Genomic DNA, 57,671 nt, shown 5'->3' on the forward strand with positions numbered 1-57,671 from the left:
GCAGTTACCCACCGATAGCCATACCTTCCTTTATGCAAGTAATAAATGCGTACAATCTCTTCTTTTTCATGCCTATATTTATCAGCATTCGGGCGCTGGCGATGATAATAAAATACAGAACGAGCCATCTTGGATCGTCTCATGCCTTTTGGTGGTCGTCCACGGTTCTTTTGTTGGTATAGTACTGCATATCCCTCAACTCGTACTGAGCTTACCCAGCTTTCAAAAGCAGTCTTGCTTACTTTATATTCCAGAACAACCTGGGTTAAAGGTACCCTTTTTCTATAACGAGCCTTACAACTTTTTCCTTGAAATCAGGCGTGGGTCTGATATTAGGCTGTTTGAGCAGCGCACTTTCACCATAAAGATCATATTTCCGAACCCATTCCAATATCATGCCTTCGCGGATATGGCGTTCGCGGGATATGCGCAGAATCGGCATCCCCTTTCTTACTTGAGAAACTATATCGAGTTTCTCCTCAAATGTGTGTTTGACATAACTAGTGAACCCCAAAAGTTTTTGTCCAACTTTTGGGGTTCACTTCAAAAAATGAATGGCCTCTTTTAATTTTAATGTATTTTCTGGTTTTTGAACTTACTAGAATCACAAACAAAATTAATAAATGATAAAGCGCTTGAAAATTGGATGTATTTACATTTTAAAGGAATTTCATGGTAAATAAGTTGGATAGGTATGATGATGAACAGAAAGATATCATGATGAAAATTGATGGTGTTATGCGAAACGTGATAACTAGCCATTTAAATAACCTTTGGTTAATTAGAGTAGTTGCTGGTTAATTTCAAGGTTTTCATGTTTAGGAAGAATTACTAAATTTAATTTATTTACTAATTTAATTTGCTTAATAGAAATCAGTTCCTATATTCGGGTACGTAAACGGTGGTGTCAGTGATTAGGCGGATGATTGTTATTAATTGACCAAAACCAAAGATTAGTGAGATTTCACTTTATATATTCATCATATATCAATATGGTAAGGCAACGAAATTAATTACGGGTACGTACACTTTAATAATGAGGTAATGAGTCCGACTAGTCAAACTAAACCTAATAAACTCTACTTAATCTTTAACAAATCAGTCCTTTTTATTACCTGGCACTGTAGCTACGCAACTGCAATGGTTAATGCCTTGCAGATGATATTCAAACTAACCAAACTAAACTTTATGATTAAAAACTTAACTAAAATTGAACTAAGTTTTTTTGTGTTTTCATTACTAGTTATTTCCGGTTTTTCTTTTCCGGCGACCTTGTTGGCACAACAAACTAAAAATGTTATAGGAACTGTAACCGATGGCATAACTGGAAAGCCGATTCCGGAGGTGACCATAAAGCTTAGAAGGACTAAAGCCATTGTCACTACAAATTCCACGGGTAAGTACGGTTTACGAGCCAGAAGTACTGATTACCTTCAAATTTCCCATCCACTTTATGGAACCAGATCACTTGTAATAGGGGCAAAAACTACCCTCAATGTTACACTTAGGTCAAGTGAAAACGAACAAAATAAATTGGTTGATATTGGCTATGGGAGTAATTATAAAACTGAGTTAACCGGGTCTTACAGGGAGACAGTGATCGAGGATATGATCAAAGCTCCGGTCGTTTCTATTGATCAGGCATTCGCAGGCAGGGCAGCGGGAGTGCAGGTTAGTTCTTCCACCGGGCAACCTGGCAATGTTGCAAATATCGTTATACGTGGCGTAAATTCTATTACAAAAAGTGCCAGTCCACTTTATGTGATTGACGGCAGTCCTATGGAAAGCACAGATCTGGGCTGGCTTAATCCCGATGAAATTGAGTCCATAAATGTGTTAAAGGATATGGGGGCTACGGCAATATATGGATCAAGAGGTGCAAATGGTGTCATTATTATTCGTACCAAGAGAAATAAAATCGGCCGTCCTGTTATTTCGTTAAATAGTTCATTTGGATTCCAAGAGGCAACTAAAAAATTTGATATGATGTCTCCGTTTGATTTTGTGAAATATCAACTGGAACTTAATGAAACGGAAGCTAAAGGAAGATACACACCGGCAGATCTGGATCCGCTTGATGTAGAATACAATGCGAACGGAAGACATCTTAACGATTATAAAAACCGCAACGGCACAAATTGGCAGGATTTGATTTTCCGGAATGCGCCAATACAGATTCATAACATTGCAGTCAGAGGAGGAGATAGTAAAACCAAATATGCGATATCGGGTTCGATTTCCGATCAACAAGGGATTATCAGAAATAGCAATGCGATCCGTTACCAGGGAAGGGCATCAGTAGACCAGAGTGTAAGTGAAAAAATGGAGATTGGTGCAACAGTCAATTTTAGTAAGACTCCCCTCAACGGGCATGCAAAAGGAATTGGTGAGGGACAGGATTTTTCAACTTATGCATTATTTCAGGCTATGGGATACCGTCCAACTTCAGGTAATCCGAATATAAATTTAGAAGATTTTGAAATTGACCCAAATTATACGGCTAATGGTGATATAAGGATTAATCCTTTAACATCAACAACAAATGCGTACAAAAGCAATAATGAATCGAATTTTTACATGAATGCATATGTTGATTATGATGTTACCGAAAAGTTGAAATTTAAGTCAACTTTTACTTTCCTGAACGTCAGGAATCGATTAAATCAATTTTTTAATTCACTTACTCCAGGAGGCACTGCAATAGATAAAGGAGCAAATGGATCTTTCCTTTATTTTGGAAGTAAAAACTTAATCACAGAAAATACCCTTACTTATAGTAATGTTTTCAATAATAAACATAGGCTAACCCTCTTGGGTGGCTTTTCATATGAGAAAGGCAACAATGAGCATTATGGATTCAGGTCAAATTTCATCCCAATGGAAGAATTGGGTATCTATGGATTAGATGAAGGGGTGCCAGTTATAGATGGTGGCAGATCAGGAGGATTGAAGCACGCATTTGCTTCGCTCTATTCCCGCGCACTTTATAGTTTTGATTCTAAGTACATTTTTTCAGCAACTTTTCGAGCAGACGATTCCTCTATCTATAATAAGGAAAGTATCAGTTGGGGATTCTCGCCATCTGCTGGTTTGGCCTGGAACATGAAGGCAGAAGATTTCCTGAAGGATTCCGAAGCTTTAACAACTTCTAAACTTAGGGGAAGTTATGGGATTTCAGGAAACAACAGGATAGATGCCCTCGGGCAAAATATAAATTTTGCTAATGCATTTGTATCTCTCGACGGGAATGCATTTGCAGCGGGGACAATTTCTGATTTTTATAACCCCAATTTGAGATGGGAGAGTACAAGGGAGCTGAATATTGGCTATGATTTGGGACTATTTAAGGATCGTATCCAGCTAATACTTGATTATTATAAGAAAACAACGGGTTTTGCAAACAGCTATACCAATATCAGCTCGGTTAGGAATTCCGGACTTGAAGTTAGTCTAAGCACAGTAAATGTAAAAACCGATTCATTTAAATGGTCAACTGATTTCAATATCAACTTTAACCAAAATAAGGTTTTAGACTTAGCGAACGGGGCGAAAAGTGTGTTTTTAAGAATGAATGCAGATCCTGGTTCCTCACCACTTTATGTTTCCAGTGTTGGTCATGCGATGGGGATGTTCTATGGTTATTCATTCAATGGTATATACCAGGTAGAGGATTTCGATATTCCGGCACCGGGGCAGTACATCTTAAAAAACAGTATTGCCGATAACGGTAACCCGAGAAATGTGATACAGCCCGGCGATATCAGATACCGTGACCTGAACGGTGATCAAACGATCAATGAGCAGGACATGAGTATGATCGGCAGGAGTTTGCCCCTTCATACTGGTGGATTGTCTAATAATTTCACCTATAAAAATTTTGATCTGAACATTTTTCTACAATGGTCTTATGGAAATGATGTCTACAATGGCAACAGAATGATGTTTGAAGGTAATCCCCTTAATACGCCAGATTTCAATCAATTGGCTGCGTATGCAAATCGATGGACAATTGAAAATCGTTCCAATGAACTGTATAGGGTAGGTGGCCAGGGCCCAGCAGGGTTTCAGTCTGACAGGGTATTGGAAGATGGTTCTTATCTGCGCGTGAAAACGGTGGCATTAGGTTATAATTTACCTAAAAATTTACTCAAGAACCTTAAAATAAGTAATCTAAGGCTCTATGTTGCAGGACAGAATCTTTTAACCTTCACTAATTATACTGGAATTGATCCCGAATCATCGGCCCGCCATTCTGCGCTTAGCCCAGGGTTTGATTACGCTGTTTTCCCGCAAGCACGAACCATGGTGTTCGGCATAAATGCAGCTTTTTAAAAATTGCCAATAGCATGGTGAATGACAATTTAAACAATGACAATTATTAAAATAATATAGCAATGATGCGTATAAAACAAGAAATTATACCCTTCAGTTCCATCACCTGCATAAGCTTGGGCTTTGTGCTGGTTTTGATGATGAGCTTTAAGGCAGAAGGTCATTTCAAAGAAAATCGTAGTTCAGTAATCATACCAGTTCAGGAGATAGCCATTTCAGGGAAAGTAACCAGTTCTGATGGAATTGGGATTCCTGGAGTTACCATCCAGGTTAAGGGAACAACGATCAGAAGAACCACATCTCAGGATGGAAGTTATTCCATCACTATTCCTAAAACCGGATCTACCCTGGTGTTCAGTTATATTGGCATGAAAACCCAGGAACGGGTAATTACTAATCAAAAAGTAGTTAATATTAGTCTGGAAACGGAAGCTACTTCGTTGGAGAATGTGGTGGTAGTAGGATATGGAGCTGTCAAAAAACCTGACTTAACAGGTTCAGTTGCCCAGGTGGATATGAAAGATTTATTGGAAGCTCCGGTAGCTTCTTTTGATGAGGCACTAGCCGGACGGGTTGCTGGTGTACAAGTTTCTTCATCAGATGGGCAGCCAGGTGGTAGAATGGAAATTGTAGTTCGCGGTGCAAATTCTTTAACACAAAGTACATCCCCACTTTATGTAATAGATGGCTTTCCAATTGAAGATCCAGATAATGCAGCCATTAACCCGGAGGAAATTGAATCAATCAATATCTTAAAAGATGCTTCCGCAACTGCTATTTATGGGTCCAGGGGTGCAAACGGGGTTATCATCATTCAGACGAAAAAAGGAAAGATTGGAAAACCTGTTATCGCAGTAAATACTTCTTTGGGCTTTCAGCAGGTTCAGAAGACCATGGAAATGATGACACCATGGGAATTTGTTAATCTTCAGATGGAAGTCCACCCAACAAATACAATGAAAATTTATACGCCGAGAGATATAGATTCAACAAGTTCAATTGGGGAGTTTTATAATGCAGATGGAAGAACGCTGGAAGATTACAGAAATGTCAAAGGAACAGACTGGCAGGATTTGATCTTTAAGCAATCACCCATGCAAAATCATAATATTTCAATTCGCGGAGGTAATTCCCTGACGAAATATTCTTTATCCGGCTCCCTGTTTGACCAGCAAGGAATTATATTGAATACAGGATCGAAGAGAACTCAAGGCAGAATAACTATTGATCAAACAATAAGTAAAAAATTAAAAGCTGGTATTACGGCAAATTATAGTGAAAATATTCGCTTCGGACAGCCAGTTAATCAAGGTGCCGGCGGAACTTTTACCTCTTACTTGTTGTATCAGGCATGGGCCTACAGACCTGTATCAGGTAATTCTGCATTGAACTTAGAAGATGTTCAGGATGACGATGCAGAGTATGTAAATCCCTCAGATCTCAGGTTTAACCCAAAAGTAACGAGTGAGAATGATTTTACCCGGTCACAAACAACCAACTTCTCCTCTAATTTGTATGTTGAATATGATATTTTCAAAAATTTAAAGCTGAGATCTACCGGGGCTATTAGTAACACCCAAGTCGATGCAGGTAGATTTTATAACAGCAATACGCCACAGGGTAGTCCACGTAATAATGGATTGGCCAGACAAATCAACGGATCTTCTACCTATACAGAATCCAATATCTGGTCAAACGAAAATACACTGACCTATAATACAACCATTATGAAAAATCATAAGGTTGATATCATGGGAGGTTTATCTTTTCAGGAAGATCTTGCTGAAAGCTATGGTTTCGCTGCACAGAAAATTCCAAAACAATATGAGCCTTTGGGTATAAATGGATTAGGTTATGGAGAAGTTTACTCAACCAGCCCGGTTACGGGAGCTTCGGCAGGGTTAGCTTCCCTATTTGGCAGATTGAATTATAATTATAAATCTAAATACCTGCTTACTGCTACATTTCGTGCTGATGGATCTTCAAAGTTCTATGCAAATAACAGGTGGGGTTACTTTCCTTCCGGAGCCTTTGCTTGGAATATGCAGAAGGAAGGTTTTATGAGCTGGATTAAACCAATATCTGAAGCAAAATTCCGCGTCAGTTATGGCGAAACCGGAAACAATAGGATCGGTATGTATGAATACTTGTCAGTATTAACAAACTCCATTGCAAATACCTATCCATTCGATAATGACTTAGCACCATCCGGAGGTATTGCCATTTCAAAATTAGGTAACCAGGAACTTAAATGGGAAACCACTAAACAGTTTAATGTGGGTTATGATTTAGGCTTGTTCAAAAACAGGATCAGCCTGACTTTTGATTACTACAAGAAAACGACCAGGGACCTGTTATTGTTTGCTGATATGCCATCAGAGACTGGTTACACCAGGTCCTATAAAAACATAGGTTCCATAATGAATGAAGGTTTAGAATTTACTTTAAACACGACTAATGTCCGTACAAAGAACTTTACCTGGCGCTCAAATTTCAACATCAGTTTCAACGAAAACAAGATCCTGGCGCTGACACGGAACCAGGCAAGCATGTTCTCTCAAATGACTGTAGCACAAAATACTTCTGATTTATACCTGGCAAGGGTAGGTTACCCGGCGGGAATGTTTTACGGATATATTTTCGACGGCATTTATCAGGTCGAAGACTTTGATTTTACTGAAATTGGCGGCTATAGTTTAAAAGGTGTTTTTCCTGATTATGGAGCAAACAGGGCGAATATCCAGCCGGGACATATCAAATACAGAGACATTAATGAAGATGGCCTATTAGATGGTAAAGACAGAACGATTATTGGCCGTGGGCAACCCCTGCATACCGGTGGGTTTTCGAATAACTTTTCTTATAAAGGGTTTTATTTGAATGTGTTCTTACAATGGTCATATGGAAACGATGTATTTAATGCCAATCGGATGATGTTTGATGGTAACGCCATCAATATTTACAATGTGAATCAATATGCAAGCGCGGCAGACCGCTGGACTCCTGAAAATCGCTCGAATATACTTTTTAAACAAGGAGGACAAGGCCCTGCCGGTAATTTTTCAGACAGGGTGATAGAAGACGCATCCTACTTACGTCTTAAAACGGTTTCTTTAAATTATTCGATCCCTAAGCGTCTGATCACGCCGATGTATTTAACCAATTTAAGTTTCAGAGTTTCTGCTCAGAATTTGCTGACACTTACAAATTACAGTGGCATGGATCCTGAAGTTTCCGTACGCCACAGTGTCTTAACTCCCGGATATGATTATTCTCCATATCCTCAGGCACGTACAATCACATTCGGTCTAAATGCTACATTTTAATTCTTAACACAAATATTATGAGATTTAAATATTTTACCCTACTAATATTAATCGCGATCGGTTTAAGTTCTTGCAAAAAAGTACTGGATAAAGAACCATTAGATTTTTTGAAAGATCAAGAACAATATTACAATACTGAAGAAAAACTGGAGGCAAACATCAGAGGTGTTTATGATATACTTCAAAGCGGTAACTTGTATGGTTTTCAAATGCTCTATATAACCGGTTTTGAAGCGGATGAAGGTTATTACTACCGTTCCACTTCTGATGATGGCCCTCAACTGTACAATTTTAGTTCCGGTAATGCGCGTGTAAGTAATTTCTGGACTACGCTTTACAGTGGAATTGGCCGAGCAAATGCCTTATTGGCCAATGTAGACACGAGCCCGGAGATCCCTGAAGCTAAAAGAAATAGCATACGTGGGGAGGCACTTTTTCTAAGAGGTTATTATTATTTCATGCTCGTTCAGACATTTGGCGGCGTACCACTTATATTGAGTCCGGTAACGGATGTTAATGACGTTGACAGACCGAGGGCCAGTGCTCAGGAAGTTTATGATCAGATCATCAAAGATATGGAAGCAGCGGAGGAATGGGTACCCGGCATAAGAACTTTAAACAATGGAGGAAGAATCAGTAAATCTGCTGTTCGTGGCATTTTAGCCAGGGTTTGTTTGCATAATGCTGGCTATCCCGTTCGGAATCTTTCCAAGTATGCCGAGGCACGTAAATGGGCTAAAAAAGTGATTGATGATACTGAAGCAAATCATTCTTTGAATAAAAGTTTCAGCCAGGTTTTTATTAACTATGCCCAGAATAAATACGATGTAAATGAAAGTATTTGGGAGATAGAGTTTAGTGGTAATGGAAATCAGGGTGCTTATGCTGAAACAGGTGGCGTGGGTTACCTGAACAGTCCTGCATCCACCAGTGATGTGATTGGCAACAGTTTCGGAGGTGTAGGTGCTACTGCCAAATTGTACAATATTTATACACACCCAAGTGCGGGTGCTCCCGGAGCTGGCGGTGGTGGTCCGGATTTGCGCAGAGATTGGACAATTGCAAGTTTTAAGTATGTAGTCAACGACCACAGTTTCATTACTTCAACGACGCCCGCAAACTTATATACAAGATATGCAGGAAAATTTAGACGGGAATATGAAACCTTAACGCCTAAACACAGAACCCAGACATCTCAGAATTTTCCATTGCTTAGATTCTCTGATGTATTGTTAATGTTCGCAGAGGCTGATTATGAAGTAATCAATCAAGGTACTGCTGATGGTATGCCAAGTGCTGAAGCAATTGCTGCAGTGGAAAAAGTAAGGGACCGTGCCATGGTTAAAGGCGGCATAAGAAGTTTCGTCTTTGGGAATACTGGCACAGCAAACTCCTATACTGCAGGTAACCCACCCACCATTACGCTGGCTGCCCCTGCGGGTGGTACCGATGCATCAATTATAACTACGGTTGCTGCAGATGGCAGGATTGCCCTGCCTTTTCTGGTTCGTGATCCTGTTACTGGCGCTAAAATGGGATCAGGCTATACAGGGACGCCGAGGGTGGTCATCACGCCTGCTTTAGGTGGCGTATATGCAACCATAAGAACATACCCCACCAATTTAGCTACGCTTACTACAGCGCAGTTGAATGACTTTCGTAAAGCCATTCAGGATGAAAGGTTTAGGGAACTTGCTTTTGAAACTTTAAGAAAGAACGATTTAATTCGTTGGGGTATTTTTGTTTTTGAGATGAAACAAGTAGCCAACCATATCATGGCCTCTAATTTATCTGACAGGTATTATCTGATGCCTTTTCAAAACGTAGCGGAGAAACACAACTTATGGCCAATCCCTGCAAGAGAAATGAACCTGAATAAGAAGTTGGTGCAGAATTCAAATTGGTAATAATTTACGTTTACTGGTTAATTTTAAATAAATGACATGAAAATATTACGTTTTATACTGATAATAAATGCCGCAATATTACTTTGCGCATGCAATAAAGAAATTGGTTTGACGCCTGGTTTCGAAGAATTTGATGTAACCGTTAAATCCGGCACTTACAAAGTAGGAGACACTGTAAAGTTCAATATTGATGGAAATCCAGATCTTATTACTTTCTATTCAGGTGAACTCTATAAGGAATATGCGTTTAGGGAGGAAAGAAAAATAAATCTGAACGATGCAATTTTCTCTTTCTCAACAGCAAATCCACCCAATAACCCAGCTCAAACCGATCAATTTTCTGTACTCTATTCAACAGACTTCAATGGTGATTATAACAACTTTAAAAGTGTTTCTTCGGCAAAGTGGACCGACATCACGAGTAGTTTTAAATTAGGTACTACGACTACGGTCGTGGCATCGGGGAACTTGAAAATGTCAGATTTCGTTGTGCCGGGAAAGCCATTGTACGTGGCCTTCAAATACATCACTCATCCTATCAGTGCCACTGCAAAGCCTAGACCATGGTATATTAGTAATGTAACCATGTTAGGTAATTCTGTTTACGGGACTCACCTGTTAGGTGACATGGTTACCGCAGAATTCAGGCTGATAGAAAAGAATCCTGAACTACCCAACCTGTCATTGATGTCTAAAACCAGGTTGACACTTGATGGATATTCTTACATCGATATCAATGACCCTAATCCTGGTACTGAAACCTGGATTGTAAGCAAAGCATTTAATTTTGAAGAACTTGATAATGGACGTGACAAGCCGCTAGCCATTAAAGGTAACCAAGATCCGCAAGTAGATTTTTATGGATATGTTTACCAGAATCCGGGGACTTACAAAGTAACTTTTGTTGCTTCAAATGTCAATGTTGATGGAAGCAAACGTAAAGTTGTGGAGTTAGACATCAAGGTTGAGTAACCATTTAATGCAGCGATAGTTTAAATAAATCGTGTAGTTCATTTTTAATGCTCATTAATATTAAATAGTTATGAAAACAATTTTGCCGGGCATAATTCTGGTCGTACTGCTATGCACCAGGGTGACGGCTCAATCGCTTCAGCAGCAAAGTCAGTTAAGGCTGGTACAAACTACAACCAAATCCTTCCCATCAGAAATTAAGGCATATTTTCCTGCAGAATTTATTTCAATGGGCAATGGGAAATCAGCAAATGCTGTTATTGTAAAAATAGACCGCGATGACAAAAACAGGGCCTTAACTATTCAAAAGGAACTAAAAAGAAGCTGGGGATTGGAGTTTCCGATTGTAGACTGGGAAATGGCCAAAACGACAAATGGGAACTTAATTCTATATGGTGCTGTCAATGACAACACGCCACTGCGACAGTTGAATGCAAATTCAATATTGGGTAATAATACACTTGGCTACGAATTAAGGACTATACCAAATGCTTTGGATTGGAAAAGAGATGTGCTCTATATTGGGGCACACAACGATCAGGATTTAAAAGAGGGGCTTTCTGTATTAACAGCAAAGGTCAAAACTCCTGATCGAATTCCGTATCTGGTTGCTTGCAAAGGCTGGGACAAGCCAGTAGATAAGGCGGCGCTTACCAATATGGTAAATATAGTGAAACAGCATTATAAAAATAATGGAAGTTATGTGCTGACGCAGACCGTGATCAGCGAAATGTTGAAACAGACTGCAGACTTGTACAAGATGACAGGAAATGATGTTTATGCAAAGACATTTGCAGAAATGCAGAACCTGATGTTTCAGAATTTCGGTAAAACATTGAATGGACGAACAGAAACAGCACCAAGTTTTACCTTTTACTTATATCCTCAATTCATTTATACAATTGAAAATTCAAAAGCATTTACGGCTAATGACAGGTTAAAATCAGCTGAGTTTATTCGCAGGATTGTAGAGGAAATGATGGTTCATTGGGAAATGAAAATACCACTTGATCTATATCATGCTTCAAAGCAGGATTATTTAACCAATCATGCCTGTTTTGCTTCACGATCCGTTTCTTCATCAGCCCGGTATTTACTTTCCAGATATGATTATGCTCCCGCTAAATTCTGGACAGCGGTTGCCGATAATGCATTTGCCGGCGTTGCCCCAAATCCATTTTCACCGGAAGATGCGGCTGGTTATCAGTATTTAGTTTACCAAATATTTATCGATTATGCACTGGCAAGCGGTAAATACGACCTAAACTTTTTTAATAACCAAAATTTCGTGAGTTACCTAAATTTTGCCAAATTTCAATTAAATCATTTAGGATATACTGCCGGGTTTGGTGATGCCTACCCAATCGGACATAACAGTGCATATCCAATATTAAAACAGTCATTGAATATTTTGGGTGATAAAGAATCCGAATACATCATTGACCTGATTGAAAGTAGAAGTCAGCATTTAATAGCTAATCGAAAAACAGAGAAAGTAAGTGTAATGCCTCCGGGAAAACATACATTCGGCCTGAATTACCAGGCGGTTGTGCCATTTAAATTGGAACAGTATGGTGTAGCCGGTCTTTATGAAAAACCGACGCTGGACAAAGCTGTATTTAGAAGTGGCTGGGATAAACATGCTGATTTTATGTCAATTACTGGTATCAATGGTGATGGCTATAATCATAGCCATTTTGATGCAAATGGAATTAGTCAATATATTTCCGGTGACCGGCTTTGGCTTTTTGAGGGTGATTATATTAAAAAGTTCCCCAATGATCATAACGCCATTGTGGTGAGTAAAGACGGTAAGTTAACTGATCAGAGCAGGAGTTTAAAGGTACGTCGCAAATCGTCACTTTCTCAGGTGTTGGCTGCGGTTAATACAACCGAAAGAACAGCTTCATTAATCTCTCTATTGCTTGAAGAATACAACGGCCTTAACTGGACTCGAAATATTAATTATGCGGCTAAAAATGGTTTTTGGGTAATTGATGAATTGGATATCTTACAAGATGGGCGCTATATTGCAGAAGCCAATTGGAGAAGTACTGGCACGATGGTCCCGCAAGGACAATCGGTGAAATTTACACAGAAGAAGTCTGATGATAAGCAAGTTGCAAACCATTTCTTTATAACGGAAGGAAATGGGGCTGCCCAGGTCACCAAATCAGTGTGGGACGCTGGCCATGGTCGTAAGGATGGCAATCTAAGCGGTTATTCATACTCCGACAGGAGCACGAGGTACGTCATTCAACGTATCAATGGCGATTATAAAAAAGGGGATAAACAGTTGTTTGTGAATTTTATGCAGGCTGTTCCCGGATCCTCGCCAAAAGCTCCGGTTGTGAGAAAGTTATCGCCAACGGCATTTTTAGCGGAAAGCATAGGTGTATTCCGATTGGCTGTAATCAATCATTATACCGGTGAAAACATAGACATTGAAGCTGATGCTTGTTTTGTGGGACCTGAAGGAATAGTTGCACGTGGCGCTAAGCGGATAAAAATTGGAAACATTAACTGGAAATCAGCTATAAAGAAAGACATTGCCTTGGATCTGCCTGGTGATTTTAATCAAGTTGAGGTCAATAAATTTTTAGCTAAAACCATTTCTGAAGCCGAAACATTAAAGCCAAAGCCTTTTGCTGATCTTCCTGTTAAGGAAGTTAAAATAGCAAGCAGCAATAACTATAAAGCGCCAATCTCCGTAACAGCCTCTGGCGATGACAGATTTGCTGTTGGATCAAAAGATGGCTTATTGAGCATCACAGATATGGAAGGGAAATTGGTGGCCAGTTATCAATTTCCACGAGCAGTTAGCGCCATTACATCGGTTAAAACTCCATCAGGTTTATGCTGGGCAGTAGCAACGGCAGGATCTGGCGATGGAAAAGTTTACTATTTGAATGAACTTGCCGAAGTTATTTGGGAACAAACGATCCCCGTTTACCAAAAGAGAAATGGCACTGTGACTACGCTGTTTACCGCTAATATTGGACGGCTGAATGGTCCGGCTATTATTGCAGGTTCAGATTCATGGCATTATTATGCTTTTTCTGTTGGTGGTGAACAATTATGGAAGCAAACTATTTTTCATGGGGCAACCGTTGGTGCTGCCGGTGATATGGATGGTAACGGGGTGGATGATATTGCCGCAGGTACCGAGTACTACTACCATTCCATCATACAAAATGGAAAAGTGATGCCACATAAGGTAACCTCGCCCTGGGATTATGCTGTTGCAGTAACAGATTTAAATAACGATGGACTGAAAGAAGCCGTATTTGGCAGGGGGGATGGATTTATTTATGTTCAGGGGGTTGATAAAAATCCGGTTAAACAATGGCGGTTAAATGTGGGTGGCAAGCCTACTTCAATTGTTGCACTGACTGGTCAAACGGCAAAAATAGCAGTAGCAAACGAACTTGGCAACATCGTTTTTGTGGATGGTGGTGGACAGGTAACCGATTCGTTAAATCTGCCTGCCGGCTTAACAGATCTGAAATTATGGAAAAACCAGCTGCTCGCCCTTTGTATGGACGGCAATATTTATAATGTAGACTTTAAAGGTAAAGTATTAGCCAAATTCCCATACATAAGGGACAGTTCCTCTACTTTTGAGCCTAAAATTACAGTGAGTGATAAAGTAGCCCTTGTGTTTTCAGGAAATAAAACATTCACTATCAAATAATAAATCTCCTTTCTTTGATAAATAAGGATGAAGAGAGTCGGCCAGCTCAGCGCTTGACTCTCTTCTTCACTTTCATTTCTGTAGCGATGCAATTCTATTAAACTTTCGAATCTGATTATTTTTCGAATAGCATTCCTACATCATCGAATTGATGTGCAGGTCTTTATTCTTTAGCTAGGTTCATAACTTTCTAAAGGCCCTTAATTGACGAAAACTAACTTGCTGTTTTTTTCTTCAAGTTGAGCAGGAAGTGATTGCAGGAAGAATGCTTTACCGGCCATAGAACACATCATAACTCATTTATATATCCGGATATTTCACTAAGCACAACGGTGTCGGGATGTAAATAACGTTACGGGGAACTGCTGATGGATGTAGGGTGGATGTACCATGGATGTACCTTGTATGTACCTTTTTCAAGGAATAGGTAGATGTGATGTACATGCTATTTTCAACTATATTTCATTCATTCCGCATAAAGCGCCATTTGCGTAAAGCCTTTATTATTTACCACTTACATTTAGCTTGTAAATAATTATCATATGGCAAGAATAGATAAAAACGGTGGTCTGAGAGGCTCGGTGGGCAACGTATCCTACAGGGTATCAAATGGACAAAACATCCTCCAGACGCGGCCTGGCAAGGGCAACACAAAGGTTCATGAGGTATCCTTACAAAATTACGGTGAGTTTTCCCTGGCTAGTAACCGGGCAAGAATTATACGTGAGATTTTAAGTCCGGTAATCAGGAGTTATTACGACGGAGCAATGATTAACCGCTTAAACCGTACAGTGGTAGAGACAATCAGGTCGAATGATGCACTGCCCATTGGTTTTCGCGATATCTACGATGGACAGCTCAGCTTATTGCAGGGTTTTGAGTTTAACGAACATTCGCTTTTTAGTGATTACTGCAAAGTTGAAATTCAAAATGAAGTAACACCGGCAGGTTTGAAATTAACTATGCCCGCTTTTGTTCCATTGGAGAAAATGGCTTTCCCTTTTAATGCATCACATTGTACAATGAAGGTTTTAGTGTCTGCCCTAGATCTTACTTTGCAACGATTTAGCTATTGCTGTACGAAAGAATTAGGTATTCCGGCTACAAACAAGCTTATGCCTGCGGTTGAATGGGATTTAAATGAAAACATTCCTGTGCGGGGTTTAATGCTGGTTACGGTGTCCTTGAATTATAGCGAAAAGTGTCTGGGCGAAATGGTGAGTTTGAACAGGCCGAAATTGAACCCTTGTCAGCTGTTAAGGGTGTTTAATGCAGTGGGTAATGGGGGAGGTGCTGTTGGTGATCATGGAAACGAATTTTTTGGGGAGTGGTTTAAGGTGGTGGGGCTGGTGAAGGGGGTTGGGTGATTTTTAGTAAATTTGTTTAATGCAATAAAGAAGTATCATGGAACTCGTTTCAGATCGTGATTTACCTATCTCTTAACGAATGGCTATATAATATGGAAAATATAATTGTTGAAAAAGTAGCATTAAAGGATGTTAACCAACTTCAAAAAGTGAGTAAGCAAACTTTTTTGGAAGCCTTTTCTGTGGGGAACAGTCAAGTGAATATGGCTAAGTATATAGAAGAGGCATTTTCGCTGGAGAAGTTGACCGCCGAATTAAATAACGAGCAATCGGCATTTTATTTTGCTTTATTGGATGAAAATGTAATTGGTTATTTGAAACTGAACTTTGGAGAATCACAAACAGAATTAAAAGAGGATAAAGGGCTGGAAGTCGAACGTATTTACGTTTTACAGGAATTTCTTGGTAAAAAAGTTGGACAGGTTCTATATGAAAAAGCAATGGAAATTGCGGATCAGATAAACGCCGAATTTGTCTGGTTGGGTGTATGGGAAGAAAATACTAGAGCAATAAGCTTTTATAAAAAAAATGGTTTTGAAGAATTTGATAAACACATTTTTTGGTTGGGTGATGACGAACAGACAGATATCATGATGAAGAAGGAGTTAGGGGCAGGGAGCTAAGTATTCACAATAGAGAAAATCATTACTTTAGCTAAGGAGTTAAATTGTACAATCATCGTTCACAATAAATGATTTTGATCTTGCTTTTGAAATCAATAAGAAATATAATTTAAAATTTTCCTTTCTACGTACACATAGGCATTTTTTGGGAATGGAATTACTATTGCACCGGAGTCTATAAAAATGATTTGCACAGTGATATTCGTTCATTGGTAGGCGTATAGGTAGTGTTGAAAATATTACATATATTTATCCGTAGTTAATTTATAGATTCAATTTGTCTTTTAATGCCTCAAACCACTACAAACCTACGGGATGCCATCCGGCTCCTGTTCATTCTGATACACGGCTCTGAACCGATCACCGATCATCCAGATGGATATACAAGAAAGTTCGAAGGCAAGGCCAAAGTTTTTGCCATGGACTTTTGGGTACGATATCCCGATTTTCTCGCCTATGAATTGCTCAACCGTTTCGAAGCAACCAATGAAAGACGTTATCTTGACCTTGCCAAGGATATCTTTGATAAAGAAGAACCCGATCTCCGCTCCATTCCAATGATACGTTACCGTTTCGGAGCATATGAGGATCTTACTGAGACCTTGGCATTATTGAAGACTAAGGGCCTAATCTTTGAGGACGGGGATAAATCTAATGGCCTGATCCAACAATGCATATACTATGTCACACCCTTGTGTGAGGAGGTCTTAGAGGATATACGCAATGAATCGTCTCTTCTTGGATGGTACGATGACCGTGCCTTACTGGTTCGTGAAATTTGCGGAAATTATAGGGGAAGCCAGCTGAAAGACGAACAATACAAACACATGGTCTATGCCTCGACTAAATTCGGTGGAGTAATACCTTCAATAAAGCAGGATGTATTGCAGCGGTTAAACAAATTCAACTAAAATGGAAAAAGATAAACAGGTTGCAGACAAACAAAAGAGCTGGCTGGAAGAAATTGCAGAAGGAGCGGGTTGCGGCGTTGACGCCGTAAGAGCATTCATCAAAAGGTACAATATTGAACAGACCCCAGCGGTTGGAAGGCCCAAGCGTATAAACTTGACTGGTATCACTTTTTCGGGTACAAAAAAGGGTGAGCACACCAATGATTTTGAATTCACCTTTGAGGGGCTAGGCCCTGGTATCTACGGCCTTTTTACAGATGGAAACGGAAAAGGTAAATCAACGGCACTGGAGATTATCAAGTGGCTCTTCAAAGGTCAATCACCGAGCACGCTACAGATCGGGGTCAAAAGCTGGCTACGGCGAGCCTGTTTGTCCTTTAGAATGGATGGTGTGGACTATCGTATCTGGCTTGAACAGGACAGTGAAGCCCTCAACGGGGCTATAGATCGATCTCAAGGTGAGGTCTTTAGTCCCATTCGCGAATTTTCCACTGAGACTGAGATGGCTGAGGTGATATCGGAATTTATGCTTGATGAGTTCGAGATGAAGGAAGTGGCCTCGAACCGCAAGGGTGGGGATGAGCTCACCGAGGATTCTGAGGTCTACCATGGCTGGCCGGCTCTTGCTGCTGCGATGTTCATAGGTACAGACTATAAGGCTATTTTTGGTGACGTACAGACTTCCGGGGTTGCCAATCGGATCATGAACATGTTTATGGGTCTTCCATGGATACCGACCTTGGCCGCATTAAAAACCCTAGAGGGAAATCTCAATAGTGCCGCCCAGGTGCAAAACAAACATATTGATTGGGCCGCCAGCAACCGTCAGAAACGATTAAAGGAGATCATTACGGATCTTGCCGACAAACGGGATCAGCGCGCGCAGATCTCAGAGCCAAAGACCAGTGACCGCACTTTGCATGAACTTTTGGATAGTTACAATATTGCCTATAATAATGCTGGTGTTTCCCAAAGAAATTATGATGAGTCACTTAGGGTAGAGACGGAAGTGAAGCGTGTCTCCAAAGAGGATGAGGTACGGTTGAGGGAATTGAAGGAAGAGCTCGCGGCGAACAAGGTATTTCGTAGGTTACAGCCCAAGTGCTGTCCGCATTGCGACCGAAAGGTTACCAATGGTGACCTACTCAAAGAGCGCAATAGCAATTCTTGCGCTGTATGTGATCATGAAATGATCGGTGCTGAGGATGCGCAAGGGTATCTTGAAGAACTTAGGCTCACCGCCGATGCATCCAAAAAGGCATTCGAAGACCAGCGTAAGGAAACCAGAAACAGGGAGTCGGAAATGCACAGCAATCAAAAAATCAAGAAAGACCTAGAGATCACCATCTCTGAATACAAGACCCAGCTACTTCATGATCAAAGCAACATTGATGCCTTGAAGAAGATAAACGCAGAGATCTTCAAGCTTGAAGTCCTCGAGGGGGAATACAATACCCCGATAAATGAAAATGCGCAGTCTCCGCTTGCATCGGCACCTATAACAAAAGATATTGTTCCAACGATCGATGAGAATAAGATATTGAAATCGGCGATCAAGGAAACTGAAACACGGTTTCGTGGCTTACAGCAGGAGATACTTTTAGAGGTCAGTGAGAGAATGCTCGAGTTCTGTCCCAAAGTAGGTTTAGGTCAGTATAAAAGGTTACAACTGGGGTCAAGGCCTACTTTGACAATCGAAAAGGATGGGTTGGAAACAAGCTATTCAAAAGTTAGTCCGGGTGAAAAACTTCGTTTGAAGGTGATTGCCCTGGTTGCCCTGATTTCAGTCGCGGAGAGTAAGAAGCTTGGGCGACATCCTGGCTTTTTAGTGATAGATTCACCTGGTGCGCAGGATGTCGCAGCCGATGATCTACAGGAGCTCATAAGGGGACTGAAAGAGCTCAATGTCGATCTACCGTCGTTGCAGATAATCATCGCCTCTAAGGCCAGCCCGGTTTTATTAGATCTTATCGCTGAAACACATAGAAAGTATGCACAAGGTAAAGCATTCCTATGGTAAGGCAATCAACCTTAAGCGCAATCGAAAAGGTAATCATTGGGTTGCTGGAGCAAAGTAGAGCTATTACCTTGTCGTCAATCGGCGGGTTAGCAGCATTGTTAGAGGGCTGGGATACGGTAATACGCTCACCGCTGGCTGATGAGATGTTAGCTGGGTTGATTGTAGATGAGGGGACTAAAGAGTTACCTAATGGAAAAAGTATTTTAGATCTTTTCACCGCGGTTATCTCCGTAAACCAAAATCCGCTTGTTATCCGAAATACCGCGCTTTTGATAAGCGAAAATGCCGATAAGTTAACTAAAATTTTCGACACATTGCTGAAGCTGCTTGAGGAGGATAGGGGAAGTTTCGTCCGTGGACAGTATCTGCTTGCAGCATTTCAAATTTCCCTTCTCGAAACCCCCAAAAGATACCGCCTCATTGCCTTCTTGATTGAAGAAAGGACGATTGATGACCAAGAGTTTTTACAGTACCAAATAAAGATACTCGGGCTCGGATATGCCCATTTTAGCAACGAGGATCTCCTGGTCACGCTACAACAGCTCGGCGACAAGCTTAATCAAAAAGACGAATGGTTTTTCGAGATGGGGATGGCTTTTTTATCCAAGTCTCTCCAGATCGATCAGGTCGAAAGTGTAAAGAGATTTTTGGCCATAGCCAACAGCCATTTTGAACAGGCTGAGATGTTGGGTAGAGAAGATGGCAGGTGTTTTCACAGCATGATCGAGATCATCTTCGAGTTCTATGACGGGACAGATTCTTCTGGACTACATGACAAGATCCTCGAACTCCGCCAAGCACTGATCTGCTATCATGCATACAACAGATATAACCCCTCAATGGGGTGGACATCCCTTCGAGAAGAGGAAATGGTGAGTTGGTATGCCATGTGTGACCGGATAAGCGAGCTTTGCACAAAGCTCGGGCCAATAGGATGGCTTAATCCCGTACTGGTTATAGAGGAATACCTCTTAGAAATCTATAGCGGACAAAGGAGCTTATTGAAATACGACCGTTCTGGTGGCATTGATGGGCTTATACGGCCAGCCATAGTTCGTAAATTATCACCTTTAAATGAAAAGATTGGCATTTTGGAGCAATGGATGGCTGAAAAAACGGACCACGTCCGAGCGTCTATCGCAAGGGATCTCGTGTTTGATATAGAGCGTTATAAGTCAGGGTTTCTCTCGGGAAATGAGTATGGGACAATATCTCCGGATGTTCAGGATGTTGTCCCTTCAATAAGTTCGATGTCCGCTATTGAGAGTGAGCTATGGGTACGATTCTTGAGAGATCAATTATCAGTTCGAGCGACAAGGACCGACAGGCATCTTCGCGGTATCTTTACTAAGATGTGCCTTGATCTGGAAAAGGCTGGTTTTTCAAAGGACCGCGAGATTTGGATGGGTTTCTCAACAATATTTTTTCAGTCACTGGTTTTTCTGGAAAACCGGATGAATGCCACTGTGAGGCATTTTCCAAATATAAGATATCTGTTTTCAGGAAAACACGTAAACGAATCAGAGCTTCAGCACGATTATTTCCAGTTTATGCTCAGCAGTAGCTTTGCCTGTAAGGTATCGACCGAACGGATGGACATAGGCGGCGGGAGAGCGGATATTTTTTTTAGCTTTCTAGATTTCTTCATTGTTGCAGAGGTTAAACGTGAACAGACAAAAAAAACCATGGACAGCCTGGCCGATAAATATATTGGTCAGACGCTGGCCTATCAGAGTACCTCTGCCAAACTTGGATTATTGCTCGTGCTAGACCTGGTTGATAAGGGGAATGCTTCAGGCTCCCTGGAATCTAACGTAAAACTCTTACTTGACCACAGAGCATCCCCAGACCGGGCAGTCATCGTCATTCGTGTTCCAGGCAACCGAACTACTCCATCGCAAGTCAGAAAGGTCAGGACAGCGAAAGTAAGTCGGTTAGGCTCAAATCCTAAAGCGTCACAATTGAAATAGGGTGGGACGAAAACAATGATACTTCAGAGAAGTTGCTTTCTATTTTGCTCTCTAATAAGCATACTAGAAGCCTAGAACAATAATGGATACATAATAAAAAAACAATAATGGGAATAAATGTTTATCACTACACATCACTTGGTGTCTTGAAGAAAATAATTGATTATAAGGCACTTAGGTTCACTAAAATTAATTCACTAAATGATAAGTCTGAATATAAACATGGTATACAGCTCTTGAAAAACAAGATGACTGAATTTGAAAAAGAGAATAATACTGAGGGTAAATTTGATTTAAGCTTATTAGATACGTTTTCGTTTTTGGATAAGCTCTATTCCGTGTCATTTACCGAAAATGGGGATAATCTAACTTTTTGGAATAGCTATTATGTAGATAAAGTTACTCCTATTTCCACGGATTTATGAGTAATGAGACGTTCAATGAAGGCTTTATAATTAATCACTGCATATACGATGATCCTTATCCAATGATGAGTAAAGAACTTTATCAATGGTTTAGGAATATTTTCGATGTCAGAAACATATTGCAGCTTTCAAAAAATAGAGATTATATTCAAATAACTTTTCAAACTGCACACATAAAACATAAAGCCTTTGAAATTGAAAAAGAATGGAGAGCTATTTCTTTTCCTTCGAAAGACGGCTTAGCTGGGAAATTTAACAGAAATGGTAAAGACATTGAATATTTTGACCAATATTTCAATGTAAATAGTATTCGCGAAATTATAGTTGGTCCCTCGAGTCAGCAGGAAAAAAATTTTGAAGAGGTTAAATTATTTATATCGAATAAAGGCCTGAGTTGTTTAGTGAGAAAATCAACTATTCCTTTAGAGTTATAATATCGACAAAAGTAGGTTCACTAAATCAGCGGATAGACATTGGTTTTACGTTAAAAATCTGAAATACCAATTGCAGTAACACCTCTATAATCGGACGGCACAAAAGTCGGAAATTTGTAACTTTAACACAGTTAGATGAAGAAGTCAAATCAGTGAAAGTTGGTTGTAGCGGTGCTCAAGGAATATGGACAAGTTGAAAAGGAACATTGAAGGTTATTGATTTTGAGTATATTTAATTTTTTTACTCTAAAACCATGAAAATTTACAACGCTTCTCAAGAATTAGTCGATATACTGTTGGCAAACGGATTCATCGAAGATACCACCAAAACCTATCCTGAACATGCAAAACGTTTGGTCGACTCCAATTACGACCCGGAAGGCATGAAGCGACATTTTTCATTTCCTGGAACAAGGGAGAAGGTGTATCTGGACTACATCAACATCAAATTGCCCACCCGAATCCAGCGTTATAAAATGAATACCGACGAGGTAAAGTCCCTAATTGCTTTTTGCCGTCTTTCCTCGGCAGACAGGTATGCACTTGTTGGCCAACGTTACGATGTACTAAGTATTCCCGAAATCATCGCAAATGTTGAACGAGAACCAAGGATATATTCAAAAGCGGCTTACAAACGTGCGAAGAAGGAGTTTGAAAGCTTGTCCCAAATATCTTAGCCAAACCGAGACGATCAATTCAATATTAGTTTTACGGATCAACTCATCGATAACAATTTTTGGGATCATATCTTCATACGGGGCTGACTGATTTGTTTTAAAAAAGCAGCGAATTCCCCTATCAATCGAGTTCCTTTTTTACTAAAGACCAATCCCGGTATATCGCTTTTCTGCTGTCTTTGTCCAGCCAACGACGACGTGATATGAAAAACACTTTATGTCCGCGAATAGGAAAGTCCTGAAACTGAATCTCTGGGAAAAACCCTTTGACTCCACTTTAATTGCTCCCCATTCTTCAGGAGTATCATTGCGCTCTTCTAACTGGAAATAGAAAGTTTCAGATTCCTGAATTACTCCTTTAAGTTCGAATTTTTCAAATATATCCCTGCTCCACAACATTTGGCATTGATCCCATTAAAGAGCTTATATATAATACCCCATAAAACAAAAACCCCTGCTAATCTCACGATTAGCAGGGGTTTAATTTTCTGCGGAGAGTGGGGGATTCGAACCCGCGGACCTATAACAGTCAACAGTTTTCAAGACTGCCGCAATCGACCACTCTGCCAACTCTCCGTCGCAAAAGTACAAATCCGGACCGGAACTGCAAATTCTTCGATCTATTTTTTAACGTAAAATTGATAAGGAGTTAAAAATGAGTTAGAAAGATTTGTTAGTGCTTGAATTTTTCTTCCGGTATGGCCGGTTTTTTAAACACATTGAAGTTAGGCTTGATGATTTTTACGCTTCTCTTGGTGAGGTCAACACTGGCATTTAATTCAAAACCGATCAAAAGGATCAAGGAGTTTAAGTAAAGCCAGATCATGATCACGATTAATGTACCGATCGAACCATACAGTTTATTATAGGAGCCAAAGTTGTTGATGTAAAAGGAAAAGCCCCAGATACTGAGAAAAGCAAGGAGGGTGGCTAACCAGGAACCCGCGCTAAACAGCTTCCATTTTTTTGCATGGGAGGGGCCATAGCGGTAAAGAACAGAGATGGTGAAAAAATAAAGTACACCCAACAAAGCCCAGCGGGAAATCTGGATCAGGTAATAGGCAAAGCTGCCATGAATCCCCAGCCCGGTATTAATGTATTTTAAGGCTACCTCCCCAACAATCATGGCACCGATACAGATAATAATGGAAAGGAAGATAACAAGCGTTAAAACCAATGCAATGAGCCTTCTTTCAAACCAGGAGCGCGTTTCCATGATGAGGGAGGATTTGTTAAAGGCCATCATCAGGCTGTCTACACCATTGGTCGCAAATATTAAGGCAAGAAGGATACCAAAGGAAAGTAATTTTCCGTTCTGAATTTTTACAATTTCAGTAATGGTGGATTCAAATGCTTCAAAAGCATTATGAGGCAGGATCAGTGCGATGATGTCCATTAACTGATCCTGAAACCCATTAGGAAGGAATGGAATCAGGGCAAATAGAAAGATGATGGCGGGAAATATAGCCAGCATAAAGTTATAGGCAAGGGAGGAAGCTTTATTAATTAATTCTTCCTTTTGAATCTCCTTTAAAAAAAAAGCGGCTACAGTATACAGTGGTAAAGGACTGAATCCGGGCAGAATATAGACTTTTGTCCAATCTATAAATAAAGAATATATTCTTACTTTCAATAACTGCTTGTGCAACCAATCCATAAACTTAAATTTAATTAAAAAAGTGATTTTTAATCAAAATATCCTGCAATTCTTGACATGAAATATTCTGGTGGGTGGCAAGGTTTCTTTTTCTCCATGTCAAAAAACACCAGGGTAGTGTGCCCGATATTGATCAGCTCTTCTGCTTCATTGAATAATTCATATTCAAAGTGAATGCGCACACCAGGGATTTGTTTGACAATGGTTTTAATGGTGAGGACCTGGTCGTATAAAGCAGGCTTTAGAAACTTTGATTTCAATTCCAACAGCGGCATCATGACACCGCTGTCTTCCATGCTCTGGTAACTCATGCCTAAGCTTCTGAGCATCTCTACCCGGCCAACTTCATAATATTGTGCATAGTTACCATTGTATACGTAGCCCATCTGGTCCGTCTCGCTATACCTCACTCTGATTTTTGTTTCGTGTACGTACATCCTATCTGAATATTTTACGTTGATTTAATGCGTCTCTGTATTTTTTCGCATTAATTTCATGCTCCTGCCTGGTTTCTGCAAAACTATGGTAACCAGAGAAATCTTCCTTAGCACACATATACAGGTAATTATTGTCGTCTTTATTTAATACCGCATCAATCGCTTTGATGCTCGGCATCATGATCGGGCCAGGAGGCAGACCAGCATATTTGTAGGTGTTATATTTAGAGTCTTTTTTTAGCAAGGCATAAGTAACCCTTTTTACCGTAAAATCGCCATTGGCAAAAATTACCGTTGGATCCGCTTGCAATAAAATACCTCTGTCGAGGCGGTTAAGGTACAAACCGGCTATAATAGGCATTTCGTTGTTATAGATTGCTTCCGCATCCACAATAGAAGCCAAAATGCTCACTTGAATAGGTGTCATTTTTAAAGCTTCCGCTTTCTGCTTGCGCTCAGCATTCCAGAACTTTTCATACTCGTTTTTCATTTTATTGAAAAAATCCAATGCACTGGTATTCCAATACATTTCATAAGTATTCGGAATAAACATGGTGTAGATGTTATCTGTTGTAAAACCATGTTGCGCTATAAAGCTTGCCGAATCAAGTAGTTGGGCAAATGTCAACGAATCTGGCTCCAGGTTTTTAGCAAGGTAACCTGAAAAGTCTTCTTTCCTCCTGATATTCTGAAATTTGAGGTCAACAGGTTCCTGGTTGCCGGCCTTAATTTTATTGACAAGGCTGCGGTTATTCATACCCGTAAGTAATCTATAACGGCCTGGTTTTAAGTTCAGTGCTAAATCCATTCTTTCGGCAGCTTCACTAAAACTTTCGGTGTCTCTTAGTAAATCTCTGCTTTTGATCTCTTGAAATACATCATCCAGGGTTCCACCAGTTTTTACATACAGGTATTTTCCTGACTCAGTAACATTGGGCGCGAAATAGATTTTATAGAATTTAAATCCAAAAACTAAGCCGATCATCAGTAATACGATTGATACGACGATAATTACTTTTACTGATCCTTTAAGGTTTCTCTTTTCGTTAATCATAGGTAATATCAGGCTGCTGTGGTTGTTGATTAGATAATATAATGTTTACTGGAGTGCCAATTTTAATTTTAGAGAGGGTATCTGATAATACCGGGGTTTGCATGACCACAATTGCATTTGCACTGTCGGTGATTGTACCTTCATAAGTTACCTGGCCGAGGTTTAGCATAGATCCTTTTAGCGAAAAACGCGCTTCATCTTTGGTGAGACCAATCAGGTTAGGGATATCCACTTCTTCATTTCCACGTCCGTTTCCTAAAACCAGGCTGATTTTTGATGCCTTTGGCAAGACCTCACCTGATTTTATGACCCTGCCACCGAAGGAAGCTTCTAATACGACATCCCTGCTCACATCTGCTTTATACGTTGTATCTCCAACTTTCAGGCCAAAGCCTTCCAATATCGATTGGGCCTCACGAAGCGATTTAAATTCAATATCGGGGAATTTTACATTCGGTGCCTGTGAGGTATTGATGGTAAGATAGATGGTTCTGTTGTCTTTAACGAATGCGTTTGCATTCGGATCCTGATCAATCACCATACCGGGTGGCTGGTCCATCATATAAACAGAATCAACCTCATAGCGTAAACCCAGGGCCTCTAATTTTTCAACGGCCTTTGTAAATTCAAGTCCTTTTAATTCGGGCACAGTTAAGCCCTGACCATGTTTAGTGTAATACCGTAAGCTGAAAAAAGCAATGAACAGTATGGCTATGACAGTGAATATGGCTGCCAATAGATTATTTCTAAAGGATTTGGTCTTTAGATAGGATAAGAATTTGCTCATGGGCCAAAAATAGGCTAAAAAAATATTTTATCGGAATTTAAATAACATCTGCCTTTCTAATTTATATTTTTGGCTACAACTAAATGAGGATATTTAACCATCTTCAAAAAAAAACAAACTAAACTGATGAAGAAAACGATTGCCTTAATGACTGGTGGAACTACCGGAGAGAAGGTGGTTTCTGTTAAAAGCGCAGCAACCATTGCTCAAAACCTTGATCCGGATAAATATGATGTCTACAAAATTATGCTGACCCAGCAAGGTTGGTTTTATGAGCCTGCCGACTCCATGAAAGTTGCAGTAGACCGCAATGATTTCTCTGTTACCCTGAAGGGTAGAAAAATTATGTTTGATGGTGTCTTTATCGCTATCCACGGATCGCCTGGTGAGGATGGGAAGTTGCAGGGCTATTTCGATATGCTGAATATTCCTTATACGACATGCGATGCGCTGACTTCCGCCATTACCATGAATAAGGGTTATACCAAAGCGATTGTCCAGGACATCCAGCAATTACATGTGGCCAAATCTGCACAGATCTTCAAAAACGGCAATTATAAGCTGGATCAGATTAAAAAGGACCTGAAATTGCCGTATTTCATTAAGCCCAATAATGGTGGCAGTAGCATCGGCATGAGCAAGGTAACGAACCAGTATGATTTGGATACTGCCTTGAACAAAGCTTTTAAGGAAGATTCGCAAATTTTGATTGAAGAGTTTATTTCTGGAAGGGAATTTACAGTTGGTGTGGTGAAATTGGATGGAAAGATTACTGTATTGCCTATTTCTGAAGTGGAGACCGCTAAAGAGTTTTTCGATTTTGAGGCCAAATACACACCAGGGGTTGCTATTGAAACTACACCTGCTGTTTTGGATGAGGAGGTTAGACTTAAGGTGGAAAAGATTGTGACTGAAGTTTACAGGAAGTTGAACTGCCGTGGGGTAGTGAGGATAGATTTTATTTTAGAAGGTGGTACAGGTGATTTCTATTTTATTGAAATCAATACCATCCCGGGGCAGACCGCCACAAGTTTTATTCCGCAACAGGTAGCTGCCATGGGCATGAAACTCAATGATTTTTATACAAAACTACTTAAAGAAACAATTGGTTAAACTTTGACCGTTTTCCATTTGCCTTTCTTAAATAATACATAGGCTGCAATAGCAATACCTGTTTCTGAAACAGGTATTGCTATAAATACGCCGGTAGCGCCAAGATTGAAATAGTTTGCCAGCAGGTAGGCAAAAGGGATCTGAAAAATCCAGAAGCCGAAAAAATTCAGCCAGGTGGGTGTCCAGGTATCTCCTGCACCATTAAAGGTGCTGATCAACACCATCTCTATTCCATAGAAAACATAGCCAAGGCTGATGATATACAAGGCTTTTAGCGCCACGTCCTGGATCAGCACATCGTTGGTGAAAAACGCGATAAAGTATTGCGCACCTATAAAAGTGAACAGCATCACACTACCCATATAAATCATATTATACTTTGCTGTTTTGATGACAGATTCATGTGCCCGTCCCAGTTCTTTAGCGCCAAGGTTCTGACCAACCAGTGTGGCCGCTGCATTGCTCATTCCCCAGGCTGGCAACAGGAAAAACATCATGAGCCTGATGGCAGTCTGATAGCCTGCAGAACCATGATCACCTCCTGTCTTGGCCACCAGCTGTGCAAGGAATACCCAACTGCAGGAAGCAATGATAAATTGAAAAATACCGGGTGTGGCAATTTTTAATAAGGCATTGATCTGCTGAAAATGTGGTTTGAAGTACTTGAGCTTTAGCTTAATCGCGCTTTTACCATCGCAAAGGTGATATATCTGATAACATACACCAATTCCCCGGCCAATGGTAGTGGCCATTGCTGCCCCGGTTAAGCCAAAAGCTGGAATAGGACCTAGTCCATTGATCAGCGTAGGGCAGAGGATGATATTGGCGATGTTGGCTATCCACAGGCTTTTCATCGCAATAGCCGCATTTCCTGCGCCCCTGAAAATCCCATTGATCAGGAAGAGCAGCATGATGACCATGCTTCCGCCCATCATAATTTGTGTAAATACGGTTCCCTGTTCGGCGGTTTCCGCAGACGCACCCATGAACAGTAAAATCTCTTTGGCATAAATAAATCCGGCAATACTAATCAGCAGGTTGATCACTACTGAAATGAGGATCACCTGGGCGCCTGCCTTCGCGGCGGCTACAGGATCTTTTTCGCCAATTCTTCTGGCTACAACTGCGGTGGCCGCCATGCTCATGCCGATGGCGATTGAGTAAATGATGGTAATCACCGATTCAGTCAAGCCTACGGTTTGAATGGCATGGCTGCTGTTGGGTAAATGACCAACAAAATAGAGGTCGACTAAGGCAAAGACAGACTCCAATGCCATTTCCAGCATCATTGGTATAGCCAGCAGCACTACCGCTTTACTGATGCTGCCTTTTGTATAATCCAGGTCTTCGCCTTTAATGGCCTGTTTTAAGAAAGTAAATGTTCTGCTTAGCTTAGTCATCTAAGCTAAATTTAGAGAAAATGAGATTAAATGCTGTAAGTTTTAATCATTTCTTCAGTTACTTTCATGCCTTTACCGCTGTTGATGTCGATCATCACATAATCAAACCAGCCATCAGAAGCTATTTTTTTATTACGCTTGATCTCTATTTCAAACTGAACGCGGCATCCTTTATCATTAATGGTTAATAGACCAGTACGGATAATGGCCGTATCTCCTAAAATCATCGGTCTTTTGAAATCTACATGCGCTGTTCTTACCACCCAGCCAAAACCGCCTTCAAGAAAGGATTCCATTGGCATTTTGTAGAATAAATCCATTTGTTCGTACCTTGCGGCAAGTACGTAATCGAAATATTTGCTGTTATGTACATGGTTAAACATGTCTATATCATCAGGCCTTACTTTCAATTCACTCTCAAATATGCTGTACTGGTTTTTTTCCATAAATAGATTTTTACAAAAGTACAGAAAATTGAATACCAGATTATTGTTAATCATTAAAACTTACAGTATCTTTGCACCTAATTAATTAATTTATACACACTTTAGTATCATTCAAGAATGTATTTAAGTAAAGAAAAGAAAGCCGAAATCTTTTTACAACACGGCGAAGTAGTAACCAACACTGGTTCTGCAGAAGGTCAGGTAGCGTTATTTACATACCGTATTGCGCACCTAACAGGTCACTTGAAGAACAATCGTAAAGATTTTTCAACTCAGTTGGCACTTCAAAAACTAGTAGGTAAACGCCGCGGTATCCTGGCTTATCTATTCAAAAAAGATATTGGTCGCTATCGTGCTATCATCAAAGCTTTACAGCTTAGAGATATCATTAAATAATTGTACTTATGTCATAAAAAGCCATTCTTTAGGGATGGCTTTTTTGCTTGCAAAATAAAATAAACCACATAAATCCGGTGTGTAGAAAGAGGAAAACACACCATAACACGTTTTAAATGAATGTAATAAAAAAATCGTTCGATCTTGGTGATGGAAGAATAATTGAAATCGAAACAGGTAAGTTGGCTAAACAAGCCGATGGCGCTGTCGTTGTTAAAATGGGTGAGACCATGCTTTTGGCTACCGTAGTTTCTACTGTAGGCGCAAAAAGCGGCGTTGATTTCTTACCCTTATCGGTAGATTATCAGGAAAAATATGCTGCTGCCGGCCGTATCCCTGGTGGTTTCTTACGTCGTGAGGCTAGATTATCAGACTATGAAGTTTTAATTTCTCGTTTGGTAGACCGTGCTTTACGCCCGATGTTCCCTGATGATTATCATTCAGATACGCAAGTCATGATCACCTTGATTTCATCTGATAAAAATATAACGCCTGACTGTTTAGCTGGTCTGGCTGCTTCGGCTGCAATTGCAGTTTCTGATATCCCTTTCAACGGGCCGATCTCTGAAGTACGCGTAGCTAGAATTGATGGTAAATTTGTAATCAATCCATATTTAAGTGACTTAGAACGTGCTACAATTGATTTATTAGTTGCAGGTACCGAAAAAGACATCGTAATGGTGGAAGGTGAAGCTGATGAGATTTCTGAAGCTGAAATGGTTGAAGCTATTGAGTTTGCACACAAAGCAATTGTGATCCAGGTTCAGGCGCAAAAAGAATTAGCAGAACTGGTTGGTAAAACTGTTAAACGTGAATATTCTCATGAAGACAGCAATCTTGAATTGAGAGCGCAGGTTTTTGCTGCTACTTATGATAAAGTTTATGAAATTGCGAAAAGCAATACGGCTAAAAAAGAGCGTGGCAATCAGTTCGGACAGATATTAATGGATTTCATCGCTTCTTTAGGTGAAGATATTGATGATGTTACTGGCTTCTTGTCTAAAAAATACTTCCATGATGTGCAATATGATGCGATCAGAAACCTGGTACTAGACGAAGGAATTCGTTTGGATGGCCGTGATGTTCGTACCGTTCGTCAGATCTGGAGTGAAGTAGGTTACTTGCCATCTGCGCATGGTTCAGCTGTTTTTACCCGTGGTGAAACACAATCTTTAACTACCGTTACTTTAGGTTCTAAAGATGATGAGCAAATGATTGATGGTGCTTTTGTGAATGGCTATAACAAATTCTTGTTACACTATAATTTCCCGGGCTTCTCCACTGGTGAGGTTCGTCCGAACAGAGGTGCTGGTCGCCGTGAAATTGGACATGGTAACCTTGCCATGCGTTCATTGAAAAGAGTATTACCTGGATTGGAAGAAAACCCTTACACTATTCGTATCGTTTCTGATATCCTTGAATCTAATGGTTCTTCATCAATGGCAACTGTTTGTGCGGGTACTTTAGCACTGATGGATGCCGGTATTAAAATTAAATCTCCTGTTTCTGGTATTGCCATGGGTTTAATCACCGATGAGAAAACTGGTAAATATGCGATCCTTTCTGATATTCTTGGTGATGAAGATCATTTAGGAGATATGGACTTCAAGGTTACAGGTACTGAAAAAGGTATTGTTGCCTGCCAGATGGATTTGAAAATCAATGGTTTGAAATGGGAAGTTTTAACTGCTGCCTTGTTACAAGCTAAAGATGCTCGTTTACACATTTTGGAAGAAATGAAGAAAACGTTAGCTCAACCTCGTGAAGATTATAAAGACCATGCTCCACGTATTGTTTCTTTAACTATTGATAAAGAATTTATTGGTGCTGTAATCGGGCCCGGCGGTAAAATCATCCAGGAAATGCAACGTGAAACTGGCGCTTCAATTTCTATAGAGGAAGTTGGTAACAAAGGTATCGTTGAAATTTTTGCTGATAATAAAGCTGCAATTGATGCTGCTGTTGGCCGCATCAACGCGATCGCTGCAAAACCTGAAATTGGTGCAACTTACGAAGGTAAAGTGAAATCTATCATGCCATTTGGTGCTTTCGTTGAGATTATGCCAGGTAAAGATGGTTTGCTACACATTTCTGAGGTAGACTGGACTCGTTTAGAATCTATGGACGGTGTGTTCAAAGAAGGTGAAAAAGTAACTGTTAAACTTTTGGATGTAGATAAACAAGGTAAAATGAAGCTTTCCAGAAAAGCTTTAATGCCTCGTCCTTCGAAACCTGAAGGTGCAGCTTCATAAGCTGTCTGACTATAAATAATCGAAAACCCCGCTTCAGCGGGGTTTTTTGGTTTAGCAATTTTCTTATCTTTATCCTATGAAACATATCATAGCCCCCTCCATATTGTCCGCGGATTTTGCTAACCTGCAGCGTGATGTAGAAATGATCAATGCCAGTGAGGCCGATTGGTTTCATGTGGACGTCATGGATGGTGTATTTGTGCCTAATTTGTCATTTGGCTTTCCGGTGATGGATGCAATACACAGATATGCAACGAAGCCCCTGGATGTGCATTTGATGATCATCAATCCTGACCAGTACATTGAGCGTTTTGCAAAGGCAGGTGCAGCAGTGATTACGGTCCATTATGAGGCCTGTGTACATTTACACCGCACGGTGCAGGCGATACACCAGGCAGGCTGTAAAGCCGGTGTGGCGCTAAACCCGCATACGCCTGTAGCCTTGCTGAAAGATATGCTCCCGGACCTCGACCTTGTATTGATCATGTCGGTTAATCCAGGTTTTGGTGGCCAGCAATTTATACCCCAGACTTTGAATAAAATCAGTGAATTAAAGTCCCTTGCCTTAAGGCTAAACCCTGAACTTATCATAGAAGTAGATGGCGGTGTAGGAATTCAGAACATTGCCGGTCTGATTAATGCCGGTGCTGATGCATTTGTTGCTGGAAATGCAATATTCGCCGCAGAATCACCACTTCAAATGATCTCAGACCTGAAGAACATCAACAAAGGAAGTTTACAGGCTTAAGTTTTGTCTTGTTTTAATGTAATATTGCGCATTAATTGCTGCTATTCCGGAAAAGTGGCAGGATTTAGGGACAAAAATATTACATTTACACACAACAAAAAGTATAAGAAATGAGACATAATTTTGGCGCAGGCCCCTGTATTTTACCTCAGGAAGTATTTAAACAAGCATCACAGGCTGTTTTAGATTTTAAAGACGGCTTATCAATCCTAGAAATCTCTCACCGTACACCAGAATTTGAAAGCGTAATAAAAGAAGCTGGCGCATTAGTAAAAGAATTGTTGAATGTACCCGAAGGTTATTCGGTTCTGTTTTTACAAGGCGGTGCAAGTTTGCAGTTTGCCATGGTACCGATGAACTTACTGCCTCAAGGTGGTACTGCCAGTTATTTAGAAACTGGTGTTTGGGCTAAAAAAGCAATTAAAGAAGTGGCTTCTTTTGGTACTGCAAATGTGGTGGCCTCTTCTAAAGATGCTAACTACTCGTATATTCCAAAAGATTTTACGATTCCAGAAGATAGTGCCTATTTCCATTATACATCAAATAATACGATCTACGGTACGGAAATTTTTACAGTGCCTGAGACTAAGGTCCCAGTAGTTTGCGATATGTCATCTGATATTTTGAGCAGGGTTATCGATGTTTCAAAATATGACCTGATCTATGCAGGTGCACAAAAGAACATTGGTCCTGCAGGGGTAACTGTTGTTATTGTTAAGGATGAAATTCTTGGTCGCATTGACAGAAAAATTCCTTCAATGCTTGATTATAAAGTTCATATCGATGGTGATTCCTTGTATAATACCCCTCCGGTATTTTCAATCTATGTAGCGATGTTAAACTTAAGGTGGTTGAAATCTAAAGGCGGCGTTGCAGATATTGAAAAAGAAAATAAAGCTAAAGCACATGCTTTATATGCAGAGATTGACAGAAATCCTTTGTTTAAAGGAACCTGTGCAGTTGAAGACCGCTCAAGAATGAATGTATGTTTTGTGATGAATAATCCGGAACTGGAAAAACCATTCTTACAATTTGCAGAAGATAATGGCTTTGAAGGAATCAAAGGACATAGAAGTGTAGGTGGTTTCCGTGCTTCGATGTACAATGCTTTACCGATTACAAGTGTTCACGCCCTGATTGATATCATGCAGGAATTTGAAGAAAAAAACAATAAATAGATTTAATGATAAAGATACTCGCAAATGACGGAATAGATCCCGTTGGAAAGTCGTTATTAGAACAAGCAGGTTTTGTAGTGGATACAGAATTTGTTCCTCAAGATAAACTGGTAGAAGCCCTTCAGCATTATGATGGCATTACCGTGAGAAGTGCAACCAAGCTTCGTAAAGATTTAATTGACCAATGCCCAAACTTGAAATTAATTGGTAGAGGTGGTGTTGGTATGGATAATATTGATGTTGACTATGCCAGAGAAAAAGGTCTTGCGGTTGTAAATACGCCTGCAGCTTCTTCTTTGTCTGTTGCTGAACTTGTTTTTGGTCATCTGTTTACCGGTGTTAGGTTTTTACAGGATGCCAACAGAAGAATGCCTGTAGAAGGTGATACCAATTTCAACAACCTTAAAAAAGCTTATGCCAAAGGAACTGAATTAAAAGGTAAAACTTTAGGTGTAATTGGTTTTGGTAGAATTGGCCGTGAAACTGCAGCAATGGGTTTAAGGTTAGGCATGAATGTTTTAGCCTACGACTTGTTCCCTTTCAAAGGACATATTACTTTGACCTTTCAAGGTGATGTGGAGATTGATATCCCTGTAAGAACGGTTACTTTTGAAGAAGTGATCAGAGACAGTGATTTCATCAGTTTACATACGCCATTTGCAGCTGAGCCTATTTTAGGTGCGAATGAGTTTGAGCAAATGAAGAATGGTGTTGGTATTGTTAATTGTTCCAGAGGTGGTACAATTGATGAAAAGGCGCTGATTGCCGCTTTAGATAGTGGCAAAGTTGGTTTTGCTGGTTTAGATGTTTTTGACAATGAACCTACACCACTTGCAGCAATTTTACAACACCCTAAGATTTCTTTAACGCCACATATTGGTGCTTCAACCAATGAAGCCCAGGAGCGTATTGGAGCCGAACTTGCCAGCTTAATTATAGCGCATTTTACTAAATAGTATACAAAAGAAGGAGCTGCCACCGTAGTTCCTTCTTTTGTTTTTGATCGTCATGCCAAATATAAGACCGTTTAATGCGTTAATTCCTGCTCCCCATTTGCAGGCTAAAGTGGTCACATGGCCGCTTGAAGCTTATAGCACCGGGGAAGCAAAACTCATTGCCTCAGAAAATGATTGCAGTTTCCTGCATTTAATCAACCCTGAGCTGGATAACCCTTATCTTAGGGGTACCAGGCAAGAGCTGGTCTTTAAAAAAATTAATGAAAATCTAAATGCTTTCCTGGAGAAACAGGTACTGGTGAAACAGGATCCTGCGGCTGTTTTTATTTACCGGGTTTCGCATGATGAATTAACGCAAACCGGAATCTGGACACTTACCGATATTGAGGACTACCTTCAGGGAAAAATAAAGAAGCATGAGCACACCGTAGAGCGCCGTGAGCGACTCCTTGCTGCCTACCTGGAGCATACACACCTGGATGCTAATCCCGTGTTGGTTACCTATCCGCCAGACCAGCTGATCAGTACCATTATGGAGAAGTATGTGGTTAACGCAGAATGCATCCTTGACTTTAACTTTGTTGATCAATCGAGGCATCAGGTATGGGCAATGACCGACCATTCTGATTTAACATCAATTTTTCAGGCATTTGAGCAGATCCCATGTGTATATATTGCCGACGGACACCACCGTATCGCTTCCATGGCCAAACTGCCCAAGCCTACTTTTTTCTCTACGGTATATATGAATACAAAGGAAATTAAAGTGCTTGAATTTAACCGCCTCGTTCGAGATCTTGGTGTTTTAACGCCAGCCATGTTTCTTGAAAAAATTAAGGAATCTTTTGTCCTGAAAGAAATGCCAACAGAAGTAAAGCCTCAAAAGCTGCATGAAATTGGGATGTATTTTAACTCACAATGGTTTAAGCTTATGCCAAAAAAAGGTATATACAATGAGGATAACCCTGTAGAAGTTTTGGATGTCAGCATCCTGCAAAATTTCATATTAGGCCCGGTGTTGTCAATTGATGATCCCCGAACTGACGCAAGAATCACTTTCTCTGGAGGAAGAATCCCTGTGGCTCAGCTTCAGAAACAAGTCGATAATGGTTTGTTTGCCGTTGCATTTACGCTATTCCCCGTTGCTGTCGAACAGATTATAGAGGTCGCTGATGCCAGTGGAACAATGCCTCCTAAATCAACCTGGATAGAGCCTAAATTCCTTGTCGGATTAATAACGAATTATCTCTAAGAAAACCGCTTTACTTTTTTAAGCTTACTGATTCTCCCTGCCAGGACTAAAATGACGATGATAAAAATTAATGCAATTCCGGCAGCAACATAATAGGTCAGCATAAGCTTTTTTTCTGCTTGTTGTGCACGCAGCGTTAACTCCTTGTTTTCCACCTGCAGCTTTTTAATGGCAAGTGTGAAACGTTCTACTCTTTCCGTGTTTATTTCTGCTATATTTTGTACTTGTTGTACCTGCATTTCTTTATATTCCATCAGCACTTTTAATTCACGAAATATTTTATTGTCGTGTAAGGTAATCTGCCTTAATATATCATTGGAATTCTTGATATCCTTTTTGGTTTGCATCCCAAAAATCCCTGTTTTTTGGTTAAGACTTTGCTGATACTGACCAAATCTGGAGCTCCGTTGAGCCAGAAGCGCATTAACTTTGTTTCTTTGAAGCTGGTATGCTGTGCTATCTGCCTGCGCCATTGCGGTTACAGATAGACCTACCAATAAAAATAAAAGCAGATACTTGGTCATGGTGTTCATTTTAAATAATAAGCAAAGTTCGTGCCTATGGGTGAAATTGGATTCTTACAATATCGCCAAGGTGTAAACCCAGTAAGCCACTTGCCTTACCTTTGTTAATCGCGATTTCAAGGTGGTTACTAATGCCGAACAGGCATAGTTTTTCGCCTTCCGGGACTTCGTTGTAATGCCAGCTAAGTTGGGTAATGGTTTCACTTTTTCTGAAATGTAAGGTGAAGTCACGGTTTCGCTGCACTTTTGCAAATAACTCTTTGGTGATATTGGTGATAACGTTACAGAAAGTATCTATATAAATGACACTTCCGCGTATGATATCCTGCTCAATAACAGGATGTAACAACATACGCTCTTCAATGTTTTCAACGGGGATGCCAATATCTTTAATTTTCCCGCCCTTCGCCAGGTGTACGGCCGCTTTGACAAAGATATCGACCAATGGAAAGTGCAGGTATTTGAGGTCCTGCATGATATTAAGTTCTACAATTTCATCTGGTGGGCCATCAAATAAAAGGGAAAAAATACCATTATCTGCCCCTACAAAATAATGATCATTATATTTCAATGCTACATATTTTGTATTTTCGCTATATACAGAATCAATGCCGATAAGGTGCACTGTGCCTGTAGGGAAATAAGGGTAGGCATTCTTTAGAACAAATGCCGCATTAGAAATGTTAAATGAAGGAACCTCATGGGTAATATCAATTATGCTGGCAGCGGGAAAGATCGTCAGAATACTGCCTTTAAGGGCAGCCTGATAGAAATCCTTAGAACCTAAATCTGTTGTTAAAGTAATAATGGCCATTAAAAATTGAATATTTATTCTTAATCTTGCGTAAGCGACAAAACGCCTACAAATATCAATTTTTAAATCAAAATATACACGTCTATTAAAAAACAATATTTTGAACGAAATAGAATTAAAATTAGAATCAGTAGACCCAGCGCATTTTTGGGGAACACATAACGAACATTATGAGTTAATTAAACGGGCTTTTCCGAAGCTGAAAATTGTTGCCCGTGGCAATGATATCAAGGCTTTAGGAGATATGCAGGAGTTAAATGCCTTTGAACATAAATTCCAGGAGCTGATCCAGCACCTTGAAAAATACTGCTCTCTGAATCCAAATGAAGTTGAAGCGATTTTAGCAGTCAAAAATAATAAAACACCTGATACTTCAATTGCAGATAAAACCTTGCTCGGTGGGGGAGAAGTGATTGTTTATGGAACAAACGGTTTGTTGGTGCGGGCCCGAACGGCAAACCAGCGAAGGATGGTAAACAGCATTGCCAACAATGATGTGCTTTTTGCCATCGGTCCTGCCGGAACGGGTAAAACCTATACTGCAGTGGCTTTGGCAGTCAGGGCTTTGAAAAACAAAGAAATTAAAAGAATCATCTTAACCCGGCCGGCGGTAGAGGCAGGGGAGAGCCTTGGCTTTTTACCGGGCGATTTGAAAGAAAAAGTAGACCCTTATTTACGTCCTTTGTATGACGCGCTTGATGATATGATTCCGCCAGAGCGGCTTAAATTGTACCTGGAAAACCGGACCATTGAAATAGCGCCTTTGGCTTTCATGCGGGGAAGGACACTTGATAACTGTTATGTGATCCTGGATGAGGCGCAGAACTCCACTGACCTGCAGTTAAAAATGTTTTTAACGCGTATGGGACCTTCTGCTAAAGTCATCGTTACAGGTGATGTTACTCAAATCGATCTCCCTAAAAGACAGATGTCCGGCTTATTCAATGCATTAAGGATTTTAAACGACATTGATGGGATAGATGTGATTTACCTCACCGGGGAAGATGTGGTGCGACATAAACTGGTGAAACAGATTCTTAAAGCCTACGGCGATATTCAATAAGCCATCGGTGTAAGGATTTCATCACCCTATAGACAATAGAACGGTTAGCAATAAACAATAAAGCTGTTAGCAATAAAATAATAAAACAGTTAGTCATGTGTTATTGGCATTTAGTAAATGACACATGCGATTCAGCATAACAAATGAGAGCGATAAAAGAAACAAATTTTAATTTCCCCAGACAGACTAATTTTTATAAAGGCAAAGTAAGGGATGTATATACCATTGATCACCGGTTGATGGCAATGGTGGTTACCGATAGGATTTCTGCATTCGATGTGGTGTTACCTGAGGCAATTCCCTTTAAAGGACAAGTGTTGAATCAAATTGCAGCTAAGTTTTTGGCAGCGACGCAGGATATCGTTCCTAATTGGGTGATTGCAGTGCCAGATGAAATGGTTACTGTTGGCAGGATCTGTGAACCATTCAAAGTAGAGATGGTGATCAGAGGTTACCTTGCAGGACATGCATGGCGCGAATATAGTGCTGGCAGACGACGTGTTTGTGGTGTTTCCTTACCAGAGGGGCTAAAAGAAAATGATCGGCTCCCTGAGCCTATTTTGACCCCTACTACGAAGGCTTCCATTGGGCATGATGAAGATATCTCCAGGGAAGAAATTATAGCAAAAGGCATAGTTTCCCTGGCTGATTACGAACAACTCGAAGCTTATACCCGGGCACTTTACCAGCGCGGTACAGAGATGGCTGCCGAAAGAGGGTTGATCCTGGTAGATACCAAATACGAGTTTGGAAAATCTGATGATACCATTTACCTCATTGATGAAATTCACACCCCTGATTCATCCCGTTATTTTTATGCAGAAGGTTACCAGCAAAGACAAGCGAATGACGAGCCTCAGAAACAATTATCCAAAGAATTTGTAAGAAAATGGTTAATTGATAATGGCTTTCAGGGCAAGGAGGGACAGGTAGTTCCGGTGATGACCCCAGAAATTATTGACTCCATTTCAGAACGGTACATCGAGTTGTATGAGCAGATCACTGGTGATCGTTTTGTAAAGAATAATGCCGAACAGATATTAGATAGAATTGAACAGAATGTTCTGGATTGTATAAATAAGTTATAATAATACCGTAATTTCGTATACACCAAAACTTAAAGGCCATGAAGTTTTCAATAGATAAACATGAAAAGTATGTCGTAATTACTTTAAATGAAATAAGTTTTAGTAACGAACTAACACCGAAGTTAAAGTCTGAGTTTATTTTGCTGACCGCAGATGGTTTTTGTAACATTATACTGGATTTATCACAAGTCGAAAACTGCAGCGATTCGCAGGATCTAAGCAGCCTTTTATTCGCAGACAGGCTTTGTAAAAAAGCCAATGGCCTGTTTGTGGTAACCGGTTTAAATAAGGAAATCGACAAACTGGTTGAAATTTCCGGTTTACATCAATCACTGAATATTGTTTCAAAACTTGATGAAGCCACAGATCTGATCTTTATGGGAGAAATAGAGAAGGAGTTATTAGGGAGTTTTGATCAGGATAGTTAATGAAGTTTGAAATTACCATTTTAGGAAGTAGCTCTGCCACACCTGTTTATAATAGAAATCCTACAGCGCAACTTTTAAACTGTAATGAAAAATTTTACCTGATTGACTGCGCAGAAGGGACGCAGCATCAATTCTTGAAATATAATATCAAGGCAAATAAGATTGACTATATTTTTATTAGTCACTTACACGGGGATCATTATTTCGGCTTGATTGGCCTTCTTTCAAGCCTGCATTTGAACGGCAGGGTTAAGCCCATTCATCTTTTTGCACCTGCTCCTTTACTGGAAATCCTGGAGATGCAGTTCAAGCATTCCGATACTATTCTACGCTATCCTCTTGAATTTACGGCTATAACTGCTGATGAACCGAGGGTAGTGTTTCAAAACGCGGACCTCACAGTAGAGACAATCGTTCTCAATCACCGCATTCCATGTACGGGTTACAAGTTTACTCAGAAAAGAAGACTGCGTAAACTTAAAATTGAGCGGCTGGAAGCCGAAGGAATTCCGGTCGAGTATTTTCCCTTACTGAAAAGGGGATTGAACCTGGATCTTCCCAATGGAAAGATATTGCTTAACGAAGATTACACCTTCGAAGCGGAATTACCGAAATCTTATTGTTATTGTTCAGATACTTTAGCTGACGACAGTTACCTGGACTTACTGAAAAACTGTACCATGCTTTATCATGAAGCGACATTCCTCCATGAATTGCTGGATAGGGCTAATGTTACCCACCACAGCACTGCTTTACAGGCTGCTGAGGTGGCTAGAAAAACAGCGGCCCATCAATTACTGATAGGCCATTTTTCGTCTCGTTATAAGGTACTCCAACCTTTATTGGAAGAAGCAAAAACAATTTTCCCAAATACGCAGCTTGCCGTTGAAGGCAATACTTATATCATCGGCTGAGTTCCCTAGTTATCTTTTTTCCCGCCTCCGAATACAGAGAAGTGTACATAGCGCTTAGGATTTTCCTTCAGGTCGATCACTAAACTGTCCAGGTTTTTTGAAGCATTATTCAGGTTATCGTACATCTGTCTGTCGTTAACCAGTAAGCCTAGAGTTCCATTACCATTATTGACCTTGTTCACCACACCCTGCAGGTCAGCTACAGCTTTATTGGCATTCTCTATCGTCTGCTTAAAATTTGCTGCAGCGACCTGGTCACTAACAGTCTCGATATTATTCAGAATGGAGTTAATTTTGACGTTATTGTTTTTCAGGTTATTAGAGATCGACTCTACATTAGCCAGGATAGCAGAAATTCTGGATCCTTCTGTGCCAACCAGGCCATCGATTTTTTTACTGGTAGATTCAAGCGATCCTAAAGTAGCAGCGATGCTGTTGAAGCTCTTGTTTACATTGTTCTGAAAATCAGGGTTTAATATGGTATTAACACTGGTAAGGATAGAGTCCATTTTATCAATGATCACTTCAGCTTTTTTCTGAACCGGTTGTACGGCCTCCATAATGTTCTTTTCAACATTGGCATGTAAAGTATCACCATCCTTTGCATACACGTTAGCATTTCCCAATACCATAATAATGGCCTTACTCCCTAAAAGGTCTGTACTTTCCAGGCGAGCTATGCTGTTGGTAGGAATTTCATACTGTCCGTCAATATTTAATGTGGCCACAATACTGCCATCAGGTTGTAATTGCAGCTTATCCACACGTCCGATCTGGAAACCGTTAATCAGTACTGGTTTTGATACCCCAAGTCCGTCTACCCGTGAATATTTTGCGTAAAGAACAGTTTCATTTGAGAAAATCGCATTCCCTTTAAGAAAATTGTATCCAATGATTAATAAGGCTATAGAGAAGGCAGCCAGAATGCCAACTTTCGTTTCGTTTGCTATTTTCACGTATGATGTACTTAGTGTGTATCGTTTCTTTGTTTATAGGTCTTAACAGCATTAAAAATAGAATTCACAATTTCTACTTGTCCAGCTGCCGAGTTCATGTAACGTTCTTCCTCAGGGTTGCTTATAAAGCCTATTTCAGTTAATACAGCTGGCATTCCGCAACGCTGTAAAATCAAAATACCTTGTTCTTTAATTCCCCGGTTAACTCTGCCATCGTTGTTAGTGAAGTTATTCTGGATCAAACTGGCGAACTGCATGCTTTTATCCCTGAACTTATTTTTAAACAAAGATAGAATAATAAATGTTTCCGGATCATTAGGATCGAAACCATCGTAGTTTTGTTTATAGTTTTTTTCCAAAACGATATCAGCATTTTCCCTGATGGCCACATCCTGTTCATTCAAACGGTGCATACCGGCTACAAATGTTTCCGTGCCTTTAGTTACTCTATTTCCGCGGGGCATGGCATTACAGTGAACGGAAATAAAAAGATCTGCTTTATTATCATTGGCAAGGGCAGCCCTTTTGTGAAATTCAACATCCACATCCGTTTTCCTGGTGTAGAGGATTTTTACATCAGGCATTTCTTCCTCTAACCTTTTTCCTAACTTTAACGCAACTTCCAGGGCTATATCTTTTTCTTTAGAATAGGATCCTACAGCTCCAGGTTTTCTACCACCATGTCCGGCATCGATAACAATGGTTTTAACTTTGTACCCCTTTTGTGAAAGAGCTGGTTGGAAAGAAGTTAAAATCAACACAGCCACTAAAAAACAATTAACACTAAATCTCATCACTATTACTTATTTATGTTCTCTTAATTTATACTCGGTATCACTCTCTTAATGATGTTCAACAGATTGTTTATAACGTTGTATGGCCTTCATCAAGCCATTAGTTATCTCTATTTGTCCTTCAGGAGAATTCATATAGTCTTCTTCTGAGGGATTACTTATAAAACCTATTTCAGTCAATATTGCTGGCATACCTGCCCTGGCCAACACGGCAAGGCTTTGTTCCTGTACACCCCGGTCTATCCGACCAGCATTAATATATTCATCCTGAACCATTTTCGCTAATTTAAGACTCTGGCTCCTGTATGCATTTTTCATCAGCGAGAGGATGATGAAGTTTTCAGGATTATCCGGGTCAAAACCTTCATAATTTTCCTTGTAATTTTCCTCCAGCAAGATCGCTTGATTTTCCCGTTTGATCACGTCATCCTGCTCATTCATCCTTCCCATACCAGAAACAAAAGTTTCTGTTCCCCTGGTGGTCGTACTTTTCTTGTATACTGTTTTCTGGATTGGAATCCTTTTTCCGTTCTTTTTCCTGTAACCTGTCGTAATGGTAGAGCGTCGGAGCGGCATATCATTACAGTGTATAGAAATAAAAATATCTGCCTTCACCTTGTTAGCCAATCCTATCCTGTCATATAAAGGAACGAATACATCCTCTGTTCTTGTATATATAACCTTCACGTCCGGCATATTTTCTTCAATTGCCTTCCCCAGCGTTAACGCAGTTCTTAGTGCAACCTCTTTTTCCGTAGAATAAGCGCCTCTTGTAGTTCCGTCCTTACCGCCGTGACCAGCATCTATAACAATAGTTTTTACTTTATATTCTTGCGCAATACTCTGAGCGTTAGACGATAGTAAAAATATTGTTGAAATAAATGCGATCAATATTACATTTGGTCTAACCAATGGTATATTTTTCATTAATTTTGAACGTTTTTGGATTAACATTAGTGCAAAAATAACATTCACATACCAATTTGAAACATTTACGCTATATCATTTTTCTGAAATCAGTTGTTTTACTTTCTATTGTTAGTAACAATGCTACTGCTTTTTCAACATTCAGCAGCTTTCAGGTGCCTCAGCAAACCGATAGTAGCAAATTGGATACCACAAAACGCAATGTGGATCCAGCAGCAAATAATGTGAAGATTACCCAGCAGGGAGAGTCTAAAATTGAGTATTCAGCACGAGATTCTACCAAATACAGCAAAGATCGAAGCATTATCCATCTATATGGGAAGGCCAGGGTAATTTACCAGACTTTTGAGCTTGATGCGGAATATATCAGGTATGATTCAAAAAACAATACAGTTTTTGCCCGTGGCGCACATGATACCAAAGGGAGGTATTACGGAAAGCCGATTTTTAAAATGGAAGGCTCCGGTTCTTCCGTAGCCGATTCCTTGTTTTACAACACCAAGTCGGGAAAGGGTACCGTGTACAATACCTTTACTGAACAAGAAGGGAGTTTCTTTTCCGGCGGACAAAGTAAAAAGCAGCCTGATGATGAGATCCATGTCAAAAACACCATTTATAGTACGTGTAACCTGCCACATCCTCACTTCGGGTTTTTTATAACCAAAGGTATCGTTACCGAGAAACAAGTCATTACAGGGCCTGTTTACCTTGAAATTGAAGATATACCTTTACCACTGGGTTTACCCTTTGCATTTTTCCCTAAACCCAATAAAAAGGCATCCGGAGTTATTGTGCCGAGTGTTGGTGAAGACGCTACACAGGGCTTCTTTTTAAGGGATGGTGGCTATTATTTTGGATTAAGTGATTTTTGGGATGCGAAATTGATGGGAACCATTTACACCCGTGGCTCTTATACAACCACAGCTTCCGCCAACTATTTGAAACGTTATAAATACGGTGGAAACCTTAATTTCACTTATGCCAGTACCAGATTGGGGATTGAAGGTACGGAATCAAACAGGCCGCAAAAGAATTTCCATATCACCTGGAACCACAGTCAAAACCCAAATGCATCACCAGGATCAACTTTCAGTGCACAGGTCGATGCAGGTACTTCCTCCTTTTATAGAACTACTGCTGCCAATAATACCTATAACCCCCGGGCTATTTCCAATAACGTTTTACGGTCAAGTATCAGTTACAGTAAAACTGCCGGAATTTGGAACTTCAGCACCAACTTAGGTGCCAGCCAGGAAACACAAACGAAGACCGTCAGCCTGACCTTGCCACAGATCAGTTTAAGTATGGCCAGTATCAATCCTTTTGATTCGAAAAAAAGGGTGGGTGAGCAAAAGTGGTTTCAGAAATTTAATGTGGGCTACAGCATGGATGCAACCAACAGGGTAAGCACCACTGAAGATCTGTTATTTGCCCCTGGAGGATTAAAAAGATTCCAGAACGGCGTTAACCATAATGTAAACGGGTCTTTACCATTTACCCTTGCAGATTACTTTAACTTTACCACCAGTGCGACTTATAATGAGCAGTGGCATTTTCAAACGTTACGACAAACGCAGCTACGCGTCTTAAACAGGCCGGATTCGCTTGTTTATGATACCATATCCGGCTTTAAGCGTTCAGCAGAATACAGTGCTGCGATGAACCTGACCACTAAAATTTACAACACGCTTCAGTTTAAGAAAACGGGTAAAGTCCAAGCCATCAGGCATGTGATGACACCAAATATTGGTTTCAGTTATAAACCCGACTTTTCTGCACCCAGTAAAGGTTATTACGAGGTATTAAGGTATCAGGACGGCACACCGGTAACTGATCCGCAATTTAACCGGGAAAAGCGCTATTCTATTTTCCAGGGAACACAATACAGCGGTCCGTCAGAGGGGCAAACTGCAGCACTTAACTTTGGTTTGAACAACGATGTTGAGCTTAAATTACTCAATCCTAAAGATACAACAGGGACAGGGGTGAAGAAGATCCCCATTATACAGGGTTTAAATATTAACGGTAGTTATAATTTCCTGAAGCCCGCTTATAAACTGTCAACCCTTAGTTTTAGCGGTCGCTCGCAGCTTTCAGAAAAAATAGGCATTAACTTCAATGGTAACCTCAATCCTTATGCAGTGGAGGATGAGGTGACCAGTTCCGGATTGGTAACTAAGAAACTGGTCGACAGGTATACCTGGCAAAATGGTAAACTGCCGCGTTTAACGAGCTTTGGTTTCTCTTTTGATTATAGTTTTAACCCTGAGTCCTTCAAGAGAAGGACAGAAAACCTTGATCAATTGCAAAATGGCATGGAAAAGAAAGGGATCACGCCTGAACAATCAACTGCGCTGGCAGCGATTAGCCGGGACCCCAATGCCTTTGTTGATTTTAATATTCCATGGAACTTCTCTTTTGCCTATAGCTTACAATACAGTGCATCAGAAACCGGTTTAAATGGCCGTACCACAAACAGTCTTACTTTTAACGGTGATTTTAACGCCACTCCGAAATGGAAAGTGCAGTTTAATTCGGGTTTCAACTTCGAAACGAAAAACCTGTCCCTGACCACACTTTCAATTTACAGGGATATGCACTGCTGGGACATGAGCTTTCAATGGGTTCCTTTTGGTACTTACAGAAGTTATTCTGTGACGTTGAAAGTTAAAGCCTCTATTTTGCAAGATCTTAAACTAAGCAAACAGCAGGGCTATTCTTCCACCTTTTAACAACTAAATTAATGGTAGCAGAGATCATTACAATAGGCGATGAAATTTTGATTGGACAGATTGTAGATACCAATTCTGCATGGATTGCCAAACAACTCAACCTCAACGGGATCAAAGTCAAGCAGATTACCTCGATTTCCGATGATGCCGCTCATATTATCGAAGCCCTTGATGCGGCCCGCGAACGTGCATCTCTAATATTGCTTACCGGGGGCCTTGGGCCAACAAGAGATGACATCACCAAAAGTACCTTAGCGAACTATTTTAATATGCCTATCCGGCGTGACGAAGAAACACTCCAGCATGTGGAAGAAATTTTTTCAAAGTCAAGCAGGCCCATGTTAGAAATGAACCGTCAGCAGGCCGATGTGCCGGATGGTTGTACCGTGATCAAAAATAAGAACGGCACGGCGCCATGTCTCTGGTTTGAAGATAAGGGGACAATCTTCGTTGCCATGCCAGGGGTTCCTTTTGAAATGATGTACTTAATGGATGAAGAGATTATCCCTCGCATCAAAGCGTTATTTAAACTGCCTTTTATCTACCATAAAACAATTCTTACCGCTGGCATTGGTGAGTCTTTTCTGGCTACAGAACTGGCAGAGATTGAAGATAAACTTCCTGAGACCATTAAACTGGCTTATTTACCCAGTCTGGGGCAGGTAAGGTTAAGGTTGAGTTCAACAGGTACTGATGAATCACAATTGAAAGCTGAAGTTGATTATTTTGCGGCGCAGCTGATTAATAAAGTCAGTCAATATGTTGCCGCCGAGGAAGACCTTCCGCTGGAGAAAGTATTGCTGAATCTCCTGGAAGCAAAAAAATTAACACTTTCCACAGCAGAAAGCTGTACTGGAGGCTATATCGCCCATTTAATTACCCAACATCCAGGCTCTTCAAAAGTATTTGACGGGGGTGCGGTCACTTATTCTTATGAGATGAAGGAATCAGTACTGGGTGTTAAAGCCGAAACATTGCAAAAATATGGTGCGGTTAGTGAGGAAACGATAAAGGAAATGGCTGCCGGTGCCCTGAGAAACTTCAACACTGACCTTGCTGTTGCCGTGAGTGGCATCGCCGGGCCGGATGGGGGTACTCCCGATAAACCTGTTGGAACAGTGTGGATTGCAGTGGCCACCAAAGATCATGTGGTAGCGAAAGTTTTCCTTTTTGGGAGTAAAAGGGCGCAAAATATCGTCCGTTCTGCCAACGCTGCATTGAGCATGTTATTAACTCAGGCCAAGGCAATGGAAGCCAAATAAAAATAGGCGGTGTATTAATTTTTAAGAATAAAAAGCAGCTTGTCTGAACAACATGAGCATTAAGTCTTTAAAAAGATTTACTTTTGCATCGTTATCAAAATAAAATTTACTGTAAACCAACATGGCTCAATACGAATTACTGTTACCGAAAATGGGGGAGAGCGTTGCAGAAGCAACCATTATAAAATGGGTTAAAAAACCCGGTGATATAATACAGCTGGACGATACATTATTGGAAATAGCTACTGATAAAGTGGATTCAGAAGTTCCATCGCCCGTTGAAGGAAAACTGGTTAAATTGTTATATAACGAAGATGACGTGGTGCAGGTAGGTGCAGTTATTGCCATAATTGAAACTGATGTTGAGGCAAAAACCCCGGTAGCTGAAGCAGAAACTCCGGTACCTGAAGTAGGAACTCCGGCACCTGAAGTTATAACTGAGGAAGAAAAGCCAGTTCCCTATACCGAACAACTCGAAGTCGCAGCACATGCAACTGAAGAAACTACGCCGGCAGACCGGTTTTATTCTCCATTGGTTAGAAATATTGCTGCCCAGGAGAACGTCAGTATCAATGAATTGAATTCCATTCAAGGAAGTGGTGTTGATGGCCGATTAACAAAAGATGACCTTCTGAATTATATTCAGCAAACAAAAGGTCAGTCAGAGCAACAACCTGCTGAAAGCCCTCAGCCTGCAGCTATAAATCAGCAGCCTGCGACACCAGCTTCAAAACCCCTGGTTGTCCCTACAGCAAGCATGAGTGGTGGTGATGAAATTATAGAAATGGACAGGATGCGTAAACTGATTGCCGAGCATATGGTAATGAGCAAGCATACTGCACCACATGTCACTTCTTTTGTGGAAGCTGATGTGACCAATATGGTGAAATGGAGAGAGCGTGTTAAAAAGAATTTTGAAAAACGTGAAAACGAAAAGATCACTTTTACCCCCATATTTATAGAAGCCGTTACCAAAGCCATTAAAGATTATCCGATGGTGAATGTTACCGTCAATGGAACGCAGATCACCAAAAAGAAGGATATCAATATCGGTATGGCAGCAGCCTTACCAAGCGGGAATTTAATTGTGCCTGTGATTAAAAATGCCGATCAGCTGAGCCTGATTGGTTTAACCAAGGCGGTTAATGACCTGGCTAATCGCGCCCGGATTTCAAAACTTAAACCTGATGAGACGCAAAATGGCACCTTCACCTTAACGAATGTAGGTTCCTTTGGTAATGTGATGGGTACACCGATCATAAACCAGCCACAGGTCGCTATACTGGCTGTAGGCGCAATTAAGAAGAAACCTGCAGTGCTGGAAACGGAATTCGGCGATGTGATTGCCATCAGGCACATGATGTTTTTATCCTTGTCTTATGACCATAGGGTGGTTGATGGTGCTTTGGGAGGCTCCTTTGTAAGAAGGGTGGCTGATTACCTGGAAGATTGGGATGTGGAAAGAGAGATTTAAATAAAACAGAGAAGGCCGGTTAACCCGGCCTTTTCAAATCAAAACAAAAACAAAAAATTAGTTTAAAGCGGCTACTTCCTCCGCAACTGCATCTATTTTTTGCTCGGTATAAGTGTAATTTCCGGTATGTACAATAAAGACATCTTTATTTACCAAAAGATCCCGGTTTTCTATTAACACTTTTAAGCTCACATGACCAATCACGTATTTAAAATCTTCGTTAGAGAATCTTTCTTTAATATTTTCAACCTGAAGTTTTTCTACGGTAGATTCATGCACATAGCGTAAATACACTTCCAGGTTCACGTTATCCGTGTGCACTAACCCATTTTTATGCTGGTATTTTTTATATTCATATTTGTATCCATAACGCAGGGCAGCAATGTCTGATAAAACGGCCGCTCCCGTTGGATGTCCGCCAGCACCTTTTCCAAAAAAGAATTGTTTGTCTGCAAAAGCTGCCTGAACGGTAACGCAATTGTATTCATTCTCTACATTGTAGATGAAATCATCGGCTTTCACAAACTTTGGCAATACGTAAGAAATCACCTGTTGCGTACTGATCTTGCGTGCAGTAGGTACCAGTTTAATTTTGAAGTTCTTCTCTTTAGCATACTGTACATCACTTTCCGATAAGTTCTGGATTCCCACATTAAGGATCTCATCAGGATTGACGAACAAGCCATAGGCATGGGCGGTAGCAATAACCAGCTTGTATTTAGCATCATAGCCACCTACATCCAGGGTGGGATCAGATTCTGCAAAACCTAATTCCTGCGCTTGTTTAAGGGCAAGATTATAATCCATTCCCTCATTGAATATTTTAGATAATATATAATTCGAAGAGCCATTGAATATACCACTGATGCCATGAAGCAGTTCATTGTCGTAATACTCTTCCAGGTTTCGGATGATCGGGATACTTCCACATACTGAACCTTCATATAACAACGATGTACCGTATTTCTCCTGTAGTTCCACTAATTCTGCAAGATGGGTAGCAATCATCTTTTTATTCGCAGAAACCACCTGTTTTCCTGCAATCAATGCTTTTTTTACGATGCGGTAGGCAGCATCAGCATCGTCAATAAGTTCAACTATAGTGTTGATTTCAGGATCATCAAGAAGCTCATCATGGTCCGTTGTAAATAACTTTGCATCAAGATTTCTTTTTTTATCAGGGTTTTTAATAGCGATTTTAATGACCTCAATATTCAGGTCCTGGTCTTTAATAATATCATGCAACCCTTGTCCTACCACACCAAAACCAAATAATCCTATTTTTAGTCTCTTACTCATTTATGCTGTCTTTTGTAATTTTATAATTTTCTTGTTTGTACTGGATTTTAAAAAATTGCCGATTATATTCGTTAACGTATCTGTTTCTATCAAAAACCCATCATGGCCATAGGCCGATTTAATCTGATGAAACTCGGCGTCTTTGATATGGCTGCTGATGAACTGCTGCTCAGAAACTGGGAAAAGAACATCATTTTCGACGCCAATGACCAAGGTATTGGCCTTTACTAAGGCCAGTGCATCAGCTACACTTTTCCTTCCGCGGCCAACATTGTGACTGTCCATCGCTTTACTTAGGTACCAGTAGCTATACGCATTGAAGCGTTTACAAAGCTTATCGCCCTGGTAGCACTGGTAAGAAGAGGCCCTGAAATTTGTAGTTTTATCATTATCAGTCTCTATTTGTGTGGTGCTATAGGCGTCATAGGTACGGTAAGATAACAAGGCAATGCTCCTGGCCACTTTCATCCCTTTTAAACCACCATCAGGTTGCTGTGCATAGAAAGTGCGGTCTGTTGTAATGGCCAGGCGCTGACTCTCATTAAAGGCAATACCCCATGGCGAATGCACGGCATTAGTGGCCACAACAATCAGGTTTTCAAATTTTTGAGGCTCCATGATGGACCATTCCAGCGCTTGTTGTCCGCCAAGCGAACCGCCAATCAACACTTTCACCTGCTTAATGGCTAGATGATCAGCTAAAAGGCCGTGCGCCGTCACCAAATCCCTTACTGTAAATTCAGGAAAGGAAAGATAAAAAGGCTGTCCGGTAACCGGATTGATGCTCAATGGATTTGTACTGCCGTAATGAGAACCGATAATATTTGCACAGATAATAAAGTGTTCTTTCGGATTAAAAAGGTCATTATCTCCAAAAAGGCCTTTCCACCAGTCAAGTACATCAGAATTTGCTGTCAGTGCATGACAAGCCCAGATTACATTATCTTTCTTAGCATTTAATTTACCATAAGTTTGATAAGCAATTTCCAGTCCTCTGAGTTTCTTGCCGCTTTCTAATGTAAAGATTTTTGGGTATTTATAGGTGTTAATCGTACTCATTGTTATGCTTGTATATTTTTAGGCGGGTTGTTCCAGGCGCAGTTTAATTTTTTGAAATGCCTGTTCAAAATCTGCTTTAATATCATCGATGTGTTCTATGCCCACAGAAACACGAAGTTGCGTTGGTGTTACCCCTGCAGCAGCTTGTTCCTCGTCACTTAATTGCTGATGAGTTGTTGCCGAAGGCTGTATGATCAATGTTTTGGCATCTCCCATATTTGCCAGGTGACTAACCAGTTTAAGGTTGTCTACAATGCCGGTTACTTCTTCTTTTGTTCCATTCAGTTCAAAGGACAACACCGCTCCGAACCCATTTTTTAAGTATTTCTTAGCAATGGTATGGTAAGGACTGCTTTCCAGGCCAGGGTAACTTACCGATTTTACCACCGGTTGCTTTTCAAGCCAGGATGCCAGTTCCAGTGTGTTTTCCACATGACGCTGTACTCTTAACGATAAAGTTTCCAGTCCTTGTATCAGCAGGAAGGAATTAAATGGAGATAGGGAAGGGCCAAAATCCCTTAAACCTTCTACACGTGCACGGATGGCGAACTGAATATTTCCAAAAGGACCTTCAGGACCAAAGACATCACTGAATACCAAACCATGATAACCTTCAGAAGGACTTGAAAATTGAGGATATTTTCCATTGCCCCAGTTATAATTACCACCGTCAACAATGATACCGCCAATACTGTTACCATGTCCGCCGATCCATTTGGTTGCAGAAGCAACAACAACATGTGCACCGTGTTCCAAAGGACGGAATAAGTAACCTGCCGCACCAAAAGTGTTATCTACCACTACAGGAAGATCGTGTTTGTTGGCAATGGCGGCAATTTTTTCAAAGTCAGGGATACTGAAAGAAGGGTTACCTACGGTTTCAAGGAAAATAGCCTTTGTTTTGTCATCAATCAGGGCAGTAATTTTTTCGGGGTGGTCTATATCCACAAAGCGAACCTCAATGCCTAAGCGTTTGAAAGCTACTTTAAACTGGTTGTAAGTACCACCATATAAATGCGAGGAAGAAATAAAGTTGTCCCCGGATTCAAGGATATTGTTCAATGCAATGAATTGCGCTGCCTGGCCAGAAGCCACGGCTACGGCTGCAACGCCACCTTCCAATGCGGCAATTCTTTTCTCGAAAACATCAGTAGTGGGATTCATGATCCGGGTATAGATATTTCCGAATTCCTTTAAGGCAAAAAGGTTGGCGCCATGCTCAGAGTTCTTGAAGACATAAGAACTGGTCTGGTAAATTGGAACAGCTCTTGAACCTGTAGTAGGGTCAGCTTCTTGTCCAGCATGCAATTGTAAGGTTTCGAATTTATAGGTTGTTGACATATTATTTTAAGTTTTAAATAAATCAAAATTGTTGTGATTATGCCTTTGTAATTCAAAGCGCATTAGAGAAAAAGCGTACCTTCTGTGAGAAGGCCTTCCAGATTGATTTACAGCAATGAGGAAGATTTTTAATTCTAGTGTATGCTGCAGCACATACAAACAGGCTGCGGGCAACAACAAAAAGAAGTACGGCTTAAAATAACCGGTAAAGTTTGGTTTGGAGACTTGAGTTTTTCGCTAGAGCGGATAAGACTTTTGTTAAGTTTCATTTTTTGTTTTAATTTATCTTTCCATTTAACACCCGTTATCTGGTCAGGATTTGGCACCTTCTTCCCGTTGGTAGGGTTGCCAGTGGGTCATGGAGCCTGTCTCTCGCCACTTCTTTATAAATCAAACTCTATACGAGTATTGACTTGTTCAGCATTAATCAGCCGATATAACAAATGTAGGGAATAAAAATTAATTGCAAAATTATATTCTGAATAATTTCCTGTTAATCCCCTGTTAAGCAAATTTAATTAGGCATGCGCTGTTGCCAGTGCCTGCTCAAGGTCAGCAATGAGGTCATCTATATGTTCCAGTCCCGCAGAGATCCTGATCAGGTTTACCGGAGTCTTTGTATCCGGTCCTTCGATTGATGCGCGGTGCTCAATCAGGCTTTCAACACCTCCTAAGCTGGTTGCCTGGGCAAAAAGTTGTACTTTGTTCACCACTTTCCTGGCTTCTTCGGCTCCGCCTTTCACCAAAACAGATAACATGCCACCGAAATCGCTCATTTGCTTTTTAGCAATTTCATGTTGCGGGTGGGAAGGCAGGCCCGGATAGTAAACCGCTTCAATTTGCGGATGATTCTCCAGATACCTGGCTAATGCCATGCCATTGGCACAATGTCCGCGCATACGGTAAGGCAAAGTTTTAATACTTCTCAACAGCAGAAAACAATCGAAGGGCGCGGAAACGGCACCACCTGTTTGCTGTATATTTTTAATTTTTTCCCAGAACTCATCTTTCCTTGCTGTAATTAACGCACCTCCCAACACATCACTATGGCCACCGATGTATTTTGTAGTGGAATGCATGACCACATCTGCGCCTAATTCGATTGGGTTTTGTAAACACGGAGAGGCAAAGGTACTGTCGCAAGCCATCATCAGTCCATGTTTTTTGCAAATCGCTGATACAGCGCTCAGGTCTGTAATTTTTAGCAATGGATTTGATGGCGTTTCCACCCAAATCATCACGGTGCTTGGCTTTATATAACGTTCAATTTCTGTCGTATTGGTTAAGTCTACAAAGTCAATTTCGAGAGTGTCTTTAAAAATAGACTGTAATTGTTTCTTGAAACCCCAATACATATCGTCTGGCGCAATGATGTGATTACCAGGAGTTAAGGCTTGAAAGATGGCCATTCCTGCCGTATTTCCCGAGGAAAAAGCACAAGCATCAGCACCTTTATCCAGTTGAGATAGTACATTTTCAAGGGCACTTCTATTAGGATTACTCACCCTGCTATACATATGCCCACCTGTATAACCACCTTCTTCATTTCTCAAGAAAGTTGTAGAAAGACTGATGGCTGGGGTAACATCTCCGGTAGCACTTTGATTGATGTTTCCGCTATGTATGGCAATGGTTTCGGTTTTCATAGAATTATATTATACGTTTTATACGTTTTGGCAGGGTTTGTGTATTCGGTATTTCAAATACAAGTATATGAAAAGAATATTATTTATAGCAGCCATTATTTGCAGTTCAATGTTGGTTTTGCAAAGTTGCTCCACGACCAAAGGTACTTCCGCTTCATCTAATTTAAAAAGAGGTAACGTTACAGGTGACTGGGTATTAAGTGATGTAACTTTTGAAAAAGTACCTGCAATAGCGGTAAGGTCGTTGTTTGATGAAGCTTCTTATAAATGTTTTATCGGCAGTACATGGAAATTAACGAATAGTGGAAATGGAAGCTATACCCTGCCAGGTGGCAACGAGTGTGCAGCAGCTACACAGAGCATCTTCTGGTCGGTAAGCACAGCTGATGAAACCTTTCAGTTTAAGAAAATCTACGAAGGAGATAAAGCCAAGAATGTTAACAGTGGTTACAGATTGGTACTTGCATCAGCTACAGGCGATAATTTAGTATTAAAATCTCCAATAGAATACGGTAATACGACCGCATATGTTGTTTTGAATTTTACAAAGTCCGCAAAATAGTTTTTTAGTAAGTTTGGTTTAGGTAAGAAAGGGGCTTTTGCGAGCCCCTTTTTTGGTTCTTTTACTTTATAAAAACAATGAATATCGCAATTTTACGTTACTTTGCTGTCAATAGCTCAGAGATCAAACTATGGATACTGCAAAATTGACTTTACTTTTCGATGACCCTAATTTATCGCAACCCCTAAAAGAGATTGCCAGAAAAGTACAGCATAAAGAAAGAATTACTTTTGATGATGGTGTTTACTTATACCAGCATGCCGAACTTGGTTATTTAGGAGTTCTGGCGAACCATATACGTGAAGAAAGACATGGCGATCATACCTTCTTTAACCGTAATTTTCATATAGAACCCACCAACCTTTGTGTTTACGATTGCAAGTTCTGTTCCTACTCCCGCTTAATTAAGCAAAAAGAGGAAGGCTGGGAGATGACCGTTGATGCCATGATCGAAGCATTGAAGAAATACGACAATGAGCCGGTTACTGAAGTTCATGTGACCGGGGGTGTGGTACCTAAACAAAACCTGGATTTCTACGCCGAATTTTTCAGGCGTTCAAAAGCCCACCGACCTGATTTACACATCAAGGCCTTAACACCGGTAGAGTATTATTACATCTTTAAAAAAGCAAAATTAACACATTATGAGGGTATGAAATACCTTCATGAAGCCGGTTTAGATTCTATGCCGGGTGGGGGTGCAGAGATTTTCCATCCCGAAGTGCGGGAGAAAATTGCCCATGATAAATGTAATGCCGAACAATGGCTTGATATTCATGAACAAGCACATTCCCTGGGCATGCGCAGCAATGCGACCATGTTATATGGTCATATTGAAGAGTACTGGCATCGTGTAGACCATATGGAGCGCCTGCGACAGTTACAAGACAAAACAGGTGGTTTCCAAGCATTTATTCCTTTGAAATTCAGGAATCAAAACAACCAGATGGACCATGTGCCTGAAGTTTCTGTGATTGAAGACCTGCGCAATTACGCCATCGCCAGGATTTACATGGATAATTTCGACCATATCAAAGCTTACTGGGCCATGATCAGTCGCCAGACTGCACAGCTGTCCCTTAATTTTGGGGTGGATGATATTGATGGCACACTGGATGATACCACAAAAATTTATTCCATGGCCGGTGCTGAAGAACAAAGTCCGGGTATGAGTACCCAGGAACTTGTGGAGTTGATTAAACAAGTAAAACGTAAACCCATAGAGCGCGACACCCTGTATAATGTAGTTACTGACTATACAGATGTTGAATTTGAAAATACGGCTAAACCTCAGTTCTATAAACTTCCTGTTATCAATTAATGGGGAAGACTTTATACATTGTCAGGCATGGAGAAACCGAGTTGAATAAACACGGAATAGTACAGGGCAGGGGAATAAACAGCGATTTGAATGATACCGGAAGGGCACAGGCAGCAGCGTTATATGAACATCATCAGCATGTGCCTTTTGATAAAATATACACCTCTACCTTAAAACGTACCCACCAAACCGTGGCATCTTTTATTGATGCGGGGATCCCCTGGGAACAACTTAGCGGTCTGGATGAACTGGCCTGGGGCGAGTGGGAAGGTAAAGCGGCTTCAACAGAATCTTTGCTGTTTTTCAGGAACTTAACCGAGAAATGGTTGGCGAGGAATTATGATGCCAAATGCGTTGATGGTGAAAGTCCTAACGAGGTGGCCGTCAGGCTGCTGGAAGCCATGAAAGTGATCATGAGCCGAAAGAAGGAAGAAGTGGTACTGATCTGTATGCACGGACGGGCTATGCGTTTGCTTTTATGCCTCCTTACCCGCAAACCTATTTGTGCGATGTCAAAATTTCCCCATAAAAACACCACGCTTTACAAACTAACCTTATCTGGCGATAAATTCATTATCAAAGACTTTAATAATATCGATCATTTAAAAAGTTAATCTATCTTGAACAAAATAAAAATTTCAGCAGTCTGCTATACCAATACCAAACCTTTTATCTACGGAATAGAACATTCGGATGTCATCAATAAAATTGAACTGAGCCTGGATATCCCGACAGATTGTGCCGCTAAAGTTATTGACGGACAGGTGGATATCGGTTTGATGCCGGTTGCTGCTTTTCCTTTAGTACCCAATGGAAACTTGATTGGTGGGTATTGTATTGGTTCTGTAGGTGCTGTTAATTCTGTATTCATTTTCAGTAAGGTTCCTGTGGCTCAAATCGAAACCCTGCGTTTGGATAGTCACTCGCGCACATCAAACAACCTGGCCAGGGTATTGCTAAAATTTTACTGGAAGCAGGATATTACCTTTACTACGGACAGTGAGGCAGAAACTGACGCCATTGTTTTAATTGGCGATAGAACCTTTGGCAAAAAAAGAGAATATGCCTATAGCTATGACCTGGGGGAGGAATGGATGAACTTTACTGGTTTACCTTTCATGTATGCGGCATGG

At 40.5% G+C, this 57,671-nt stretch carries 47 protein-coding genes, 1 tRNA gene, 1 pseudogene and 1 riboswitch (1 of these 50 running past the window's edge); of the genes and pseudogenes, 31 read left to right on the forward strand and 18 right to left on the reverse strand.

Annotated features, from left to right (window positions below; translation table 11 throughout):
* Positions 1 to 265: 265 nt before the first annotated feature.
* Positions 266 to 514: a helix-turn-helix domain-containing protein gene (locus WG905_RS04990; RefSeq protein ID WP_339590607.1), complete on the reverse strand. Its 249-nt coding sequence runs from the start codon at positions 512 to 514 to the stop codon at positions 266 to 268.
* A 674-nt stretch (positions 515 to 1,188) separates the two neighbouring features.
* Between WG905_RS04990 and WG905_RS04995 the strand changes: the two genes are divergently transcribed.
* The 13 genes from WG905_RS04995 to WG905_RS05055 all read left to right on the forward strand — a co-directional run bounded on the left by WG905_RS04995 (position 1,189) and on the right by WG905_RS05055 (position 22,658).
* The gene (locus WG905_RS04995; protein WP_339590608.1) at positions 1,189 to 4,332 is read left to right on the forward strand and encodes a SusC/RagA family TonB-linked outer membrane protein; all 3,144 of its coding nucleotides are present in this window, start codon (positions 1,189 to 1,191) and stop codon (positions 4,330 to 4,332) included.
* Between the two features lie 62 nt (positions 4,333 to 4,394).
* A complete protein-coding gene (locus WG905_RS05000; RefSeq protein ID WP_339590609.1) occupies positions 4,395 to 7,658 on the forward strand; it encodes a SusC/RagA family TonB-linked outer membrane protein in 3,264 nt (1,087 codons plus the stop codon).
* A gap of 17 nt (positions 7,659 to 7,675) precedes the next feature.
* Entirely contained in the window at positions 7,676 to 9,565 is a 1,890-nt protein-coding gene (locus WG905_RS05005) for a RagB/SusD family nutrient uptake outer membrane protein (RefSeq protein ID WP_339590610.1), read from the forward strand.
* A gap of 36 nt (positions 9,566 to 9,601) precedes the next feature.
* Complete coding sequence (locus WG905_RS05010) at positions 9,602 to 10,537, forward strand: DUF5017 domain-containing protein (protein WP_339590611.1); 936 nt, start codon at positions 9,602 to 9,604, stop codon at positions 10,535 to 10,537.
* A 70-nt stretch (positions 10,538 to 10,607) separates the two neighbouring features.
* Positions 10,608 to 14,231, forward strand: coding sequence for a hypothetical protein (locus WG905_RS05015; protein ID WP_339590612.1), 3,624 nt, complete (start codon positions 10,608 to 10,610; stop codon positions 14,229 to 14,231).
* 542 nt (positions 14,232 to 14,773) lie between these two features.
* Entirely contained in the window at positions 14,774 to 15,598 is an 825-nt protein-coding gene (locus tag WG905_RS05020) for a hypothetical protein (protein ID WP_339590613.1), read from the forward strand.
* Positions 15,599 to 15,690: 92 nt separating this feature from the next.
* Complete coding sequence (locus WG905_RS05025) at positions 15,691 to 16,221, forward strand: GNAT family N-acetyltransferase (protein WP_339590614.1); 531 nt, start codon at positions 15,691 to 15,693, stop codon at positions 16,219 to 16,221.
* A gap of 287 nt (positions 16,222 to 16,508) precedes the next feature.
* A complete protein-coding gene (locus tag WG905_RS05030; RefSeq protein ID WP_339590615.1) occupies positions 16,509 to 17,132 on the forward strand; it encodes a hypothetical protein in 624 nt (207 codons plus the stop codon).
* 1 nt (position 17,133) lies between these two features.
* Complete coding sequence (locus tag WG905_RS05035) at positions 17,134 to 19,152, forward strand: hypothetical protein (protein WP_339590616.1); 2,019 nt, start codon at positions 17,134 to 17,136, stop codon at positions 19,150 to 19,152.
* Positions 19,146 to 21,122, forward strand: a complete 1,977-nt coding sequence (locus WG905_RS05040; protein WP_339590617.1) for a hypothetical protein — start codon at positions 19,146 to 19,148, stop codon at positions 21,120 to 21,122. Before WG905_RS05035 ends, WG905_RS05040 begins: the two co-directional genes overlap by 7 nt.
* Before the next feature lie 107 nt (positions 21,123 to 21,229).
* Positions 21,230 to 21,547 carry a hypothetical protein gene (locus WG905_RS05045; protein WP_339590618.1) on the forward strand — a complete coding sequence of 106 codons (318 nt, stop codon included), beginning with the start codon at positions 21,230 to 21,232 and terminating at the stop codon, positions 21,545 to 21,547.
* A gap of 62 nt (positions 21,548 to 21,609) precedes the next feature.
* Positions 21,610 to 21,981: a hypothetical protein gene (locus WG905_RS05050; protein ID WP_339590619.1), complete on the forward strand. Its 372-nt coding sequence runs from the start codon at positions 21,610 to 21,612 to the stop codon at positions 21,979 to 21,981.
* Between the two features lie 296 nt (positions 21,982 to 22,277).
* A complete protein-coding gene (locus WG905_RS05055; protein ID WP_339590620.1) occupies positions 22,278 to 22,658 on the forward strand; it encodes a hypothetical protein in 381 nt (126 codons plus the stop codon).
* A 121-nt stretch (positions 22,659 to 22,779) separates the two neighbouring features.
* On the opposite strand, the pseudogene WG905_RS19510 reads toward WG905_RS05055, so the two are convergent.
* From WG905_RS19510 to WG905_RS05080, 6 genes and pseudogenes are all read right to left on the reverse strand, one after another.
* Positions 22,780 to 22,914 (reverse strand): annotated as a pseudogene (locus WG905_RS19510) (ISAon1 family transposase N-terminal region protein); the annotation flags it as partial.
* A gap of 235 nt (positions 22,915 to 23,149) precedes the next feature.
* A tRNA-Ser gene (locus WG905_RS05060) sits at positions 23,150 to 23,234 on the reverse strand.
* Between the two features lie 97 nt (positions 23,235 to 23,331).
* Positions 23,332 to 24,315, reverse strand: a complete 984-nt coding sequence (locus WG905_RS05065) for a YihY/virulence factor BrkB family protein (protein WP_339590621.1) — start codon at positions 24,313 to 24,315, stop codon at positions 23,332 to 23,334.
* Positions 24,316 to 24,344: 29 nt separating this feature from the next.
* Positions 24,345 to 24,752: an acyl-CoA thioesterase gene (locus WG905_RS05070; protein WP_339590622.1), complete on the reverse strand. Its 408-nt coding sequence runs from the start codon at positions 24,750 to 24,752 to the stop codon at positions 24,345 to 24,347.
* 1 nt (position 24,753) lies between these two features.
* The gene (mltG, locus tag WG905_RS05075) at positions 24,754 to 25,806 is read right to left on the reverse strand and encodes an endolytic transglycosylase MltG (protein ID WP_339590623.1); all 1,053 of its coding nucleotides are present in this window, start codon (positions 25,804 to 25,806) and stop codon (positions 24,754 to 24,756) included.
* Positions 25,799 to 26,593 (reverse strand): PASTA domain-containing protein, encoded by a 795-nt coding sequence (locus WG905_RS05080; RefSeq protein WP_339590624.1) that lies wholly within the window; start codon positions 26,591 to 26,593, stop codon positions 25,799 to 25,801. Before WG905_RS05080 ends, mltG begins: the two co-directional genes overlap by 8 nt.
* A gap of 126 nt (positions 26,594 to 26,719) precedes the next feature.
* Between WG905_RS05080 and WG905_RS05085 the strand changes: the two genes are divergently transcribed.
* Positions 26,720 to 27,706, forward strand: coding sequence for a D-alanine--D-alanine ligase (locus tag WG905_RS05085; protein WP_339590625.1), 987 nt, complete (start codon positions 26,720 to 26,722; stop codon positions 27,704 to 27,706).
* On the opposite strand, the gene WG905_RS05090 is transcribed toward WG905_RS05085, so the two are convergent.
* Together WG905_RS05090 and WG905_RS05095 are read right to left on the reverse strand one after the other, a co-directional pair.
* A complete protein-coding gene (locus WG905_RS05090; protein WP_339590626.1) occupies positions 27,703 to 29,106 on the reverse strand; it encodes an MATE family efflux transporter in 1,404 nt (467 codons plus the stop codon). The two genes, WG905_RS05085 and WG905_RS05090, sit on opposite strands and share 4 nt — an antisense overlap.
* 26 nt (positions 29,107 to 29,132) lie before the next feature.
* Positions 29,133 to 29,552, reverse strand: a complete 420-nt coding sequence (locus WG905_RS05095; protein WP_339590627.1) for an acyl-CoA thioesterase — start codon at positions 29,550 to 29,552, stop codon at positions 29,133 to 29,135.
* A gap of 117 nt (positions 29,553 to 29,669) precedes the next feature.
* Between WG905_RS05095 and rpsO the strand changes: the two genes are divergently transcribed.
* The 6 genes from rpsO (at position 29,670) to WG905_RS05125 (ending at position 36,334) form a co-directional block, all read left to right on the forward strand.
* Complete coding sequence (gene rpsO, locus WG905_RS05100) at positions 29,670 to 29,948, forward strand: 30S ribosomal protein S15 (protein WP_339590628.1); 279 nt, start codon at positions 29,670 to 29,672, stop codon at positions 29,946 to 29,948.
* Positions 29,949 to 30,064: 116 nt separating this feature from the next.
* Positions 30,065 to 32,200 (forward strand): polyribonucleotide nucleotidyltransferase, encoded by a 2,136-nt coding sequence (gene pnp, locus WG905_RS05105; protein ID WP_339590629.1) that lies wholly within the window; start codon positions 30,065 to 30,067, stop codon positions 32,198 to 32,200.
* A gap of 76 nt (positions 32,201 to 32,276) precedes the next feature.
* The gene (rpe, locus tag WG905_RS05110; RefSeq protein WP_339590630.1) at positions 32,277 to 32,948 is read left to right on the forward strand and encodes a ribulose-phosphate 3-epimerase; all 672 of its coding nucleotides are present in this window, start codon (positions 32,277 to 32,279) and stop codon (positions 32,946 to 32,948) included.
* Between the two features lie 110 nt (positions 32,949 to 33,058).
* Complete coding sequence (gene serC / locus WG905_RS05115; RefSeq protein WP_339590631.1) at positions 33,059 to 34,126, forward strand: 3-phosphoserine/phosphohydroxythreonine transaminase; 1,068 nt, start codon at positions 33,059 to 33,061, stop codon at positions 34,124 to 34,126.
* Positions 34,127 to 34,131: 5 nt separating this feature from the next.
* Complete coding sequence (locus WG905_RS05120; RefSeq protein ID WP_339590632.1) at positions 34,132 to 35,082, forward strand: D-2-hydroxyacid dehydrogenase; 951 nt, start codon at positions 34,132 to 34,134, stop codon at positions 35,080 to 35,082.
* A gap of 52 nt (positions 35,083 to 35,134) precedes the next feature.
* Positions 35,135 to 36,334, forward strand: a complete 1,200-nt coding sequence (locus WG905_RS05125) for a DUF1015 domain-containing protein (RefSeq protein WP_339590633.1) — start codon at positions 35,135 to 35,137, stop codon at positions 36,332 to 36,334.
* On the opposite strand, the gene WG905_RS05130 is transcribed toward WG905_RS05125, so the two are convergent.
* Both WG905_RS05130 and WG905_RS05135 read right to left on the reverse strand, forming a co-directional pair.
* Positions 36,331 to 36,858, reverse strand: coding sequence for a hypothetical protein (locus tag WG905_RS05130; protein WP_339590634.1), 528 nt, complete (start codon positions 36,856 to 36,858; stop codon positions 36,331 to 36,333). The genes WG905_RS05125 and WG905_RS05130 overlap by 4 nt on opposite strands.
* Positions 36,859 to 36,892: 34 nt before the next feature.
* Positions 36,893 to 37,672: an SAM hydrolase/SAM-dependent halogenase family protein gene (locus tag WG905_RS05135; protein WP_339590635.1), complete on the reverse strand. Its 780-nt coding sequence runs from the start codon at positions 37,670 to 37,672 to the stop codon at positions 36,893 to 36,895.
* A 100-nt stretch (positions 37,673 to 37,772) separates the two neighbouring features.
* Between WG905_RS05135 and WG905_RS05140 the strand changes: the two genes are divergently transcribed.
* The 4 genes from WG905_RS05140 (at position 37,773) to WG905_RS05155 (ending at position 41,165) form a co-directional block, all read left to right on the forward strand.
* Positions 37,773 to 38,735, forward strand: coding sequence for a PhoH family protein (locus WG905_RS05140; protein ID WP_339590636.1), 963 nt, complete (start codon positions 37,773 to 37,775; stop codon positions 38,733 to 38,735).
* 143 nt (positions 38,736 to 38,878) lie between these two features.
* On the forward strand, positions 38,879 to 39,823 hold the full coding sequence (locus WG905_RS05145) for a phosphoribosylaminoimidazolesuccinocarboxamide synthase (RefSeq protein WP_339590637.1): 945 nt from the start codon (positions 38,879 to 38,881) through the stop codon (positions 39,821 to 39,823).
* 38 nt (positions 39,824 to 39,861) lie between these two features.
* On the forward strand, positions 39,862 to 40,251 hold the full coding sequence (locus WG905_RS05150) for an STAS domain-containing protein (protein WP_339590638.1): 390 nt from the start codon (positions 39,862 to 39,864) through the stop codon (positions 40,249 to 40,251).
* A complete protein-coding gene (locus WG905_RS05155) occupies positions 40,251 to 41,165 on the forward strand; it encodes a ribonuclease Z (RefSeq protein WP_339590639.1) in 915 nt (304 codons plus the stop codon). Before WG905_RS05150 ends, WG905_RS05155 begins: the two co-directional genes overlap by 1 nt.
* 5 nt (positions 41,166 to 41,170) lie before the next feature.
* Here WG905_RS05155 and WG905_RS05160 read toward each other — a convergent pair whose 3' ends face one another.
* The 3 genes from WG905_RS05160 to WG905_RS05170 are packed head-to-tail and all read right to left on the reverse strand — an operon-like array spanning position 41,171 to position 43,842.
* Complete coding sequence (locus tag WG905_RS05160; protein WP_339590640.1) at positions 41,171 to 42,121, reverse strand: MlaD family protein; 951 nt, start codon at positions 42,119 to 42,121, stop codon at positions 41,171 to 41,173.
* A gap of 11 nt (positions 42,122 to 42,132) precedes the next feature.
* Entirely contained in the window at positions 42,133 to 42,915 is a 783-nt protein-coding gene (locus WG905_RS05165) for an N-acetylmuramoyl-L-alanine amidase family protein (RefSeq protein ID WP_339590641.1), read from the reverse strand.
* 48 nt (positions 42,916 to 42,963) lie between these two features.
* Complete coding sequence (locus tag WG905_RS05170) at positions 42,964 to 43,842, reverse strand: N-acetylmuramoyl-L-alanine amidase family protein (RefSeq protein WP_339590642.1); 879 nt, start codon at positions 43,840 to 43,842, stop codon at positions 42,964 to 42,966.
* Positions 43,843 to 43,898: 56 nt separating this feature from the next.
* On the opposite strand from WG905_RS05170, the gene WG905_RS05175 reads away from it, so the two are divergent.
* The 3 genes from WG905_RS05175 to WG905_RS05185 all read left to right on the forward strand — a co-directional run bounded on the left by WG905_RS05175 (position 43,899) and on the right by WG905_RS05185 (position 49,310).
* Entirely contained in the window at positions 43,899 to 46,574 is a 2,676-nt protein-coding gene (locus WG905_RS05175) for a putative LPS assembly protein LptD (protein ID WP_339590643.1), read from the forward strand.
* An 11-nt stretch (positions 46,575 to 46,585) separates the two neighbouring features.
* Positions 46,586 to 47,836, forward strand: coding sequence for a competence/damage-inducible protein A (locus WG905_RS05180; protein WP_339590644.1), 1,251 nt, complete (start codon positions 46,586 to 46,588; stop codon positions 47,834 to 47,836).
* 121 nt (positions 47,837 to 47,957) lie between these two features.
* Positions 47,958 to 49,310, forward strand: coding sequence for a dihydrolipoamide acetyltransferase family protein (locus WG905_RS05185; RefSeq protein WP_339590645.1), 1,353 nt, complete (start codon positions 47,958 to 47,960; stop codon positions 49,308 to 49,310).
* 57 nt (positions 49,311 to 49,367) lie between these two features.
* On the opposite strand, the gene WG905_RS05190 is transcribed toward WG905_RS05185, so the two are convergent.
* From WG905_RS05190 to WG905_RS05205, 4 genes are all read right to left on the reverse strand, one after another.
* The gene (locus WG905_RS05190; RefSeq protein ID WP_339590646.1) at positions 49,368 to 50,609 is read right to left on the reverse strand and encodes a homoserine dehydrogenase; all 1,242 of its coding nucleotides are present in this window, start codon (positions 50,607 to 50,609) and stop codon (positions 49,368 to 49,370) included.
* A complete protein-coding gene (locus WG905_RS05195; RefSeq protein ID WP_339590647.1) occupies positions 50,610 to 51,668 on the reverse strand; it encodes a homoserine O-acetyltransferase family protein in 1,059 nt (352 codons plus the stop codon).
* An 18-nt stretch (positions 51,669 to 51,686) separates the two neighbouring features.
* Complete coding sequence (locus WG905_RS05200; protein ID WP_339590648.1) at positions 51,687 to 53,009, reverse strand: O-acetylhomoserine aminocarboxypropyltransferase/cysteine synthase family protein; 1,323 nt, start codon at positions 53,007 to 53,009, stop codon at positions 51,687 to 51,689.
* A 279-nt stretch (positions 53,010 to 53,288) separates the two neighbouring features.
* Positions 53,289 to 53,401, reverse strand: a riboswitch (SAM riboswitch).
* Positions 53,402 to 53,527: 126 nt separating this feature from the next.
* Positions 53,528 to 54,655 carry a trans-sulfuration enzyme family protein gene (locus WG905_RS05205; RefSeq protein WP_339590649.1) on the reverse strand — a complete coding sequence of 376 codons (1,128 nt, stop codon included), beginning with the start codon at positions 54,653 to 54,655 and terminating at the stop codon, positions 53,528 to 53,530.
* A gap of 67 nt (positions 54,656 to 54,722) precedes the next feature.
* Between WG905_RS05205 and WG905_RS05210 the strand changes: the two genes are divergently transcribed.
* The 4 genes from WG905_RS05210 to WG905_RS05225 all read left to right on the forward strand — a co-directional run.
* On the forward strand, positions 54,723 to 55,217 hold the full coding sequence (locus WG905_RS05210) for a hypothetical protein (RefSeq protein WP_339590650.1): 495 nt from the start codon (positions 54,723 to 54,725) through the stop codon (positions 55,215 to 55,217).
* Positions 55,218 to 55,347: 130 nt separating this feature from the next.
* Positions 55,348 to 56,538 (forward strand): aminofutalosine synthase MqnE, encoded by a 1,191-nt coding sequence (gene mqnE, locus WG905_RS05215; protein WP_339590651.1) that lies wholly within the window; start codon positions 55,348 to 55,350, stop codon positions 56,536 to 56,538.
* Complete coding sequence (locus WG905_RS05220; protein WP_339590652.1) at positions 56,538 to 57,152, forward strand: histidine phosphatase family protein; 615 nt, start codon at positions 56,538 to 56,540, stop codon at positions 57,150 to 57,152. Before mqnE ends, WG905_RS05220 begins: the two co-directional genes overlap by 1 nt.
* Before the next feature lie 6 nt (positions 57,153 to 57,158).
* Positions 57,159 to 57,671, forward strand: the 5' portion of a protein-coding gene (locus tag WG905_RS05225) for a menaquinone biosynthetic enzyme MqnA/MqnD family protein (protein WP_339590653.1). The gene runs 213 nt beyond the window's last position; the window shows 513 of its 726 coding nt (coding positions 1-513); the start codon lies at positions 57,159 to 57,161; the stop codon falls past the right edge of the window.

It is taken from the genome of Pedobacter immunditicola, from assembly GCF_037482985.1.
Lineage (GTDB): Bacteria > Bacteroidota > Bacteroidia > Sphingobacteriales > Sphingobacteriaceae > Pedobacter > Pedobacter immunditicola.

Coding starts and splice junctions, on each gene's coding strand:
- WG905_RS04995 (WP_339590608.1), top strand. CDS start 1,189: ATGATTAAAAACTTAACTAAAATTGAACTAAGTTTTTTTGTGTTTTCA.
- WG905_RS05000 (WP_339590609.1), top strand. CDS start 4,395: ATGATGCGTATAAAACAAGAAATTATACCCTTCAGTTCCATCACCTGC.
- WG905_RS05005 (WP_339590610.1), top strand. CDS start 7,676: ATGAGATTTAAATATTTTACCCTACTAATATTAATCGCGATCGGTTTA.
- WG905_RS05010 (WP_339590611.1), top strand. CDS start 9,602: ATGAAAATATTACGTTTTATACTGATAATAAATGCCGCAATATTACTT.
- WG905_RS05015 (WP_339590612.1), top strand. CDS start 10,608: ATGAAAACAATTTTGCCGGGCATAATTCTGGTCGTACTGCTATGCACC.
- WG905_RS05020 (WP_339590613.1), top strand. CDS start 14,774: ATGGCAAGAATAGATAAAAACGGTGGTCTGAGAGGCTCGGTGGGCAAC.
- WG905_RS05025 (WP_339590614.1), top strand. CDS start 15,691: ATGGAAAATATAATTGTTGAAAAAGTAGCATTAAAGGATGTTAACCAA.
- WG905_RS05030 (WP_339590615.1), top strand. CDS start 16,509: ATGCCTCAAACCACTACAAACCTACGGGATGCCATCCGGCTCCTGTTC.
- WG905_RS05035 (WP_339590616.1), top strand. CDS start 17,134: ATGGAAAAAGATAAACAGGTTGCAGACAAACAAAAGAGCTGGCTGGAA.
- WG905_RS05040 (WP_339590617.1), top strand. CDS start 19,146: ATGGTAAGGCAATCAACCTTAAGCGCAATCGAAAAGGTAATCATTGGG.
- WG905_RS05045 (WP_339590618.1), top strand. CDS start 21,230: ATGGGAATAAATGTTTATCACTACACATCACTTGGTGTCTTGAAGAAA.
- WG905_RS05050 (WP_339590619.1), top strand. CDS start 21,610: ATGATGAGTAAAGAACTTTATCAATGGTTTAGGAATATTTTCGATGTC.
- WG905_RS05065 (WP_339590621.1), bottom strand. CDS start 24,315: ATGGATTGGTTGCACAAGCAGTTATTGAAAGTAAGAATATATTCTTTA.
- WG905_RS05070 (WP_339590622.1), bottom strand. CDS start 24,752: ATGTACGTACACGAAACAAAAATCAGAGTGAGGTATAGCGAGACGGAC.
- mltG (WP_339590623.1), bottom strand. CDS start 25,806: ATGATTAACGAAAAGAGAAACCTTAAAGGATCAGTAAAAGTAATTATC.
- WG905_RS05080 (WP_339590624.1), bottom strand. CDS start 26,593: ATGAGCAAATTCTTATCCTATCTAAAGACCAAATCCTTTAGAAATAAT.
- WG905_RS05085 (WP_339590625.1), top strand. CDS start 26,720: ATGAAGAAAACGATTGCCTTAATGACTGGTGGAACTACCGGAGAGAAG.
- WG905_RS05090 (WP_339590626.1), bottom strand. CDS start 29,106: ATGACTAAGCTAAGCAGAACATTTACTTTCTTAAAACAGGCCATTAAA.
- WG905_RS05095 (WP_339590627.1), bottom strand. CDS start 29,552: ATGGAAAAAAACCAGTACAGCATATTTGAGAGTGAATTGAAAGTAAGG.
- rpsO (WP_339590628.1), top strand. CDS start 29,670: ATGTATTTAAGTAAAGAAAAGAAAGCCGAAATCTTTTTACAACACGGC.
- pnp (WP_339590629.1), top strand. CDS start 30,065: ATGAATGTAATAAAAAAATCGTTCGATCTTGGTGATGGAAGAATAATT.
- rpe (WP_339590630.1), top strand. CDS start 32,277: ATGAAACATATCATAGCCCCCTCCATATTGTCCGCGGATTTTGCTAAC.
- serC (WP_339590631.1), top strand. CDS start 33,059: ATGAGACATAATTTTGGCGCAGGCCCCTGTATTTTACCTCAGGAAGTA.
- WG905_RS05120 (WP_339590632.1), top strand. CDS start 34,132: ATGATAAAGATACTCGCAAATGACGGAATAGATCCCGTTGGAAAGTCG.
- WG905_RS05125 (WP_339590633.1), top strand. CDS start 35,135: ATGCCAAATATAAGACCGTTTAATGCGTTAATTCCTGCTCCCCATTTG.
- WG905_RS05130 (WP_339590634.1), bottom strand. CDS start 36,858: ATGACCAAGTATCTGCTTTTATTTTTATTGGTAGGTCTATCTGTAACC.
- WG905_RS05135 (WP_339590635.1), bottom strand. CDS start 37,672: ATGGCCATTATTACTTTAACAACAGATTTAGGTTCTAAGGATTTCTAT.
- WG905_RS05145 (WP_339590637.1), top strand. CDS start 38,879: ATGAGAGCGATAAAAGAAACAAATTTTAATTTCCCCAGACAGACTAAT.
- WG905_RS05150 (WP_339590638.1), top strand. CDS start 39,862: ATGAAGTTTTCAATAGATAAACATGAAAAGTATGTCGTAATTACTTTA.
- WG905_RS05155 (WP_339590639.1), top strand. CDS start 40,251: ATGAAGTTTGAAATTACCATTTTAGGAAGTAGCTCTGCCACACCTGTT.
- WG905_RS05165 (WP_339590641.1), bottom strand. CDS start 42,915: ATGAGATTTAGTGTTAATTGTTTTTTAGTGGCTGTGTTGATTTTAACT.
- WG905_RS05170 (WP_339590642.1), bottom strand. CDS start 43,842: ATGAAAAATATACCATTGGTTAGACCAAATGTAATATTGATCGCATTT.
- WG905_RS05180 (WP_339590644.1), top strand. CDS start 46,586: ATGGTAGCAGAGATCATTACAATAGGCGATGAAATTTTGATTGGACAG.
- WG905_RS05185 (WP_339590645.1), top strand. CDS start 47,958: ATGGCTCAATACGAATTACTGTTACCGAAAATGGGGGAGAGCGTTGCA.
- WG905_RS05190 (WP_339590646.1), bottom strand. CDS start 50,609: ATGAGTAAGAGACTAAAAATAGGATTATTTGGTTTTGGTGTGGTAGGA.
- WG905_RS05195 (WP_339590647.1), bottom strand. CDS start 51,668: ATGAGTACGATTAACACCTATAAATACCCAAAAATCTTTACATTAGAA.
- WG905_RS05200 (WP_339590648.1), bottom strand. CDS start 53,009: ATGTCAACAACCTATAAATTCGAAACCTTACAATTGCATGCTGGACAA.
- WG905_RS05205 (WP_339590649.1), bottom strand. CDS start 54,655: ATGAAAACCGAAACCATTGCCATACATAGCGGAAACATCAATCAAAGT.
- WG905_RS05210 (WP_339590650.1), top strand. CDS start 54,723: ATGAAAAGAATATTATTTATAGCAGCCATTATTTGCAGTTCAATGTTG.
- mqnE (WP_339590651.1), top strand. CDS start 55,348: ATGGATACTGCAAAATTGACTTTACTTTTCGATGACCCTAATTTATCG.
- WG905_RS05220 (WP_339590652.1), top strand. CDS start 56,538: ATGGGGAAGACTTTATACATTGTCAGGCATGGAGAAACCGAGTTGAAT.